Origin of the sequence: Pseudomonas sp. FIP_A4 (genome assembly GCF_036701605.1) — a bacterium.
Classification (GTDB): Bacteria; Pseudomonadota; Gammaproteobacteria; order Pseudomonadales; family Pseudomonadaceae; genus Stutzerimonas; species Stutzerimonas phenolilytica.
On record NZ_JAYDXP010000119.1, the window covers coordinates 115,344 to 171,282 of the forward strand.

Annotated in this window: 49 protein-coding genes and 1 pseudogene (2 of these 50 only partly in view); 24 read left to right on the forward strand and 26 right to left on the reverse strand. The window is 65.9% G+C overall.

All coding sequences use genetic code 11. The annotated features are described in order from the left end of the window. Both U8L64_RS05740 and U8L64_RS05745 read left to right on the forward strand, forming a co-directional pair. Positions 1-1,018 carry the 3' portion of an aminotransferase-like domain-containing protein gene (locus tag U8L64_RS05740; RefSeq protein WP_054094798.1) on the forward strand. It extends 149 nt beyond the left edge of the window, so only the last 1,018 of its 1,167 coding nucleotides appear in the window; the start codon falls outside the window, past its left edge; its stop codon occupies positions 1,016-1,018. Between the two features lie 33 nt (positions 1,019-1,051). Next, positions 1,052-1,654 carry a glutathione S-transferase family protein gene (locus U8L64_RS05745; RefSeq protein ID WP_043298538.1) on the forward strand — a complete coding sequence of 201 codons (603 nt, stop codon included), beginning with the start codon at positions 1,052-1,054 and terminating at the stop codon, positions 1,652-1,654. Positions 1,655-1,726: 72 nt separating this feature from the next. Here U8L64_RS05745 and folE read toward each other — a convergent pair whose 3' ends face one another. From folE to U8L64_RS05765, 4 genes are all read right to left on the reverse strand, one after another. Further along, positions 1,727-2,272 carry a GTP cyclohydrolase I FolE gene (gene folE / locus U8L64_RS05750; RefSeq protein ID WP_043298540.1) on the reverse strand — a complete coding sequence of 182 codons (546 nt, stop codon included), beginning with the start codon at positions 2,270-2,272 and terminating at the stop codon, positions 1,727-1,729. Positions 2,273-2,384: 112 nt separating this feature from the next. Then, positions 2,385-2,945, reverse strand: coding sequence for a Smr/MutS family protein (locus U8L64_RS05755; protein WP_333394757.1), 561 nt, complete (start codon positions 2,943-2,945; stop codon positions 2,385-2,387). 77 nt (positions 2,946-3,022) lie between these two features. Beyond that, positions 3,023-3,340 (reverse strand): hypothetical protein, encoded by a 318-nt coding sequence (locus U8L64_RS05760; protein ID WP_043298544.1) that lies wholly within the window; start codon positions 3,338-3,340, stop codon positions 3,023-3,025. 85 nt (positions 3,341-3,425) lie between these two features. Beyond that, the gene (locus tag U8L64_RS05765) at positions 3,426-4,022 is read right to left on the reverse strand and encodes a cysteine hydrolase family protein (protein WP_333394987.1); all 597 of its coding nucleotides are present in this window, start codon (positions 4,020-4,022) and stop codon (positions 3,426-3,428) included. A 285-nt stretch (positions 4,023-4,307) separates the two neighbouring features. Here U8L64_RS05765 and prmB point away from each other — a divergent pair, with 285 nt between their 5' ends. Continuing rightward, positions 4,308-5,231 carry a 50S ribosomal protein L3 N(5)-glutamine methyltransferase gene (prmB, locus tag U8L64_RS05770; RefSeq protein WP_054094795.1) on the forward strand — a complete coding sequence of 308 codons (924 nt, stop codon included), beginning with the start codon at positions 4,308-4,310 and terminating at the stop codon, positions 5,229-5,231. Here the strand turns inward: prmB and U8L64_RS05775 are convergent, their stop codons facing one another. Both U8L64_RS05775 and U8L64_RS05780 read right to left on the reverse strand, forming a co-directional pair. Continuing rightward, entirely contained in the window at positions 5,232-5,993 is a 762-nt protein-coding gene (locus U8L64_RS05775; RefSeq protein ID WP_054094794.1) for a hypothetical protein, read from the reverse strand. Positions 5,994-6,048: 55 nt separating this feature from the next. Then, on the reverse strand, positions 6,049-7,032 hold the full coding sequence (locus U8L64_RS05780) for an alpha/beta hydrolase (protein WP_138299865.1): 984 nt from the start codon (positions 7,030-7,032) through the stop codon (positions 6,049-6,051). Between the two features lie 158 nt (positions 7,033-7,190). Between U8L64_RS05780 and aroC the strand changes: the two genes are divergently transcribed. The 6 genes from aroC (at position 7,191) to U8L64_RS05810 (ending at position 11,108) form a co-directional block, all read left to right on the forward strand. Continuing rightward, positions 7,191-8,282, forward strand: coding sequence for a chorismate synthase (gene aroC / locus U8L64_RS05785; protein ID WP_054094793.1), 1,092 nt, complete (start codon positions 7,191-7,193; stop codon positions 8,280-8,282). 68 nt (positions 8,283-8,350) lie between these two features. Further along, positions 8,351-9,499 carry an MFS transporter gene (locus U8L64_RS05790; protein WP_333394762.1) on the forward strand — a complete coding sequence of 383 codons (1,149 nt, stop codon included), beginning with the start codon at positions 8,351-8,353 and terminating at the stop codon, positions 9,497-9,499. Between the two features lie 61 nt (positions 9,500-9,560). Further along, positions 9,561-10,106, forward strand: coding sequence for a 1,2-dihydroxy-3-keto-5-methylthiopentene dioxygenase (locus U8L64_RS05795; RefSeq protein ID WP_043298555.1), 546 nt, complete (start codon positions 9,561-9,563; stop codon positions 10,104-10,106). 161 nt (positions 10,107-10,267) lie between these two features. Further along, positions 10,268-10,576: a hexameric tyrosine-coordinated heme protein gene (locus U8L64_RS05800; protein ID WP_232249119.1), complete on the forward strand. Its 309-nt coding sequence runs from the start codon at positions 10,268-10,270 to the stop codon at positions 10,574-10,576. A gap of 129 nt (positions 10,577-10,705) precedes the next feature. Then, positions 10,706-10,909: a PLD nuclease N-terminal domain-containing protein gene (locus tag U8L64_RS05805; RefSeq protein ID WP_043298557.1), complete on the forward strand. Its 204-nt coding sequence runs from the start codon at positions 10,706-10,708 to the stop codon at positions 10,907-10,909. A gap of 7 nt (positions 10,910-10,916) precedes the next feature. Continuing rightward, entirely contained in the window at positions 10,917-11,108 is a 192-nt protein-coding gene (locus tag U8L64_RS05810) for a PLDc N-terminal domain-containing protein (protein WP_054094791.1), read from the forward strand. Here the strand turns inward: U8L64_RS05810 and U8L64_RS05815 are convergent. Continuing rightward, positions 11,105-12,010, reverse strand: a complete 906-nt coding sequence (locus U8L64_RS05815; protein ID WP_077683305.1) for a DNA-3-methyladenine glycosylase family protein — start codon at positions 12,008-12,010, stop codon at positions 11,105-11,107. The two genes, U8L64_RS05810 and U8L64_RS05815, sit on opposite strands and share 4 nt — an antisense overlap. A gap of 242 nt (positions 12,011-12,252) precedes the next feature. Between U8L64_RS05815 and speE the strand changes: the two genes are divergently transcribed. Together speE and U8L64_RS05825 are read left to right on the forward strand one after the other, a co-directional pair. Beyond that, on the forward strand, positions 12,253-13,101 hold the full coding sequence (gene speE / locus U8L64_RS05820; RefSeq protein ID WP_054094789.1) for a polyamine aminopropyltransferase: 849 nt from the start codon (positions 12,253-12,255) through the stop codon (positions 13,099-13,101). A gap of 164 nt (positions 13,102-13,265) precedes the next feature. Further along, entirely contained in the window at positions 13,266-13,607 is a 342-nt protein-coding gene (locus U8L64_RS05825) for a ribonuclease E inhibitor RraB (RefSeq protein WP_138299869.1), read from the forward strand. Positions 13,608-13,623: 16 nt separating this feature from the next. Here the strand turns inward: U8L64_RS05825 and U8L64_RS05830 are convergent, their stop codons facing one another. After that, a complete protein-coding gene (locus U8L64_RS05830) occupies positions 13,624-14,580 on the reverse strand; it encodes a LysR family transcriptional regulator (protein WP_333394770.1) in 957 nt (318 codons plus the stop codon). A 106-nt stretch (positions 14,581-14,686) separates the two neighbouring features. Between U8L64_RS05830 and U8L64_RS05835 the strand changes: the two genes are divergently transcribed. Together U8L64_RS05835 and zapE are read left to right on the forward strand one after the other, a co-directional pair. Continuing rightward, positions 14,687-15,442 (forward strand): sulfite exporter TauE/SafE family protein, encoded by a 756-nt coding sequence (locus tag U8L64_RS05835; RefSeq protein WP_043298570.1) that lies wholly within the window; start codon positions 14,687-14,689, stop codon positions 15,440-15,442. Positions 15,443-15,535: 93 nt separating this feature from the next. Continuing rightward, positions 15,536-16,633, forward strand: a complete 1,098-nt coding sequence (zapE, locus tag U8L64_RS05840; protein ID WP_043298571.1) for a cell division protein ZapE — start codon at positions 15,536-15,538, stop codon at positions 16,631-16,633. Position 16,634: 1 nt separating this feature from the next. On the opposite strand, the gene U8L64_RS05845 is transcribed toward zapE, so the two are convergent. Then, a complete protein-coding gene (locus U8L64_RS05845; protein ID WP_003289747.1) occupies positions 16,635-16,913 on the reverse strand; it encodes a peptidylprolyl isomerase in 279 nt (92 codons plus the stop codon). 151 nt (positions 16,914-17,064) lie between these two features. Here U8L64_RS05845 and U8L64_RS05850 point away from each other — a divergent pair. Then, positions 17,065-17,574, forward strand: a pseudogene (locus U8L64_RS05850) (gluconokinase); the annotation flags it as partial. 28 nt (positions 17,575-17,602) lie between these two features. On the opposite strand, the gene U8L64_RS05855 reads toward U8L64_RS05850, so the two are convergent. Further along, a complete protein-coding gene (locus U8L64_RS05855) occupies positions 17,603-18,520 on the reverse strand; it encodes a LysR family transcriptional regulator (protein ID WP_054094784.1) in 918 nt (305 codons plus the stop codon). 140 nt (positions 18,521-18,660) lie between these two features. Here U8L64_RS05855 and U8L64_RS05860 point away from each other — a divergent pair, with 140 nt between their 5' ends. Beyond that, a complete protein-coding gene (locus U8L64_RS05860; protein ID WP_043298576.1) occupies positions 18,661-19,887 on the forward strand; it encodes an acyl-CoA dehydrogenase in 1,227 nt (408 codons plus the stop codon). 55 nt (positions 19,888-19,942) lie between these two features. Here U8L64_RS05860 and U8L64_RS05865 read toward each other — a convergent pair whose 3' ends face one another. Then, positions 19,943-21,313, reverse strand: a complete 1,371-nt coding sequence (locus U8L64_RS05865) for a phosphate ABC transporter substrate-binding/OmpA family protein (RefSeq protein ID WP_333394777.1) — start codon at positions 21,311-21,313, stop codon at positions 19,943-19,945. Positions 21,314-21,458: 145 nt separating this feature from the next. Further along, entirely contained in the window at positions 21,459-22,271 is an 813-nt protein-coding gene (gene xthA / locus U8L64_RS05870) for an exodeoxyribonuclease III (RefSeq protein ID WP_008567148.1), read from the reverse strand. Between the two features lie 176 nt (positions 22,272-22,447). Here xthA and U8L64_RS05875 point away from each other — a divergent pair, with 176 nt between their 5' ends. From U8L64_RS05875 to U8L64_RS05900, 6 genes are all read left to right on the forward strand, one after another. Beyond that, complete coding sequence (locus U8L64_RS05875; RefSeq protein WP_054094780.1) at positions 22,448-23,095, forward strand: GNAT family N-acetyltransferase; 648 nt, start codon at positions 22,448-22,450, stop codon at positions 23,093-23,095. A 120-nt stretch (positions 23,096-23,215) separates the two neighbouring features. Continuing rightward, entirely contained in the window at positions 23,216-24,940 is a 1,725-nt protein-coding gene (locus U8L64_RS05880; protein WP_054094779.1) for an autotransporter assembly complex protein TamA, read from the forward strand. After that, the gene (locus U8L64_RS05885; RefSeq protein ID WP_333394780.1) at positions 24,937-28,605 is read left to right on the forward strand and encodes a translocation/assembly module TamB domain-containing protein; all 3,669 of its coding nucleotides are present in this window, start codon (positions 24,937-24,939) and stop codon (positions 28,603-28,605) included. The genes U8L64_RS05880 and U8L64_RS05885 overlap by 4 nt, the downstream gene beginning before the upstream one ends. Positions 28,606-28,868: 263 nt before the next feature. Beyond that, positions 28,869-30,212 carry an alanine/glycine:cation symporter family protein gene (locus U8L64_RS05890; protein ID WP_333394782.1) on the forward strand — a complete coding sequence of 448 codons (1,344 nt, stop codon included), beginning with the start codon at positions 28,869-28,871 and terminating at the stop codon, positions 30,210-30,212. An 88-nt stretch (positions 30,213-30,300) separates the two neighbouring features. Further along, positions 30,301-30,801, forward strand: coding sequence for a thiol peroxidase (gene tpx, locus U8L64_RS05895; RefSeq protein WP_043298591.1), 501 nt, complete (start codon positions 30,301-30,303; stop codon positions 30,799-30,801). 301 nt (positions 30,802-31,102) lie between these two features. After that, positions 31,103-32,278 (forward strand): NAD(P)-dependent oxidoreductase, encoded by a 1,176-nt coding sequence (locus tag U8L64_RS05900; RefSeq protein ID WP_333394989.1) that lies wholly within the window; start codon positions 31,103-31,105, stop codon positions 32,276-32,278. 84 nt (positions 32,279-32,362) lie between these two features. On the opposite strand, the gene U8L64_RS05905 is transcribed toward U8L64_RS05900, so the two are convergent. After that, positions 32,363-33,601: an ABC transporter substrate-binding protein gene (locus U8L64_RS05905; RefSeq protein ID WP_333394785.1), complete on the reverse strand. Its 1,239-nt coding sequence runs from the start codon at positions 33,599-33,601 to the stop codon at positions 32,363-32,365. A gap of 289 nt (positions 33,602-33,890) precedes the next feature. Here U8L64_RS05905 and U8L64_RS05910 point away from each other — a divergent pair, with 289 nt between their 5' ends. Further along, positions 33,891-35,663, forward strand: a complete 1,773-nt coding sequence (locus tag U8L64_RS05910; protein WP_054094775.1) for a PQQ-dependent methanol/ethanol family dehydrogenase — start codon at positions 33,891-33,893, stop codon at positions 35,661-35,663. 50 nt (positions 35,664-35,713) lie between these two features. On the opposite strand, the gene U8L64_RS05915 is transcribed toward U8L64_RS05910, so the two are convergent. The 6 genes from U8L64_RS05915 to U8L64_RS05940 form a co-directional block, all read right to left on the reverse strand. After that, positions 35,714-36,700 (reverse strand): lysylphosphatidylglycerol synthase domain-containing protein, encoded by a 987-nt coding sequence (locus U8L64_RS05915; RefSeq protein WP_333394787.1) that lies wholly within the window; start codon positions 36,698-36,700, stop codon positions 35,714-35,716. Next, the gene (gene clsB, locus U8L64_RS05920) at positions 36,697-37,962 is read right to left on the reverse strand and encodes a cardiolipin synthase ClsB (protein ID WP_301620535.1); all 1,266 of its coding nucleotides are present in this window, start codon (positions 37,960-37,962) and stop codon (positions 36,697-36,699) included. The genes U8L64_RS05915 and clsB overlap by 4 nt, the downstream gene beginning before the upstream one ends. Then, positions 37,959-38,711, reverse strand: a complete 753-nt coding sequence (locus U8L64_RS05925) for an endonuclease/exonuclease/phosphatase family protein (protein ID WP_207619048.1) — start codon at positions 38,709-38,711, stop codon at positions 37,959-37,961. Before U8L64_RS05925 ends, clsB begins: the two co-directional genes overlap by 4 nt. 50 nt (positions 38,712-38,761) lie before the next feature. After that, a complete protein-coding gene (locus tag U8L64_RS05930; protein ID WP_165594407.1) occupies positions 38,762-39,679 on the reverse strand; it encodes a DUF72 domain-containing protein in 918 nt (305 codons plus the stop codon). Between the two features lie 20 nt (positions 39,680-39,699). Continuing rightward, on the reverse strand, positions 39,700-40,977 hold the full coding sequence (locus tag U8L64_RS05935; protein WP_333394793.1) for a zinc-dependent alcohol dehydrogenase: 1,278 nt from the start codon (positions 40,975-40,977) through the stop codon (positions 39,700-39,702). 248 nt (positions 40,978-41,225) lie between these two features. After that, a complete protein-coding gene (locus tag U8L64_RS05940) occupies positions 41,226-42,146 on the reverse strand; it encodes a LysR family transcriptional regulator (RefSeq protein WP_165594405.1) in 921 nt (306 codons plus the stop codon). Positions 42,147-42,250: 104 nt separating this feature from the next. Here U8L64_RS05940 and U8L64_RS05945 point away from each other — a divergent pair, with 104 nt between their 5' ends. Beyond that, a complete protein-coding gene (locus U8L64_RS05945) occupies positions 42,251-43,087 on the forward strand; it encodes a DODA-type extradiol aromatic ring-opening family dioxygenase (RefSeq protein ID WP_333394796.1) in 837 nt (278 codons plus the stop codon). A 146-nt stretch (positions 43,088-43,233) separates the two neighbouring features. Then, a complete protein-coding gene (locus U8L64_RS05950; RefSeq protein WP_333394798.1) occupies positions 43,234-44,094 on the forward strand; it encodes a DUF2218 domain-containing protein in 861 nt (286 codons plus the stop codon). A 3-nt stretch (positions 44,095-44,097) separates the two neighbouring features. On the opposite strand, the gene U8L64_RS05955 is transcribed toward U8L64_RS05950, so the two are convergent. From U8L64_RS05955 to glgA, 7 genes are all read right to left on the reverse strand, one after another. Beyond that, the gene (locus U8L64_RS05955) at positions 44,098-44,967 is read right to left on the reverse strand and encodes a M23 family metallopeptidase (RefSeq protein WP_054094766.1); all 870 of its coding nucleotides are present in this window, start codon (positions 44,965-44,967) and stop codon (positions 44,098-44,100) included. A gap of 193 nt (positions 44,968-45,160) precedes the next feature. After that, on the reverse strand, positions 45,161-47,314 hold the full coding sequence (gene glgX, locus U8L64_RS05960; RefSeq protein WP_333394801.1) for a glycogen debranching protein GlgX: 2,154 nt from the start codon (positions 47,312-47,314) through the stop codon (positions 45,161-45,163). An 81-nt stretch (positions 47,315-47,395) separates the two neighbouring features. After that, a complete protein-coding gene (locus tag U8L64_RS05965) occupies positions 47,396-47,731 on the reverse strand; it encodes a DUF2934 domain-containing protein (protein WP_043298605.1) in 336 nt (111 codons plus the stop codon). Then, positions 47,728-50,538: a malto-oligosyltrehalose synthase gene (locus U8L64_RS05970; RefSeq protein WP_333394804.1), complete on the reverse strand. Its 2,811-nt coding sequence runs from the start codon at positions 50,536-50,538 to the stop codon at positions 47,728-47,730. Before U8L64_RS05970 ends, U8L64_RS05965 begins: the two co-directional genes overlap by 4 nt. Continuing rightward, positions 50,535-52,610 carry a 4-alpha-glucanotransferase gene (gene malQ / locus U8L64_RS05975; protein WP_333394806.1) on the reverse strand — a complete coding sequence of 692 codons (2,076 nt, stop codon included), beginning with the start codon at positions 52,608-52,610 and terminating at the stop codon, positions 50,535-50,537. Before malQ ends, U8L64_RS05970 begins: the two co-directional genes overlap by 4 nt. After that, a complete protein-coding gene (gene treZ / locus U8L64_RS05980) occupies positions 52,603-54,375 on the reverse strand; it encodes a malto-oligosyltrehalose trehalohydrolase (RefSeq protein ID WP_333394808.1) in 1,773 nt (590 codons plus the stop codon). The genes malQ and treZ overlap by 8 nt, the downstream gene beginning before the upstream one ends. Positions 54,376-54,398: 23 nt before the next feature. Next, positions 54,399-55,939, reverse strand: the 3' portion of a protein-coding gene (gene glgA / locus U8L64_RS05985) for a glycogen synthase GlgA (RefSeq protein WP_333394810.1). It continues 10 nt past the right edge of the window; only the last 1,541 of its 1,551 coding nucleotides appear in the window; its start codon lies off the right edge, out of view — the gene reads right to left on this strand; its stop codon occupies positions 54,399-54,401.

The following is a 55,939-nucleotide window of genomic DNA, read 5'->3' on the forward strand; positions in this document are numbered from 1 at the left end:
CAGCATGGGGCAATACGGCATGAGTGAAGGCGAGCCCATGCTACGTGAGCTGATCGCGGCACAGGCGCGTGAGCTGGGCATTCAATGCGAAGCGAGTCAGGTATTGATCGTCAGCGGTTCCCAGCAGACCCTGGACCTGGCATCGAAGCTGTTCATCGATCCTGGTACCGAGGTGCTGGTCGAAGCGCCGACCTATCTTGCCGCGCTGCAGGCCTTCCAGTTGTTCGGGGCTCACTGTCTGGAGGTGCCACAGGAGACCGATGGTCCTGAATTGGGCGCCTTGCGGCAGCGACTGGAGCAGCACAAGCCGGCGTTCGCCTACCTGATTCCGACCTTTCAGAACCCATCCGCGGTGCGTTATAGCGAGGCCAAGCGGGAGGCAGTGGCCGCGCTGCTCGACGAGTTCGGTGTGACGCTGATCGAGGATGAGCCGTATCGCGAGCTAGTGTTTGACCAGGGTAGCGCTACTCCGATCGTCAGCCGTTTGCGCAGTGCCAGCTGGATCTATACCGGTACGGTGTCGAAGACGCTTCTGCCAGGCTTGCGCGTTGGTTATCTGATTGCCAGTCAGGACCTGTTTCCCTATCTGTTGCGGTTGAAGCAGTCAGCGGACCTGCACACCAATCGTATCGGCCAGTGGCAGGCGTTACAGTGGCTGGGAAGCCAGCACTACAACGAGCATCTGGCCGAGCTCCGTAACTTCTACCGTCTGCGCCGAGATGCGATGCAGGCCGCGCTTGTCGAACACTTTTCTGACCTTGCGACTTGGGAAACGCCGCAGGGTGGCCTGTTCTTCTGGCTGGTTCTCAGGCGGCCACTGGATACCCGCACATTGCTGAAGCCTGCGCTGGAACAGGATGTGGTTTTCATGCCGGGCGAACCGTTTTTCAGTGAGCCGGACCGGCATCCGGGCTATCTGCGGCTGAATTTCAGCCATGTTGCGCCGGAGCGGCTCGGAGAAGGCCTGCGCCGCTTGGCCGGGGTGATACGCAATGCGTTGGCTGCCGAGGCGGCTTGAAAGAGCGCCGTGGTGACTTTAGGGGATGCGAGCATGTACAAGGTTTATGGCGATTATCGTTCGGGCAACTGTTACAAGATCAAGCTGATGCTGCATCTGCTCGATCAGCCGTACGAGTGGGTGCCGGTCAACATCCTGCGCGGGGAGACGCGCTCTGAAGAGTTTCTGAAGAAGAACCCGAACGGCAAGATCCCGGTGCTCGAACTGGAAGATGGCTCGTGCCTGTGGGAATCCAATGCGATCCTGAATTATCTGGCTGAAGGCAGTGAGTTTCTGCCCAGCGATCCGCGCCTGCGCACCCAGGTGTTGCAATGGCAGTTCTTCGAGCAATATAGCCATGAGCCCTTCCTCGCCGTGGCCCGCTACATCAAGGTGTATCTCGGCATGCCGGAGGAGCGCCGCGAAGAGTACGAGGCCAAGCAGTTGGACGGCTATCACGCGCTCAATGTGATGGAGCAGCAGTTGCTGCGCACCCCGTACCTGGTCGGCGATTGCTATTCGATTGCGGATGTCGCGCTCTATGCCTACACACACGTGGCGGAGGAGGGAGGCTTCGATCTTTCAGGCTATCCGGCGATTCGTGCCTGGCTGCAGCGCGTTGCCAGCCATCCCCGGCATGTAGGAATGTTCGACTGATCGATAGAGCCGGATCGGTGAGGCGGTGAGCAGGCAGCCCTGATCGGGCTGCCAATGCGCGGCTGAATAGAGCTACTTGACCAGGCCGAGGAATTCGGCGCGGGTTGCGGCGTTGTTGCGGAACTGCCCGAGCATCACCGAGGTGACCATCGACGAGTTCTGCTTCTCCACGCCGCGCATCATCATGCACATGTGCTGCGCCTCGATTACCACCGCTACGCCAGCGGCATTGGTGACCTGCTGCACAGCTTCGGCGATCTGACGGGTCAGGTTTTCCTGTATCTGCAGGCGGCGCGCATACATGTCGACGATCCGGGCTACCTTCGAAAGCCCCAGCACCTTGCCGTTAGGTAGGTAAGCGACATGAGCCTTGCCAATGAAGGGCAGCATGTGGTGCTCGCATAGCGAATACAGTTCGATGTTCTTCACCAGCACCATTTCACTGTTGTCGGAACTGAACAGCGCGTCGTTGGTGACTTCTTCGAGGGTTTGCTGGTAGCCCTTGCACAGATACTGCATGGCTTTGGCGGCACGCTTGGGTGTGTCGAGCAAGCCTTCGCGGGTAACGTCCTCGCCAAGTTTGGCGAGAATCTGGGTGTACTGTTGTTCCAGGGACATTGAACTACCTGTCAGCTGCATGGGGGCGCAAACGCGAAAGGGTAGGCGGCAGTCGTTCGGCTGGCAAGTGCCAAGCAGGTTACGAATCGGCCATTACCCTGTGGCAATGGCGCTATTCGTCCCGGCCTTCGAGCATTGTGCGCTTGAGCATGACGTAGACCGCACCGGCACCACCGTGGCGAGGTGTGCAGGAGGCGAAGCCCAGCACCTGGGGATGCTGGCGCAGCCAGGTATTGACGTGGCTCTTGATCAGAGGGCGTTTGCCGTCAAGACGCGCCGCTTTGCCGTGCGTGATGCGAACACAACGGATTTCGTACTTGCTGGCTTCGGCGATGAAATCCCAAAGCTGCTCGCGGGCGCGTTCGACCGAAAGACCGTGCAGGTCGAGGCTGCCCTCGAACTGAATCTGTCCCGCCTTCAGTTTGCGCATCTGCGCATCCTGCACACCCGGACGGGCCCAGTAGAGTTCGTCTTCGGCGCCTACGTCGATGACGAACTGATCGGATAGGCCGTCGATGCGCACTTGTTCGACGCTGATCTGTGCGTTGGCGCGGCGTTTGGCGATCTGCTCGCGATTGCCGCGTGGCTTGCCGGTTTCGGCGCGCACATGGGTGATCGGTTTGACGCCCTTCACGGCGGACTTGAACAGGGAAAAATCGTCGTCTTCTTGCATGGGACCTCCTGCAGCGCGCCAGTTTATCCCAGGTTGCGGGACAAGGGGCGCATGGCCTGGGACGGGCCGCATCAAGGTTAGTCGCGTCTTTTCATCAGGCCAGGGGAGAGACTCAGCTCGCTTGAGCGCCGGAGCCGGCGGCGGCACCAGCGCCAGAGAAACAGGGCAATCGCGATCAACGCCAGACCAAGCACCAGCGCCGTCAGCGCGGCATCTCTGGCTGCCAGAGCGCCGAGTGAGCTGCCGTAACCAGCCAGAGACGCCGTGCCGACGACCATCAGCAGTAAGCCGATAATGGCGAGCAGCGCAGCAATCGCAACGATGAGGCGTCTGCCCCAGCTCCCTCGTTCGGACGGGCGCAGGCGGCGAGCATCGAATCCATCGGAAAGCTTCATTGCGGTTACCTCTCGATGAACAGGCTATGACCGGCACGCGGCCGGTCAGGTTCATTCGCCAGGGCGGTACCGCCGGCCGCGGCGTTCAGCGGGCCAAGGCCGCGACGTTCGGCACGCAAACCGCGAAATTGTCGGCCAGGATGGTCATTTCCATCCGATGGACCTGATCGGCATCCACGCTGCCTTCACCCATCGGCAGATTGCGCGTTGCGCATGCGCTATCGACCAGCGTGCAGCGGTAGCCATAATCCTTGGCGGCCCGCACCGTGGTGCTGATGCTGGAATGGGTCATGAAGCCGCATACGATGAGGTCCAGACGGCCGTGCTTCTGCAGCAGGTCATGCAGGTCGGTGCCGGCGAACGCATTGGGCAGGCGCTTCGCAACTACTGCTTCGCCCGGCAGTGGTGCGGCTTCCGGCATGATCTGACCGCGAAAACCCTGCGGATCGAACAGGCCGCCAGTGATTCCCAGATGATGAACGTGTACCACCGGAGCACCGGCTTCGCGGGCGGCTGCCAGCAGGCGGGTAATTTCCGGCAGCGCGATGGGCAGCGCCGGCAAAGCCAGCACGCCAGTGCGATATTCTTCTTGAGCGTCGATGACCAGCAGAGTGGCGTTCGCCAATGTTGCGGGCGCGTAACTGCGGCCACTGAGTTGAAGCATGGTCTGTGGCGTGGTCATTATCGACTCCTTTTGAATGGGGGGCTGATTGTGGCGCCAGAATGCGGCGATGTGAACCATCTTGACCGCACACGGGTCAGGATGGGGCCGGCCAGCGCTGACCCGGCATGGCTTGCCGGAGGCGGGCAGGGTACTGCGCGGCGGCGCGATAGTGGTGCAATCAAAGTGCGTATTTACAAAGCGGCGCGCGCCGGTCGACCCTCTGCCGGCAGAGTAGCGAGCACGCGCTCGCAGCCGCTCGCGGGGCCCTGTTAAACTCCGCGCCCTTTTACCGGAGATGTCGTCATGAGCGCTTCGCCCTCACGTCTGCGCACCCTGCGCGACTATGTTCGCTGGGCCGTCAGCCAGTTTCACCGCGCGCAGCTGTTCTTCGGTCATGGCACCGACAACGCCTGGGACGAGGCACGCCAATTGGTGCTCGGCGCGCTGCATCTGCCGTGGGCCATGTCCGATGCCTATCTGGATTGTCGCCTGGAAGACGATGAATGCGCGCACCTGGAGGCGCTGCTGCGCAGGCGCATCGAGGAGCGCGTGCCGGCGGCGTATCTTCTCGGCGAGGCCTGGTTCTGCGGCTTGCCGTTCATCGTCGACGAGCGTGTGCTGATTCCGCGCTCGCCCATCGCCGAGCTGATCGAGCAGCGCTTCCGCCCCTGGCTCGCGCACGAACCCGCGCGGATTCTCGACCTGTGTACCGGCTCAGGCTGCATCGGCATCGCCTGTGCCTACGAGTTTCCTGACGCCGAGGTCGTGTTGGCGGACCTCTCTTTCGATGCGCTGGAAGTGGCCAACCAGAACATCGAACAGCACGAACTGGAAGAGCGGGTCTACACGGTGCAGAGCGACGGCTTCGATGGTCTACCGGGCCAGCGTTTCGATCTGATCGTGTCCAATCCGCCCTATGTCGATGCGGAGGACTTCGCCGACATGCCTGCCGAATATCATCACGAGCCCGCGCTGGGGCTGGCCTGCGGCGATGATGGCCTGAACCTGGTGCGTCGTATGCTGGCCGAGGCGGCCGATCACCTGAGCGAGCACGGCACGCTGATCGTGGAAGTGGGCAACAGTCAGGTGCATGTCGCCGAACTGTATCCGGAAGTGGACTTCACGTGGCTGGAGTTCGCCAAGGGCGGGCATGGCGTGTTCCTGCTGGCCGCCCGGCAATGCCGGGAGCATCAGGCGTTGTTCCGCGCACGCCTGACGCAGCGCTGATCAGCGCGTCGCCATCCAGATCAGCAGGCCGGCCTGGAACAGCGCGAAGACGATCAGACAGACAATGGTGAAGCGCAACGCGCCGTCTTCGCGACGCAAACGGCTCATGCGCTCCTGCATCTGGCGAATCTGCGAGTCCTGCTCCTGAAGATTGCGATCGGCCTGTTCGAGCATCGCGGCCGCATCGAGCAGCTCGATGATCTGCACCTTTTCGGCATTCCAGTCGCCACGCAATGCGCTCACGCGTGGTGCGCCATAGGTGGCTTTCGGCGATGTCTGCGGGTAGTCGACGTCGAAGCCCTGGGTACGCAGGCAGTGATCCCGACGCAGCCTCGCGTCCTCGCTGGCCGAGTCGTTCGCCAGCGAGCCACCTTCGACGAGGTAGTGCGACCAGCGCTTCTGCGCCCAGGCGATGCCCTGGGCGAGCAGGAAACGGCCCAACCCTCGATTGACGGGTTCGAGATTCAGTCCGCTGTCCGGGCCAAAGCGCAGCTCCTTGCTGCGATGGTCCGCCCAGACTTCCAGCACGTTGCGCTTTCGCGAGAGGACCTGCCCCGGCAGATTGATGTGCAGGCGTAGCAGGCTCTGGTCCGCGCTGTGCCGCTCCACGCGTGCCAGTTCCACGAAACGCAGCGGCCGTGGCCCGCCATCGCGTTCGGTCGGCAGCGGTGCGAGGCGTAGCAGGTGGAAGCGTTCGGGCACCAGATCGGCCCATGGATGCTGTGGCGGCGGCGGAGTGTCGGGGGCGTTGGTATCAGTCATCGGCGCGTTCCTTGGCTGCGCTGACTCGCAAGCGGTTTGCGGTTGAGTCGCCGGCTTATCGGCCGGAAGCTGAAGGACTGGATGCTGGCAGGATGCCATTTCGCTCAAGAAAACGCGCAATTCGCTGCAATAGCGCCTCGGCGATGGGCAGTTGCGGCGCATCGTAGGAGGCCAGTTGCTGGTGCCCGGTCGCCGGGACGATGCGCAGCACGTGGTTCATGCCCGCGATCAGCGCGAGTTCGGCATTCGGTTTGGCTTGCTTGAGCGCTTGCGCGTCGCGTGCGCCCACCTGGATGTCGTGTGTGCCCTGGACGATCAGCGTCGGTACCTCGACGGCGGCGATAGCGGCGGCCGGGTCCTGGGCGAACAGCGAAATCAGGTAGGGTTGCACGCTGGGCCGGAACAGCACCTGCAGCGGTTCCGGGATCTCGGCATGGCTGCGGCCGGCCTCTAGCTCATCGATGAGGAAATGACTGGTGGCCAGCAATGCTGGCGGCAAGCGGCCCTGCAGCTGTTCGCGCAGCACCTCGCCGATGGGGCGGCCACTGCCGGCGATGCTGATCAATGCCGCGGCGCCTGACTGCGGCGCCGCGAGGCTGGCGATCAGCGCGCCTTCACTGTGGCCGATGAGGATCAGCTGACCCAAACGCGGATCCTCGCGCAGGCGAGCGCTCCAGGCCTGCACGTCGCGGACGTAGGCATCCACGCTGAGGTCGCGTTCCTGCGGCGCTGCCGACAGGCTGGCGCCGACGCCGCGCTTGTCATAACGCAGGCTCGCCACGCCTTGTTTGGCCAGCCCTTGCGCCAGTCGCTTGAGGCTGTCGTTGCGGCCGGCGGGGTTGTTGCCGTCACGGTCGGTCGGCCCGGAGCCGGCGATCAGCAGCGCCACCGGCACCGGTTGCACGCTTTTCGGCAACACCAGACTGCCTTGCAGCACACCGTGGCCGGTATCCAATGTCAGCGTCTGGTTGAGCAGGGTGCGCGCCTGAACGAGCGGGGTGATCAGGGTCATCAGCAGTACGATCAGCAGGATGCGCATGGAAAGGGGCTTCGCCGGAAACGGAGGCGGTTCGATGCGGCCGCTGCCGCAAGGTTCACCGTTACGCCAGTATGCGCGCCCATCGGGGGCGGTGAAACCGCGCATGGCTCAGGTATACTCCGGCGCCTGTTTTCAAGGTCGATCGCGGAGCGTCCTGCATGTCCGGCAATACCTACGGCAAGCTGTTCACCGTCACCACCGCTGGCGAAAGCCACGGCCCTGCGCTGGTGGCCATCGTCGACGGCTGCCCGCCTGGGCTGGACCTGTCGCTGGAAGACTTGCAGCGCGATCTCGACCGCCGCAAGCCCGGCACCAGCCGGCACACCACCCAGCGCCAGGAAGCCGATGAAGTGGAAATTCTCTCCGGCGTATTCGAGGGTAAAACCACCGGTTGCCCGATCGGCCTGCTGATTCGCAACACCGACCAAAAGTCCAAGGACTACTCGGCGATCAAGGACCTGTTCCGCCCGGCCCATGCCGACTACAGCTACCACCACAAGTACGGCCTGCGCGACTACCGTGGCGGCGGCCGCAGCTCGGCGCGCGAGACAGCCATGCGCGTCGCCGCCGGCGCCATCGCCAAGAAGGTCCTGGCGGGCATGGGCATCAGCGTACGCGGCTACATGAGCCAGCTCGGGCCGATCGAGATTCCGTTCAAGACCTGGGATTCGGTGGAAGAGAATGCTTTCTTCAGTCCCGATCCGGACAAGGTGGCGGAGCTGGAGGCCTACATGGACCAGCTGCGTCGCGACCAGGATTCGGTCGGCGCGAAGATCACTGTGGTCGCCGAGGGCGTGCCGCCGGGGCTCGGTGAGCCGATCTTCGATCGCCTCGACGCCGAGCTGGCCCATGCGCTGATGAGCATCAACGCGGTGAAGGGCGTGGAGATCGGCGCCGGTTTCGCCTGCGTCGCTCAGCGCGGCACCGAGCACCGCGACGAACTGACCCCGCAAGGCTTCCTGTCCAACCATGCCGGCGGCATCCTCGGTGGTATCTCCAGCGGCCAGCCGATCGTCGCGCATCTGGCGCTCAAGCCGACATCCAGCATCACCACGCCCGGCCGTTCGATCGATATCGACGGCAACCCGGTCGAGGTGATCACCAAAGGTCGTCACGATCCGTGCGTGGGCATCCGCGCAACGCCGATTGCCGAGGCGATGATGGCCATCGTGCTGCTGGATCACCTGCTGCGTCATCGCGCGCAGAACGCTGACGTGCGGGTGACCACGCCAGTGCTGGGGCAGCTCTAAGCGCCAGGTTCCGAGCTGCGGCCGGAGGTCTGCAGCTCGACTCACCCGTCGCTTGAGGCTCGCGACTCATGGCTAGACTACCTTACTGGCGCCTCTCCGGTTTCTATCTGTTCTATTTCGCCCTGCTGGGCGCGACGGCGCCGTTTCTCGGTCTGTATTTCGAGCACCTGGGGTTTTCGCCGGCGCGCATCGGCGAGCTGGTGGCGATTCCCATGCTGATGCGCTGCATCGCGCCCAATCTGTGGGGGTGGCTGGGCGACGTCACCGGCCAACGCCTGCGCATCGTGCGCCTCGGTGCGCTGTGCACGCTGTTGTCGTTCGGGTTGATTCTGGTCGACAAGAGCTACGCCTGGCTGGCGTTGGTGATGGCCTTGCATGCGTTCTTCTGGCATGCGGTGCTGCCGCAGTTCGAGGTCATCACGCTGGCGCACTTGCACGGGCAGGCCGCGCGCTACAGCCAGATCCGCCTGTGGGGTAGCATCGGTTTCATCCTGGCGGTGGTCGGTCTGGGCCTGGCCTTCGAGCGGTTGGGGCTGGACGTCTATCCGGCGGTGGTGCTGCTGATCATGGCCGGCATCGTCACCAGCAGCCTCTGGGTGCCCAATGCCGAGCCCGCGCAGCAAGCGGAAGTGGCCGGGCAGGGCGGCTTCCTGCGCCAGCTGTGGCGTCCCGGCGTGCTGGCGTTCTACCTCTGCGTAGGGCTGATGCAGCTGTCGCACGGGCCGTACTACACCTTCCTCAGCATCCACCTGGAGGCGCTCGGTTACACGCGCACCACCATTGGCCTGCTCTGGGCGCTGGGTGTAGTAGCGGAAATCCTGCTGTTTCTGGTGATGGTGCGGCTGCTCGAGCGCTTCAGCCTGCGTCAGGTATTGGCGGCGAGCTTTCTGCTGGCGGCGTTGCGCTGGCTGCTGCTGGGCAACCTGGCCGATCATCTGCTGGTGTTGCTGGTCGCCCAAGTGATGCACGCCGCCACCTTCGGCAGCTTCCATGCCGCGGCGATCCATTTCGTCCAGCGCAGTTTCGGCCATCGCCAGCAGGGCCAGGGACAGGCGCTGTACGCCACTCTCGCCGGTGTTGGCGGCGCGCTTGGCGCGCTGTATTCCGGCTACGCCTGGAACAGCCTCGGTCCGGCGTGGACCTTCACCATCGCCAGCCTGGCGGCGCTGGCGGCAGCCGTTATCATTGCCGCACGCATGCGGGACCAGCCGACGTAAAAACCATGCCGTCAATGGCAGTCCCCCCGCATCCCCACACCTGCCTCCCGGAGAGTCGTACATGAGCGTCCTCAGCGTCTATCACCAGAATCGCCCCGAACAACCGCTCAAGGTGTTGACCCACCACGACGATATCGCCGCGACCCTGGCCGAGGCCGGAGTGCGCCTCGAGCGTCTGGATGCCCGCGCGGCGCTCGACGCGGATGCCGGCCCGGATGAGGTGCTGCTGGCCTACCGTCCGCAGATCGACCGCCTGCAGGCCGAGCGTGACTTCGCCAGCGCCGACGTGCTGCGCGTGACCGGCAATGATCGTCAGCAGAATGAGCTGCGTGCGCGCTTTCTCGAGGAGCACCGCCATGCCGAGGACGAGGTGCGCTTCATCGTCGCTGGCCGCGGCTTGTTCTCCTTGCGTTTCGGCGAGCTGGTTTACGCCGTGCTTTGCGAAAAGGGCGACCTGTTGACGGTGCCCGCCGGCATTCGTCATTGGCTCGATATGGGTGAACACCCGCATCTGGTCGCCATCCGCCTGTTCCGCAACAGTGAAGGCTGGAGCGCCGAGTTCACCGGTGACGACATCGCCAGCCGTTTTCCGCGGCTGGAAGACTGACCACCGCCGAAAAGCATAGAGCGGCAGGGTCTAAAGAGGTATTGAGCGCCTGATTGTTTCAGTCCACTAATGCCTGACTTCACTCCGTATTGGTGAAGCCAGCGAGGCGATGATGCCTTCGCACAGATCTGCCCCATGACAAAAAAATGGAGAGAAACGGTATGACAATAAAAACCAAGATTGCCGCTGGAATTGCCGTCCTGGCGCTGGGAATGCCACTTGCGCTCCACGCGCAGGACAAGGCGGCTGAGAGCTGGCTGCCGAGTCTGATCACCTCCACGCCCCAGGAGGGATTCGAGCTGGCCGTCAAGCTATCCAGGATGGGCGTCAAGAGCACTCAGCCAAACAAGGAGGTGCTGTTTCGCGAGCGCGGCAAGTACGCTGAGAGCGGCGAAGCACTGATCCAGGCCTCGCATGTAGTGGCCGTGCATTTCCAGACGATCGCCGCGGCGAACGACTACTGGAAATAATTCAATCCGCCGGGTGGATGTGGATCATCCACCCCTCCCGAATCACCACTGGCGATCCGTTCCGCACGCTGAACCCTCGAACCCTTCCGGCATCTCAAGTACATCGTCACCGTAATCAGGAGCCATCCCATGAGCGATGCTTTCGGCGGCCTATTCGGCCTGATCATCCTCGCGCTGGATATCTGGGCGATCGTCAGCGTGGTCCGTAGCGACGCCAGCAGCGGCAAGAAGGTGATGTGGGTGCTTCTGATCGTCATTCTGCCCGTGCTTGGCCTGGTCCTTTGGGGCCTGATGGGGCCGCGCGGCAACCGTCCGGACCAGCGCGCACTCTGAGGTCGCGATGGACAACTGGAATACGCTGCTGGCCGTTCTGCTCCTGCTGGTCGACCTGCTGGCCATCCTCCACGTCTGGCGCCAATCGATCGAAACCGGACGCAAGGTGGTCTGGAGCCTGGTCATTCTGCTGCTGCCGGTCGTCGGGCTGATCATGTGGGCGATAGCTGCGGCGCCCTTCGGTAAGGTTCGACTCTAGGGCGTGCCGCCCGGGGGCGCTTCAAAGGGACGCGGTGTCGCATAGTCCTGCCAGATGTGGACGGCAGCATAGGCGCGCCACGGCCGCCACGCCTCGGCGCGTGCGGCCAGGGCCTTGGCGCTGATGCCGGCGGCCCCCCATAGCGGCGCCTTGAGCAAGCCGAGATCGCCCGCGGGAAAGGCATCGACGGCCCCGAAACCACGCAACGCGATGTATTCGGCCGTCCATGGGCCGATGCCGGGCAGTTCGCACAAGCGTCGCACCAGCGCCTCGGCGCCATCCTCCACGTGTAGACCCAGAGCGCCTTCGGCTACCGCTGCCGCCAGGCGCCGCAACGCCTGCACGCGCTTGAGCGGCATGCCGATGCGCTCCAACGGGTCTTCGGCGATGGCCTGCGGGGTAGGAAATAGCACGAACAGCCCGGGCGGTCCGTCCGCCAGCGGTTCACCGAGGCGCTCCAGCAAGCGCCGGGTGATGGTCACCGCGGCCTTGACCGTGACCTGCTGGCCGACGATCGCCCGCACCGCCTGCTCGAACGGATCGAAGGCGGCCGGAAGGCGCAGTCCGGGATTGGCTGCCACCCGCGGCCCCAGCAGCGGATCGGCAGCGAAATGGTCAGCGATGGCGCGCGGATCGGCATCGAGGTCGAACATCTTGCGCACCTTTTCGACGAGCGGTCGCCGATATGGCTGCAGCCGCTCGCTGCAGGTCAGTTCCAGCGCTGGCTGGTCCGTCAGCGGGCGCACGCTGAACCAACCCTCAACGCCGTCCAGGCGCAGGCTGCGACTGTAGCGATCCGCCGCGAGGTGTTCGACGCCTGGCAACAGCCGCAGGGCGAAATGCTGCTGAAACTGCTGCCAGTCCCACGGCGCGAGATAGGGCAACAACAGCGGTGCGGACATGCGGATACTCCTTGCAATGGCGGTGCGTGCCTCGGCGGGACGGTCGCTCTGCCCACCCTAGCCGGCGGCGCGCGGCTTGTCGTTCCAAAGTGTGCTTTCGAACCCGATGGTTTCCGCTGCCACAAAGGCCAACGTAGAATTCCGGTCCTCTTCGTGGGTGGCGCTGCTGTGCCGCCCGTCACGCCAACCCGCCACGGACCGTCGATGCGCTGTACGCTCGACGACCAACCAAGGGGACTCCCATGAGCGAATTCCAGGAAACTCTCTACGAGGGATACGGCCAGCGGCTGCAGATGGATCGTCTGCTGCACGAAGTGCGCAGCGAGCAACAACATCTGGTCATCTTCGAGAATGCCCGCATGGGCCGTGTGATGGCGCTCGATGGTGTCATTCGCACCGCCGAGGCCGATGACTTCATCGGCCACGAAATGCTCGCGCATGTGCCAATTTTCGCCCACGGGTTGGCGCGCCGCGTGCTGATCGTCGGCGGTGACGACGGCGGCATCCTGCGCGAGGTCGCGCGCCATCGCGATATCGAAGGCATCACCCTGCTCGGGACCGACCCGGCCGTGGTGGCGCTGTGCCGGGAGTTTCTGCCGAATCATTCGGCCGGTGCCTTCGACGATCCACGGCTGCAGATATCGCACGAAGACGTCCTGCAGTTTCTCGCCACCACCGAACAGCGCTTCGACGTCATTCTCGGCGCATCCACGGTGGGCGAGGTGCTGTCGTCGGAGGAGTTCTACCAGGCCAGCCGGCGCTGCCTGAACGAAGACGGAATCCTGGTGGTGCGCACCGGCGTGCCGTTCATGCAGCTGGGCGAATTGCAGTCCGCCGCCAAGCGCATGCAGGGCCTGTTTGCAGACTGGCACTTCTACCAGGCTGCCGCACCGACCTGCATCGGCGGGGCGCTGGCGTTCGCCTGGGGTGCCTGCAGCGTGCAGAGCCGCAAGCTGCCGCTGGACACCCTGGTGCAGCGCTTTGCCGGTAGCGGCATTGTCACCCGTTACTACAATCCGCACGTGCACGCTGGCGCATTCGCGCTACCGCAGTACGTCCTGCAGGCGATTGGCAAGCCAAGCAACGACTAACCTCGCGCGCCTGCCGCCCGGCGGGCGCTGCGGTTCATGCCGGAAAAAAAGCCGATGGCATGAACACCCCCGGCATCCCATACTCAGATCAGGTGAGGGCGGTGAGCCCCACGTACTCACCTGCCGAAGCGTTTTCCGTCCATCGATCGAGAGGAGGTTGAATCATGAGTACCACCTTCCACGAGGATGTCAGCAGCAACGTTCTTCGCCAGATGAAAGAAGGCGGCTTCGATTTCGCCCGCGTTCATCCCATCGAGTTCTACGCAGTCTTCGAGGACCGCGATCGTGCCCACGCAGCCGCGCGCAACTTTCGCGGCGAATCCATCAATGCGCAGATCCTGCCCCGTGAGGATGGCACCTGGAATCTGCAGGTCAGCAAGGTGATGTACGCCACCTTCGACAGCATCGGCAACTTCGAGCAGGACCTGGAGGAGCTGGTCGAGCCGCTCGGGGGTGTGCTCGACGGCTGGGGCGTGACCCAGGAGCTCGGCGGCGGCGGCTTCTAGGCACGCTCGCCTGCGCTCAGCTTCGCAGCAATCCACTCTGCAGCGCCTGGTCCCATGGAGGGACCGGGCCGAAGCGTTCCTTGAGAAATTCCAGCAGCAGGCGCGTGCGCGAATCCGCTTCGCGGGTCAGGCGCAGCGCATAGATGCCACTGGCTTCCGGGCGCGGCAGGCCGTGCTCGCAGAACAGCGGCAACAACTCGCCACGCAGCAGGTACTCGCTGATCAGCCAAGTCGGCAAGTGGGCGATGCCCAGCCCGGCGAGCACCCCGGACAGCAGCGCCTCGGCGTTGTTGGCGACCATGCGCAGCCGGCGCGGGCGGAATAGCCTGGCTTCGCCATCCTGCTCGAAACGCCAGGCATGCGGTGGCGCCAGCGCATCCCAGTCGAGGCCATCGTGGCCGGGCAGCTCGTGCGGTTGTGTCGGGGTGCCGCGTCGCTGCAGGTATGCCGGGCTGGCACAGGCGATGCGCACCATCGGCGCCAGCGGCGTAGCCACCAGACGGGTGTCAGCGAGCGGGCCGATGCGCAACACCAGATCGACCTTGCCCAGATGCTCGCCATGCAGGTCGATGAAGCTGTCGATCAGGCGCAACTGCACATCCACGCCGGGATAGGCGCAGAGAAAGTCGGCGAGCGCCGGGGCCAGATGGCGCCGGCCGAACGGCGTTGGTGCGTCGATGCGGATCAGTCCTTCGGGCGTAGCGTCCAGTGCGCTGGCTTCCGCGCGGGCCAGTTGCAGCTCGTGGACGATGCGCCGGGCACGCTCGGCGAAGGTTTGGGCGGCGGGCGTGCTGCGGATGCCGTGGGTGCTGCGACTGAACAGCGTGCAGCCCAGCGAATGCTCCAGCGCATCGATGCGCCGCGCGACGGAGGAGGGCGTCAAGCCGTGCAGGCGAGCGGCGGCGGAGAAATTGCCAGCTTCCAGCACGTCGAGGAACAGACGCAATTGGTCGGCGAAGGCGTGTGGTTGCATGGATGGCTCTCGGTTTTTCGATTGGCGCAAAGCCATTGTGCGCGGCTGTGCGTATCGAGGACAGGGGTGTCACCTTACCATTGCGTTTTTTCGACGGAGCGACGCCGTGCCTGTATTCGATATCGGCTTGAACGTACTGCTAGGGCTGGCGCTCGGTGCGCTCGGTGGTTTGTTTGGCATCGGCGGCGGGCTGATCGCGATCCCGGTGCTTGGCGTGCTGTTCGGGCTGGATCAGCAGCTCGCGCAGGGCACGGCGTTGGTAATGGTCGTGCCGAACGTACTGCTGGCAATCTGGCGTTACCACCAGCGTAATCGCATCGATTTCCGCCACGCGGCGGCGCTGGCGCTGCCGAGCTTCTGCTTCGCCATCTTCGGGGCGGCGCTGGCCGTTTCGCTGGATGCCAGCCGCATGCGTCTGGCCTTCGTTGGCTTCCTCTTCGCACTGGCGGTCCACACGCTGCTGCGCGCGTTTCGCCCGACCGCGCCGGGTAACGGACAACTGCGCCATCCATGGCCGTGGCTCGGCGTGCTGGGCGCCGGAGCTGGCGCGCTGGGCGGTCTGTTCGGTGTCGGTGGTGCGGTGCTGGCGACGCCGGTGCTGACCAGCGTGTTCGGCACCAGTCAGGTTGTCGCCCAGGGGTTATCGCTGTCGCTGGCGGCGCCGAGTACGGGGGTCACGCTGGCAACCTACGCGCTGCACGGACAGGTCGACTGGATGCTCGGGCTGCCGCTGGCGGTCGGTGGCCTGCTCAGCATCAGCTTAGGCGTGCGGCTGGCGCACGCCTTGCCGGAGCGGCTGCTGCGCGTGCTGTTCAGCGGCTTTCTGGTGGTCAGCGGCGTGCTGCTGGCACTGGAAGCCTGAGGTGTCCGCAGGCCCGCATCTGGGTCTGCGCGGCTGCCGCCGATTGCAGGGCTGGGGTAACATCGCCGCCTTCTCAGGTTGCGGTCCGTCGTCATGGATCAGTCGTCGCCGCTTGCCCTGTATCGGCAAGCCATCGCCCGTGAGGGTTTCGTCAGTGATGCCGCCCAGTTGCGCGCCGTCGATCTGTTGCAGCACTGCCATGAGCAGGTGCACGCGGCCGGGGTGCCGGGCGGCGTCTACCTGTGGGGGCCGGTAGGGCGCGGCAAGACCTGGCTGATGGACATGTTCCATGCCAGCCTGCGCGTGCCGGCGCGGCGTCAGCATTTTCACCACTTCATGCGTTGGGTGCACATGCGCCTGTTCCAGCTCAACGGCACGGCCGATCCGCTGCGGGCGCTTGCCCGCGAGCTGGCCGGCGAGGTGCGGGTGCTGTGTTTCGACGAGCTGTTCGTCGGCGACATCGGCGATGCGATCATTCTCGGGCGATTGTTCCGGGTGATGTTCGAGGAAGGCGTGGTCATCGTCGCGACGTCCAATCAGCCGCCGGATCAGCTGTACGCCGATGGCTACAACCGCGAGCGCTTTCTGCCGGCGATCGAGGCCATCGAGCGCCACATGCACGTTGTCGATGTGGATGGCGGTGCGGACCATCGCCTGCGTCCCGGGGCGGGGTTGCAGCGTTACTGGGTCGCCGCGCCGGATGTGCTGCCGGAAGTGTTCGCTGAGCTTGCCGCGGGTGCCGGTGGCGCCGAGCCGCTGGAGCTCGGCCATCGTCTGTTGCAGGTGAAGCGTCGCAGCGACAGGGTGCTCTGGTGCCGTTTCGCCGAACTGTGCGAACAGCCGTTCTCCGCGCTGGATTTCATCGAGCTGTGCGATCGCCACGAGGCGATCCTGCTCGATGGCGTGCCACAACTGGGCGGCGTGCAGCGCGAGGGGCGCATCGCCCGCGGCACCGAGGATGCGGTCACGCAGGTCAAGGCCGGCGACCGCCAGCTACCGCGGCTGGCTGCGCATGACGATGCAGTGCGGCGCTTCATCGCGCTGGTGGACGAGTGCTACGACCGGCGCGTTCCGCTGTACATCGAGGCGCAGGTGGCACTGGAGGAGCTATACGTCGAGGGCTACCTGGCCTTCGCGTTCCGCCGCACCCTGAGCCGCTTGCGCGAGATGCAGCTGCAGCGCTTCGGGTGAATCAGTCGCGGTAGAACACCTGTACCAGGTGGTAGCCGAACTGGCTTTTCACCGGCCCGTGCACCTCGCGCAGCGGCTTCTTGAAGATCACCTGATCGATGCTGCGCACCATCTGTCCCGGGCGCACCTCGCCGAGGTCGCCGCCTTTCTTGCCGGACGGGCAGGTGGAGTACTTGCGCGCCAGCACGTCGAACGCCTCACCGTTGGCGATGCGCTTCTTCAGCTGCGCAGCTTCCGCTTCGGTCTTGACCAGAATGTGGCGCGCCATGGCTTTGGGCATTGCGAGGGTCCTCGGGTTGCGGGGCTGGCGATTGTAGTGTGCTGGTCGCAGATGTCGACCGGCGCATCGACCGCATGAACGATGGGCGGTAGTTTCGCCGGCACCGCGGATACCGCGACCATCACCCGACTTGCACATGACGGGTGGACAGATGACCGCGAGCATCGGCAAACCGACCTTGGTGGTGATAGGCGTCAGCGGCTGCGGCAAGACCCAGACCAGCCGGGCACTCGCCGCTGAGCTGGGCGTGCGCTACATCGAGGCGGACGACTTCCATCCGGCGGAGAACCTCGCGCAGATGCGCGTCGGTCTGCCGCTGACCGATGCCCAGCGCATCGGCTGGTTGCAGGCGCTGGGCGATGAAATGCGGCAGGCCGTCGACGATGGCTGCGGCTTCGTGCTGGCCTGCTCGGCGCTCAGGCGTCGCTATCGTCAGGTACTGCGCGCTGCGGTGCCGGGGTTGCGCTTCGTCCATCTGGTCGTCGACCCGGAAACGGCACGCCAGCGGGTTGGCGCAAGGGTCGGGCATTTCATGCCGGGCAGCCTGGTCGACAGCCAGTTCGCCACACTCGAATCGCCCGCCGGCGAACCCGGCGTGCTAAGCGTGGACACCCGCCAGCCGCGCGAAGTGGTACGCCGGCGGATCATCGACTGGCTGCGCATGAGCACCGAAGGCTCGATGCAGCCTGCTAGGCCGGCACGTCCTGACGGGCGCTGATCTGCTGGGCGATCTCGATCATCTGCTCGCGCATCCAGCGGTTGGCCGGGTCCTGGTCGGTGCTTTCGTGCCAGTAGATGTGGGTTTCCAGCGGCGCGATTTCCACCGGCAGCGCGGCCTGATGCAGGTTGTGGCGGCGGGCGAAACGTTCCGGCACGGTGACCACCATGTCGGTCTGTTCGATCACCTGGGTCGCCATCAGGTAGTGCTGCGAGCGCAGGGCGATCTTGCGCTGCAGGCCCATCTTGCCCAGTGCCAGGTCGACCAAGCCCAGGCCGCTGCGGCGACTGGAAATATGCACATGCGACAGCCCCAGGTATTGCTCCAGGCTCAGCTTGTCCTTGGCCAACGGATGACCGGGGCGCATGGCGCAGATGTAGCGGTCCTCCAGCAGGCGGACATGGCGTACCTGCGGGTCGGTGTTGAGCGGGGCGTCCATGGCGAAATCCAGGCGGCCGGCGGCCAGTTCCTTGGTCGTCTCACGGCGCTTGGCCAGCATGCTCTCGATCTTCACGTTCGGCGCCAGGCGGCGCAGACGCTGGAACAGCGGCGGCAACATCACGGCCTCGGTGAGGTCGGTCATGCTGACGCGAAACACCTTGTTCGCCTGCGCCGGATTGAAGGTGCGGCTTTCCTGTACCGACACACGCAACAACTGCAAGGCGTTGCGCACCGGGCCGATGATGTTCTGCGCCATCGGCGTCGGCACCATGCCCTGCGCGGTGCGCACGAACAGCGGATCGTTGAAGGTCTCGCGCAGGCGGGCGAGGGCGTTGGAAACGGCGGGCTGGGTGATGCCGACGATCTGCCCAGCGCGGGTCAGATTGGCCTCGGTGTAGATGGCATCGAAGACGATGAACAGATTCAGATCGACCTTGTTCAGGTTCATTGTTGTGCTCCGGCGGGGTAACGGATGCGGCGATCATATATCGGTGATGAATGTTTATACACGAGGAAAATAGCTTCGATAAATCCATAAGCGTCCTCTAGCATCGATTGCATATACCCACATCGCCAAAGGTTGCCGTCATGGATTTTGCGTATTCCCCCAAGGTTCAGGAACTCAGAGCGCGCGTGCAGGCGTTCATGGACGAGCACGTCTATCCGGCCGAGAAGGTCTTCTATCGGCAGGTCGCCGAGGGTGATCGCTGGCAGCCGACCGCCATCGTCGAGGAACTCAAGGCCAAGGCACGGGCGGAAGGCTTGTGGAACCTGTTCCTGCCGGATTCGGAGCTGGGCTTCGGGCTGACCAATCTGGAATACGCGCCGCTCGCCGAGATCATGGGCAGTTCGGGCCTCGGCCCGGAGGCGTTCAACTGCTCCGCGCCGGATACCGGCAACATGGAAGTGCTGGTGCGCTACGGCAGCGAGGCGCAGAAGCGCCAATGGCTGCAGCCGCTGCTCGCCGGCGAGATCCGCTCCTGCTTCGGCATGACCGAACCGGGCGTGGCCTCCTCGGACGCCACCAACATGCAGGCCCGCGCAGTGCGCGAGGGTGACGAGTGGGTGATCAACGGCCGCAAGTGGTGGACCTCAGGCGCCAACGACCCGCGCTGCAAGATCATGATCTTCATGGGCCTGACCAACCCGGAAGCCCCGCGCCACGCGCAGCATTCGATGATTCTGGTGCCGATGGACGCGCCGGGCGTCACCGTGCTGCGTCACCTGCCGGTGTTCGGCTACGACGACGCGCCGCATGGCCACGCCGAAGTGCTGCTGGAGAACGTGCGGGTGCCATATGAGAACGTGCTGCTCGGCGAGGGGCGCGGCTTCGAGATCGCCCAGGGCCGCCTCGGGCCGGGACGCATCCATCACTGCATGCGCTCGATCGGTGTCGCCGAACGTGCGTTGAAGCTGATGTGCGAGCGCTCGGTGGCGCGCACGGCGTTCGGCAAGCCGCTGGCGCGACTGGGCGGCAACCTCGATCACATCGCCGATTCGCGCATCGAGATCAACATGGCACGGCTGCTGACGCTCAACGCCGCGCACATGATGGACACGGTCGGCAACAAGGTCGCCGCGAGCGAAATCGCCCAGATCAAGGTGGTGGCGCCGAACGTGGCGCTTAAGGTGATCGACCGCGCCATCCAGATGCACGGCGGCGCCGGTGTCTCCGACGATTTCCCGCTGGCCTACTGGTATGCCGGACAGCGCACGCTGCGCCTGGCCGACGGCCCGGACGAGGTGCATCGGGCTTCCATCGGCAAGCATGAACTGGGCAAGTACGTGCCGCGGGAACTGCTGCGCGGCCATTGATCGAGTAAGCGACCTGTCGAGCGGGCCCTGCACCAGCGTGCCGGCCCGTTCGCGTTCAATAGACCCAGATTTCCACCCGGCGATTCTTCACCCGGCCGCTACCCTCGTTAGAAGCCACGGGAAGTTCGGCGCCCATCCCGTTGATATCTCTAAAGTAAACATCGAAGCGATTCAGTTCCCGACGCACCGTCATGGCGCGCAGTTTGGACAGCAGGGCGGCGCGCGCCGGATCGCTCTGTTCATCGCCGAAACCGACCAGCACCGCGCTGTGGGTGAGCTTGCCGTGGCTGCGCAGATAGTCGGCCACGCGTGCGAGATCGCGCTGCGCCTTGTTGTCCAGCTGCGCACTGCCTTCCTCGAAGCGGAAATTCACGGTCAGCCGGTGCGCCTCGTTGGCCAGCTGCTGGTAGAAGGCCGGCATGTCGGCCTGCGGCTCCTGCTTGACCGCCGCGACATGCTGCGCAACGTAGCCGGATTGTTCGACGATGCGCTGGCCGGCGATGCTGTGGATGTACTCGATGTAGGCCTGCGTCCAAGGCGTCTGGTCACTGGGGCGGGCATACAGGAACAAGCGGCGCGACAGTGGATAGTCCTCGGTCGCGACCAGCGCACTGTGCGGCAGCATCGGCTGCGACTGGCCGTCGGCAATCGCCAGCGCCTTGGCCTTGCCCAGCGAGGCGAGGCCGGTAAAGCCGATCGCGCCGGGGTTCATGCTCACGGCGCGGGCCAGATCGTCGTTGGATTCGTAGCGCCGGGCACGTTCGGCGAGGGTCATGCCCTGACGCGCCAGGACCAGCTCGTTGAAGGTGTCCCAGGTGCCGGAGCGGCTGTCGCGGGCATGCAGTTGCACGGTCAGATCCGGCCCGCCCAGCTCGCGCCAGTTGACGATCTTGCCGGCGAACAGGCCGGCCAGCTGTGCGGTGTTCAAGGACTGCACGGGGTTGTCCGGGTGCACCACGATGGCCAGGCCGTCGATGGCGATGACCTGTTCGGCCTGGGTGCTGCGCATGTCGCCGAGGGCGGCAAGCTCGTCGCGCTCGCTACTCTTGATCGGCCGCGAGGCTGCCGCCAGATCGCCGCTACCGTCTTTGAGGCCGGCAAAGCCGGTGCCTGTGCCGTGCGCCGCCACCGTCGCCTGCACGGGCTTGCCCGCCGGGGTGCTGGCCACGATGCGCTGTTCGTTCTCTACCCCGGTCGGCTCGATGCGCACCTCTTTCAGGCCCTGGGCCTCGAACAGGCCGGCGATCAGCATCGGCGCGAGCCTTGCGCCCACGGTGTTGGAGCCGTGAATCCGCAGCACCGGGCTGCCATCATCCGTCACCGGCAGTTCGCCGACGGCGTGCAACGAAACGCTGCAACCGAGGCCGAGCACAAGCAGTGACAAAGCCCGTCTGCACAACCCGCCCAGCGCCATGCGTGATGTCATCTCGCTACCTCCCCTGTGAAGGCCGCGAGATTAAGTCAGTCGAATGACTGAAATATGACAGCGTGCGCTCTACGACGCGGGCTGTGAGCCATGTTGCAGATGTGCGGGAAGAGGCTTGACGCCGCGTCGAAACGCGGCGGAGGCGTCAGGCGCAGTCGATCCACACCGGGCAATGGTCGGACGGCTTGTCCATCGCGCGGATATCGTAGTCGACGCCGCAATCGCGGACCCGCGCGTGCAGCGGCGCGGTGGTGAGGATGTAATCGATGCGCAGGCCACGTCGCGGATCGTCTTCGAAGCCGCGGCTGCGGTAGTCGAACCAGCTGAATCGGTCGGTGACGGCCGGGTTGAGCGTGCGGAAGCTGTCCTGCAAGCCCCAGGCCTTGAGGCGCCCGAGCCACTCGCGCTCTTCCGGCAGGAAGCTGCACTTGCCGGTACGCAGCCAGCGCTTGGCGTTCACCTCGCCAATGCCGATGTCGCAATCTTCCGGCGAGATATTGAAGTCGCCCATCAGGGCCAGCGCCTCGCCGGGCGTGAAGCGCTGTTCGAGCAACGCCAGCAGATCCGCGTAAAACTTGCTCTTGGCGGGAAATTTGACCGGATGCGCACGGCTTTCGCCCTGCGGGAAGTAGCCGTTCATGACCGTCACCGGCTGCCCGCTGGCGTCGGCGAAACGGCCCCAGATGAAGCGCTTCTGCGAGTCCTCACCGTCGTCGGGAAAGCCCTTGTGGATTTCCAGTGGCGCCTGGCGCGAGAGCAGGGCGACGCCGTAGTGTCCCTTCTGCCCATGAAAATGCACGTGGTAGCCGAGCGCCTCGATGTCTGCCTGAGGGAATTGCTCGTCGGCGACCTTGGTCTCCTGCAGGCCGATGACATCGGGCTGGTGGCGGTCGATCAGCGCCGCCAGCTGGTGCGGTCGCGCGCGAAGACCATTGATGTTGAACGAGACGATTTTCATGAGCAGAGCAGGTTCCGGCGAAAAAAACGCAGAGTTTAACAGGCGTTTTGAGCCTGTCAGGCCTCGCCGCGCTCGCCAGCGAGCGTGCGCCGGCCAATCGCAACCGACCGGAAAGCCTGCAATGGCCCGACGCCAGTGCTAACGTGCATTCCAACCGAACGACAAGAGAGCCGACCATGACGGATACGTTGGAAATCAGGACGCTGGACAGCGGCTACGCCCGCGAAGCCCGTTCCCTGCTGTACCACGCCTACCGCCACGACCCTACCTTCGCCTATCTGTTCGACGTCGATCGCCCCGGCTACGACCAGCGTGTGCGCGCCACCGTGCGCGAGCTGGTCAACCAGCACTTCCTGCAGGACCAACCCGCGCTGGGCCTGTTCCTTGAGGACCGGCTGATCGGCGTGGCGCTGATCGCGCCGCCGCAGCGCCGCCTGGATGTCACCGAAAGCTGGGTCTGGCGCCTGCGCATGCTGTTGACCGCTGGCCTGCGCTGCACCCGGCGCTATCTCGACTACCATGCCACGGTGCTGAGCTGCCTGCCGCCCGGCGCGTTCCATGTGCTACCGCTGCTGGGTGTGCATCCGCAGTTCCAGGGCCGACGCTACGGTGAGCGGCTGCTCGAAGCGCTGCACAACTGGTGCGCCGACGATCCGGCTTCCGAAGGGTTGGTCATCGACACCGGCAACGCGCGCTACCTCAATTTCTATGAGCGTCAGGGCTATGAGGAAATCGGCCAGGTCGCGATCGGCCCGGTGATCGAGCACGTGTTCTTCCATCCCGCACCGCAGCGCGTCACCGCGTCCGATCCCGTCGTCGAGTGAATTACCGTGCGGTTTCGCCGGTCTCATCCGGCGAATCTACACATAGGCCGTCCTTGTTCCGCCGTCCCGTCATCCGGCCATATGCCGCATGCGAGAGCGTGCGATGCTAGCATTCCTGCCATGCCGATCTCGATCAGACGCAGCATCGCCTGCGCCGTCCTTCTCTGTCTGACCTGCGCCAGCGCCTGGGCAGCGGAACTGGACGTGCGGCTGGAGCCGGACAACCGCGCGCTGCGCCAGAACGTCGAGAACTACATCGGTGCGCTGGGCGAGCGTGACGAGCGCGAACTGCTGCGCTACAGCCGCATCGCCCATCGCCAGGCGGAAAAGGCCTTGCAGGCGCTCGGCTATTACCAGGCGCAGATCGACAGCCAGGTACAGGGCGGCGAAACCCCACGGCTGATCCTGCGCATCCAGCCCGGCGAGCCGGTGCGCCTGCGCAATGTGCGTGTACAGGTCGAGGGCCCGGCGGCGCAGCAGGCGACGTTCCGTGTGCCGCAACGGCTGCACAGCGGCGAGGTGCTCGATCACGGGCATTATGAAGAGACCAAGCAGCAACTGCTGAACCAGGCCTCGCGCTACGGCTATTTCGACGCCCGCTTCACCCGGCAGCGCCTGGCTATCGACCCCCGGCAGGGTTATGCCGATATCGATCTGGTGTTCGACAGCGGCCCGCGCTATCGCCTCGGCGAGGTGGAGTTCACCGGTGATACGCCTTTCGACGAGGACCTGCTGGCGCGCATGGTGCCGTTCGCCGCGGACACCCCCTACGACTCCGACCTGATCGCCGAACTGAACCGCGCGCTGCAATCGAGCGGCTATTTCGAGGGTGTGCGGGTGGACGCCAACCCTGCCAGCGCGCAGGCGCAGCGAATTCCCGTCGCTGTCCAGCTGACCACGCGCAAGCCGCGCACGATGGGCATTGGCCTGGGCTTTTCGACCGACGTCGGACCGCGCGTGCGGTTGAACTGGACGCGCCACTGGGTCAACCCGCAGGGCCACAGCTACGGTGCGGAAACCGAGCTGTCGGCGCCGCGGCAGAACGTCGGCCTGTATTACGACGTGCCGCTGGACCCGCCGCTGACCGACAAACTGCGCTACGTCGCCGGTTACCAGTACGAAGAGCTGGCCGACACCGACAGCCTGAGCCGCCTGCTCAAGCTCGGGCCGGAGTGGCACAGCGAGCTGCCCAGCGGCTGGCAGCGGGTGCTCTCGCTGAAATGGCAGCATGAGGAGTACCGCCTCGGCGACGATTCTGGCTTGAGCACGCTGCTGATGCCTGGCGTGGCCTACAGCTACCTGCGTAGTGACAGCCGCATCGACCCCAGCGAAGGCTATCGCCTGCAGTTCGAGCTGGCGGCGGCCAAGGACGGCGTGCTGTCGGATGCCAATCTGGTGCACGCCAACGCCCAGCTGCGCGGCCTGACGACGCTCGGCAAGCGCCATCGTTTCCTCGGGCGCGTGCAGCTGGGCGGCAACTGGACCGACGAGTACGTCAACGTGCCGCCGTCGCTGCGCTATTTCGCCGGTGGCGACCAGAGCGTGCGCGGCTACGACTACCAGAGCCTGTCGCCGACCAACTCCGACGGCGACCGCATCGGCGGCCGCTACCAGTTCGCCGCGAGCGCCGAATACCAGTATTCGATTGCCGAACGCTGGCGTGTGGCGACCTTCGTCGACCAGGGCAACGCCTTCAACTCGCTGGATTTCCCGACGCTCAAGAGCAGTGTCGGCGTCGGGCTGCGCTGGGTGTCGCCGGTCGGACCGATCCGCATCGACCTGGCCCATCCGCTGGACGGCGATACCGGCGTGCGCCTGCACTTCTCGATGGGGCCGGAGCTGTGAAGCGCTTCGGCGGATCGCTGCTTGCGCTGCTGCTTGTGCTGGGCGTGACGCTTGGCGGGCTGTTCGGTACCACCGCCGGTAGCCGCTGGCTGCTCCAGCGCGTGCCGGGGATGCAGGTCGAGGGGTTTGCCGGCCATCTCGCCGGGCGCTGGCAGGCCGAGCGTTTGTCCTGGCAGCAGGGTGAGCAACGCGTCGAGCTGCTGGCGCCGCGCTTCGCCTGGTCGCCGGGCTGCCTGTTGCGGCTGACGCTGTGCATCGACGAATTGGTTGCCGAGGACGTGCAGCTGCATTTTCCGCCGGGTGTCGAAGACACCGATGGCGCGCCGTTCAGCCTGCCGGACATCCGCTTGCCGCTGGCGTTGCGCGTGGAGCGGATCGAACTCGGCCGTGTTCGGCTGAACGAGATCGAGCAGCTGAAGGGCCTGCAACTGCGTGCCGACTGGCGAGGCGAGGGGCTGGATATCCAGGCGCTGCATCTGCGCCGCGCCGATGGCGAGCTGCAACTCAGCGGGCGCCTGCAACCGAGCGGTGCCTGGCCGTTGACGCTGGTCGGCCAGGCGCAGCTCGGCCTAATTGAAGGGCAGCCGTGGACATTGGCGCTGCGCCTCGATGGCGAATTGCGTGACCGGCTGGCGCTCACCGTCGACAGCCGCGGCTATCTGGACGGCACGCTCAGCGGCTACCTGCAGCCGCTGGCCGAGCACCTCCCGGCGACCCTGCGCCTGCAGGCCGAGGGCTTTCGCGCCACGCCGGAACTGCCCGACAGCCTGCGCCTGGATGCGGTCGAGCTGACTGCCAGCGGCGACCTGCAGGAGGGCTATCGGCTGCTGGGCAACGCCGAATTGCCGGGCGACGGCGGGGTAGTGCGACTGGCGCTGGACGGTCTGCTCAAGGCCAGCGGCGCGATACTCGATGTGCTTGAACTGGATGCTGGCGACGGGCAGTACGTGCGCCTGCATGGCCAGCTCGACTGGCAGCAAGCGCTGGTGGGCGAGGCGAATCTGGCCTGGCGCAACTTTCCCTGGCAGCGACTCTACCCGCTGGCCGAGCCGCCGCCGGTCAGCCTGCGCGAGCTGAACGCCCAGCTGCAGTACGACGATGGCGCCTACCTCGGTCACTTCGAGTCGGCGCTAAGTGGTCCGGCCGGCGATTTCAGCCTGGACAGCCCGCTCAGCGGCAACCTGGAGGTGGTGCACCTGCCGCAGCTGCAGCTGCGCGCAGGCCAGGGCGCAGCCACTGGCAGCCTGAGCGTCGGCTTCACCGATGGCGTCGCCTGGAAGGCCAACCTGCAACTGAGCGAGCTGGACCCGTCGTACTGGCTGGCGCAGCTGCCCGGCCAGCTCGGCGGTACGCTCAAGAGCGCTGGCGCGCTGCGCGACGAAACGCTGCAGGCCGAGGCCGAGCTGGACCTCGCCGGCCAGCTGCGCGGCCAGTCGAGCCAGCTGCAACTCTCGGCGGCCGGGCAGGGCGCGAGCTGGGACGTCCCGCGCCTCGACCTGCGGGTCGGGGCCAATCGTATTCATGGCTCCGGGCGCTGGAGCGAGACGCTGGCCGGCGAACTGCGTGTGCAGATGCCGCGTCTGGCGCAGCTCTGGCCCGGGCTCGGTGGCCGGCTCGACGGCCTCGTGCAGCTGGCCGGTAGCGCGGCGGCGCCGCAGGGTTCGGCACGTCTGAACGGCCAGGCATTGGCCTACCAGGCTAACCAGGTGGAGCGCCTGCGCCTCGATGCGGCGCTCGGCGAAGGCGAACGCGCGACGCTGCAGCTGGTCGCCGATGCGCTGCAGCTGGGCGACAACGACATGGGCAACTTGCAGCTCGATGCCAGCGGCACGCGCGCGCGTCATCGGGCCGAGCTGCGGCTCGACGGGCCGACGCTGGATTTCTCCGCTGCGCTCGAGGGCAGTCTGCAGAATGCCGACTGGCAGGGCCGCCTGCTGCGCGCGGCGCTCCAGGCGCACGAACAGCGCTGGGCCTTGCAGAGCCCGGCGGCGATCAGTCGTCGCGCCGATGGCCGCGTGGAGCTGGGCGCGCACTGCTGGCTGGCCGCTCCCGCATCGCTCTGCGCCGAAAAGCAGCGACTGCTACCGGAGCCGCAACTGCGTTATCGACTGCGCGATTTCCCGCTGAACAGTCTCGCCGGCTTCTTCCCCGAGGATTTTGCCTGGCAGGGCGAACTGAACGCCGATCTTCGCCTGGAGCTGCCGGAGGCCGGGCCGAACGGCGAGTTGCGCATCGACGCCGGTGCTGGCGTGCTGCGCCTGCGCGAGGGTGAGGTCTGGCACGATTTTCCGTACCGCACGTTGACGCTCGACAGCCGACTGCGGCCGGAGCGCATCGACAGCCAGCTGCGCTTCGACGGCGGCGAGCTGGGCGAGGTGGAGGTCAGCACGCGCATCGATCCGCGCCGCGCGATCAAGCCGCTGGAGGGCGAGTTCCGCCTGCGTGGCCTCGATCTGGCGGTCGCGCGACCGTTCGCGCCGATGATCGAACGGCTGCAGGGCGAGCTGAATGGCAGCGGACGGCTGGCGGGCAGCCTGCAGGAACCCGAGCTGCGGGGAGAGTTGCGCCTGAGCGGCGGCGAGGTTGCCGGCAGCGAACTGCCGGTGACGCTGGAGCAGTTGCAGGTGCGCCTGCTGATCGATGGCCAGCGGCTGCGGGTCGATGGCGACTGGCGCAGCGGCGAGCAGGGGCACGGTGCCTTGAGCGGCACGCTGGACTGGCACGCCGCGCCAGACCTCGATCTGCGTCTGTCAGGCGAACGCCTGCCGGTGGTGGTGGAGCCCTATGCCGATCTGGACGTCGATCCTGCGCTGCGTATCAGTCTGGCGGGCGATCAGCTGGCGATTGCCGGTACGCTGCGTGTCCCGCGTGGCGCTATCACGGTGCGCGAGCTGCCGCCGGCTACGGTCAAGGTTTCCGAGGACGCACGCATCGTCGGTACCGAGCAGGCGCCGGCGCAGACGCCGCTGGCGGTGAAGATGGACATCGACGTGGAGGTCGGTCAGGAGCGCCTGCGCTTCGCAGGCTTCGGTCTCACCGCGGATCTTGCCGGCCGTCTGCACATTGGCGACAACCTCGACGCCCGCGGCGAGCTGAATCTGAATAACGGCCGCTATCGCGCCTACGGCCAGCGCCTGACCATCCGTCGCGCGCAGCTGCTGTTCACCGGCGTGCTCACCCAGCCGTATCTGGATATCGAGGCAATCCGCACCGTCCAGGCGCATGACGTGGTGGCCGGCCTGCGCATCACCGGCAGCGCCGAGCAGCCGCGAGTGGACGTCTTCTCCGAGCCGGCGATGAGTCAGGAGCAGGCGCTGTCCTATCTCGTGCTCGGCCGGCCGCTGGGTGCCGACAGCGGCGACAGCAACCTGCTGGCCCAGGCCGCGCTGGGGCTCGGGCTGGCCGGCAGCGCCTCGATCACCGGCGGACTGGCGCAGCGCCTGGGAATCGAGGAATTCCAGCTCGATACCGAAGGCAGTGGCGCCGCCACCAGCGTGGTTGCCAGTGGCCGGCTGTCCGAGCGCCTGACGCTGCGTTACGGGGTCGGGGTGTTCGAACCTTCCAATACCATCGCCCTGCGCTATCAGTTGACCCGGCGCCTGTTCCTCGAGGCGGCAAGCGGTCTGGCCAGTTCGCTCGATCTGTTCTATCGGCGCGATTTCTGAGCGCAGGCGTTGTCGTACTCAGTCCGGGGCGCCTGTTCGACGCCCGTCCGGATTGGTGCTCGTCAGTGATTACGATCCTGACCGTCCGGTCTGGATCGGACTGTCGAAAAATCGCCAAAGCAGCGTGATTCAAGACTCGCAGCGATATCGAGCGGTGCTAGCATTTGCGTCGTCTCGCAAGCCTTCGGAGGACCTCGCCGCGCGATGATTCGGCACGGTCGCGTAACCCAAGGCTCCCGCTCAAGAACAAAAAGGTGCATCAAATGGAATTTCTGCAAAACCTGGTCAATGACGTAAACGCTTTCATCTGGGGACCACCGATGCTGGTACTGATCCTCGGTACCGGCCTGATCCTGATGGTGATGCTCAAGCTCATGCCGCTGCTGCGTATCGGCACCGGCTTCGCCCTGCTGTGGCGCGGTCGCAGCCGGGGTGACGACGAAAGCGGTGAGATCACTCCGTTCCAGGCGCTGATGACCGCGCTGGCCGCGACGGTGGGCACCGGCAACATTGCCGGTGTGGCCACGGCGATCTTCCTCGGTGGTCCTGGTGCGTTGTTCTGGATGTGGTGCACGGCGCTGGTGGGCATGGCCACCAAGTACTGCGAAGTGGTGCTGGCGGTGCATTACCGTGAGAAGGACAGCCGCGGCGAACACGTCGGCGGGCCGATGTATGCGATCAAGAACGGCCTGGGCAAGAAGTGGGTCTGGCTCGGCACGGCCTTCGCCATCTTCGGTGGCCTCGCAGGCTTTGGCATCGGCAATATGGTGCAGGTCAACAGCATGGCGCACGCGCTGGAAACCACCTTCGCGGTGCCGCTGTGGCTTACCGGTGTGGCCACGATGGTGATCGTCGGTCTGGTGATCCTCGGTGGTATCCGTCGGATCGGCGTGGTTGCCGCTTCGCTGGTGCCATTCATGTGCGCGGCCTACATCATCGCCGCCATCGTGGTGCTGGTGGTCAACGCCGAGGCGCTGCCGGCGACGTTCGAGCTGATCTTCACCCATGCTTTCACGCCGATCGCCGCGACTGGCGGTTTTGCCGGCGCGGCGGTGATGGCAGCGATCCGCTTCGGCGTGGCGCGTGGCATCTTCTCCAACGAGGCCGGGCTGGGTACTGCCGGCATCGCCCAGGCGGCGGGCACCACCTCCAGCTCGGTGCGCTCGGGGCTGATCGGCATGCTCGGCACCTTCATCGACACCATCATCGTCTGCTCCATGACCGGCCTGGCGATCATCTGCACCGGCGTCTGGACCAGCAGCGAGAGCGGCTCGGCATTGTCGGCCGCGGCATTCGAGTCGGCCATGCCGGGGGTTGGTGGCATCATCCTGACGCTGTCGCTGGTGATCTTCGCCTTCACCACCATCCTGGGATGGAGCTACTTCGGCGAGAAGTGCTGGGAGTTCCTCGTCGGCACCAAGGCGATCCTGCCGTTCCGGGTAATCTGGGTAATTGCCGTGCCGTTCGGTGCCATCGCCCAGTTGGATTTCGCCTGGCTGCTCGCCGACACGCTGAACGGCTTGATGGCCATCCCCAACCTGATTTCACTGTTGCTGCTCAGCCCGGTTGTGCTCAAGCTGACCCGGGAATATTTCGCGCGCCGCTGAGGCCGCGTGTTTCGTTGTCTGTCCTGCCGCGCGGCATGCCCGCGCGGTGCCGTTTCATCCATGCGTGTCTATCAAAAAGGAACAATCCATGAGCGAAGTGACCCTGCACGGTACCCCCATCCAGGTGGTCGGCGACTTTCCGCAAACCGGCCAGCAGGCCAAGGCGTTCCGACTGGTCGGCAACGATCTGGCCGACGTCGAGCTGAGCAGCTTTTCCGGCAAGCGCAAGGTGTTGAACATCTTCCCCAGCATCGACACGCCGACCTGCGCGACCTCGGTGCGCACCTTCAATGCCAAGGCCAATGCCCTGCAGAACACCGTGGTGCTATGCATCTCGGCGGACCTGCCGTTCGCGCAGAAGCGTTTCTGCGGCGCCGAGGGGCTGGAGAACGTGGTGAACCTGTCCACCATGCGTGGCGCCGAGTTCCTCGTCGATTACGGCGTGGCTATTGCCAACGGCCCGCTGGCGGGTGTCGCGGCGCGCGCGGTGGTCGTGCTTGATGAGCAGGATCGCGTGCTGCATAGCGAACTGGTCCGTGAAATCGGCGACGAGCCGGACTACAACGCCGCGCTCGCGGTACTCGGCTGACAGCTGTACATGACGGATGCCGTGCAACGCGGCGTCCGTCCTCTTTCTGACGACATAAAACCAGCGACCATGTCTCCGCCGCCTGTCGCGCTCAATTGGTAGCTCGCTGCGCTAGGGTCTAGCGTTCCCCCGTTACCATCGATTCGATGGTGTCCAGGCCCGCGTAGTGGCAAAACACGATTAATCTGCCAGGCAGCAAAATCTTTTTGCCCCACAGCGGTCATAGAGCTGATTGCCAAAAGAATGGATTCACTTTATGCCCACCTCGCACGTAAAAAAGATTGGTGTCAGCGGTACCGGGATGATCGCCAGGGGTTTTATTCGGCTGATCAGACAGCACTATCAAGACATGGAAATCTCGCGTGTCCTCACGCGACGACCGCTCGCCACACTGACCGATTTTCCTCTTGCCGAGCGACTCACCAATTCGCTCGATGAACTCATCGACCATTGCGACCTGCTGGTCGAATGCAGCGGTGACGTGTTCCACGGCACCGAGGTGATCGAACGGGCATTCCAGGCCGGATTACCGGTGGTGACGGTGAACGCGGAACTGCAGGTCACCACGGGTTCCTACCTGGCCGGCAAGGGCTTTCTCACCGAGGCCGAAGGCGACCAGCCCGGCTCGCTTGCGGCGCTGCATGAAGATGCGCTGCAGATGGGCTTCCAGCCGCTGGTCTACGGCAACATGAAAGGCTATCTGAACCATGATCCCTCGCCCGAGGACATGGCTTACTGGGCCAATCGCCAGGGCATCAGCATCGATCAGACGACATCGTTCACCGACGGCACCAAAGTGCAGATCGAACAGGTGATTGTCGGCAACGGCCTGGGTGCCACCATCACCCGTCAGGGGCTGGAGGGGCTGGCCTCGACCAATCTGGACGACAGCGCCAGTCTGCTCGGCATGATGGCCGAGCGCCTCGGCCAGCCGATCGTCGATTACGTGGTGCCGTCCGGCTATGCCGCCGGTGGCGTGTTCCTGGTTTGCCGGCACGACGCCGAACAGGCGCCGGCGATCGAGTACTTCAAGCTCGGCCGCGGGCCGTATTACACGTTGGTGCGGCCATTCCACCTGTGTTCGCTGGAAGTCGGCAAGACGGTGCGGCGGGTACTCGCCGGTGGCGGGGTGCTGTTGAACAACTCGACCGCGCCGACGCTGGGCGTGGCGGCCATCGCCAAGCGTGCGATGAAGCCCGGCGAGCTGATCGAGCGCGGCATCGGTGGTTTCCAATTCCGCGGCGAGGCGATCAAGCTCGACCAGCATCCCGACCACGTACCCATCGGCCTGCTGCGCAAGACCGCGCTGCGTCGGGCGGTGGAGCCGGGACAGATCATCACCTTCGACGACATCGATATCCTGCCCAGCCGTGCGCTGGATATCGTCATGGAGCAGCGCCGCGCGCCGGCCGAGTCATCGCCGCAGTGGGATGCATCGCTCCTGCCACCGATGGGTATGGTCGCTATCGGCGGTTGAAACACCGCTGTCTGGAGGAGGCCGCCGCGAGCGGCCTTCTGCGTTTCTGCTGTTGGCGCGCCTGTTATCGGGCTTCATCGCGCTTCATTGCAGGGTCAGATCGTCGCCGCGCTCCTGTTGCCAGTCGTCCAGTCCGGGCGCGGCTTCCTCACCCGCCATGCGGTGGATGATGGTGAAGTAATCCTGCTTGAAGCGGTCCTGCATGATCTCGCTGCGATTCTTCACCCGCACGGCATAGATGCTCTGCACATTCTGATGATCGAAGTCGCGCCAGTACTGCTCGTCCTTGAGCAGGCGATAGCGATGATTTTCCAGCGCGGCGATCACCGCTTCGCTGTCGGCGCTGCCGGCGCGCTGCACGGCGGCGGCCCATTGACGCACGATGCCGTAGGCCGTGGCTGCGGTGCTGCCGGGGTAGGCCTGGTGTTGGCGGATGAACTCGTCGACGAAGGCTTGGCCCTCGACGCTCTTCTCCAGTTTGGGCACCTGCCAGTTCCAGGCCTCGGTGCCGATCACATGCTCCATCACCAGCGGTCCGGCCTGCTCGACGATGCTCTGGGTCAGGTTGGGCACGATGATCTGCATGCGCTTGCCCAGGCCCATGTCATTGGCCAGACGCATGGTTTGCACCAGGTCCTGGCCCAGCAGCACGATCACCAGCATGTCCGCATCGCTGGCGGCTGCCTTCTTCAAAGCCGTCAGATAGTCGCTGCGGCGCGCGCCGTGCGCGGCGATCTTCGAATAGCCGTGGCGGGCGCGGTCGCGGCTCTTGGTCGCTTCGCGCAGCGCCTGCTCCATGCTGGCGCCCCAGGCGTCGTCGAGGCTGATGTAGTGATAGCGGCGGTTGGGCATGTGCCAGCTCAGGTACTGGCCCAGCACCTTGGCGCTCATCCAGGCGCTGTTCGATTCGCGGAACAGATGGCGATGGCCGTCGTGGCCGGTGATCTCGTTGGCGTAGGCCAGCGTGGGGAAGTACAGCAGACCCAGCTCACGGGCGCGCTGGCCGGCGGCGAGGGCTTCTTCGCTGTTGGCGCCGCCGAAGATCATGTGCACGTTCTGTGCGGCGAAGCGCTCGACGTTAGCCGTGGCCTTTTCGGCGCGGGCGGCGGAGTTGAGGCTGATCAGCTGCAGTGGCCGGCCGAGCACGCCACCTTGGCTGTTGATCTGGTCGATGGCGAGCAGGGCGCCGCGGCGCAGCTCCAGTCCTTCGGACTTGTAGTTGCCGGTACTCGGGTAGTTCAAACCCAGCCGCAGCGGCTCGGCGGCCTGTAGCGGCGCGACGACACAGAACAGTAACAGGGCAACCAGGGCGTGACGGAACATGGCTCGTTTCCTTGTGAGCGGGGGACTGCACGTTGTAGGCGGCGCTGCGGTGCGTCGAAATAGTCTTTTCCGGCCAAACGCATGCGACTTCGGTGCCGAGCCGGTGCAGGCTCGGTGCCATCTCGCGCCGCCAGCCCAGATGTGGCGCGGCCTGCGGCGCGGTATTGCTACCAAGGGAGGAGAAAAATCGACACTGCGGGCAATTGTTGCTGGGGCGGGGCGAACCAAGAATCTGCAACAGACCGGGAAAATTTCCCGGCATAACAATGAACCCGCAGAGGTAGCCGCAATGAAGCACACCGGTCTTCGCAAGCCCTTCGCCCTGACGGCGCTATGCGCTGCAATGGCGATGTCCAGCCTGTCGGCCTGGGCCGTCACCGACCAGGAAATCCTCGACGACGCCAAAACCACCAACCAGATCGTCACCAATGGCATGGGGCTGCAGGGCCAGCGCTACAGCCCGCTGAGCACCCTCAACACCGAGAACGTCCAGCAGCTACGTCCGGTCTGGGCTTTTTCACTGGGCGGCGAGAAGCAGCGTGGCCAGGAAGCGCAGCCGCTGATCAAGGACGGCGTGATGTACATCACCGGCTCCTATTCGCGCGTCTATGCCGTCGATGCGCGCACCGGCAAGGAACTGTGGCAGTACGACGCGCGTCTGCCCGACGGCATCATGCCGTGCTGTGACGTGATCAACCGTGGTGTGGCTCTGTATGACGACCTGGTGATCTTCGGCACCCTCGATGCCAAGCTGGTCGCGCTGAACAAGGACACCGGCAAGGTGGTCTGGAAGAAGACCGTCGCTGACTACAAGGCCGGTTACTCGCTGACCGCAGCGCCGCTGATCGTCAAAGGCAAGCTGATTACCGGCGTATCCGGTGGTGAATTCGGCGTGGTGGGCAAGGTGGAAGCCTACAACCCGAAGAACGGCGAGCTGCTGTGGACCCGTCCGACCGTCGAAGGCCACATGGGCTACGTCTGGAAGGATGGCAAGAAGGTCGAGAGCGGCATTTCCGGCGGCGAAGCCGGCAAGACCTGGCCGGGCGACCTGTGGAAGACCGGCGGCGCGGCAACCTGGCTGGGCGGCTACTACGACCCGGACACCGACTCGCTGCTGTTCGGCACCGGCAACCCGTCGCCGTGGAACTCGCACCTGCGTCCGGGCGACAACCTGTATTCCTCCTCGCGTCTGGCCATCGACCCGGATGACGGCTCGATCAAGTGGCACTTCCAGTCCACCCCGCATGACGGCTGGGACTACGACGGCGTCAACGAGCTGATCTCCTTCGATTACCAGGAAGGCGGCAAGACCATCAAGGCAGCCGGTACCGCCGACCGCAACGGCTTCTTCTACGTACTGGACCGCACCAACGGCAAGTTCATCCGCGGCTTCCCCTTCGTCGACAAGATCACCTGGGCCAAGGGCCTGGACAAGAACGGTCGTCCGGTCTACGACGAAGCCAACCGTCCCGGCGCGCCGGGCGCCGAGAAGGGCAAGTCGGTATTCGTCGCACCGTCGTTCCTCGGCGGCAAGAACTGGATGCCGATGGCCTACAGCCAGGACACCGGGCTGTTCTACGTGCCGTCCAACGAGTGGGGCATGGACATCTGGAACGAGAACGTGGCCTACAAGAAGGGCGCGGCCTACCTGGGTGCTGGCTTCACCATCCATCCGCTGAACGAGGACTACATCGGCGTGCTGCGCGCCATCGATCCGAAGACCGGCAAAGAAGTCTGGCGCTACAAGAACTACGCACCGCTGTGGGGCGGCGTGCTGGCCACCAAGGGCAACCTGGTATTCACCGGCAACCCGGAAGGCTACCTGATGGCCTTCGACGCCAAGACCGGCAAGAAGGTGTACGAGTTCAACACCGGCTCCGGCGTGATCGGCTCCCCGGTTACCTGGGAAATGGACGGCGAGCAGTACGTCTCCGTGCTGTCCGGTTGGGGTGGTGCGGTGCCGCTGTGGGGCGGCGAAGTCGCCAAGCGCATCAAGGACTTCAACCAGGGCGGTACGCTGTGGACCTTCAAACTGCCGAAGGACATGGTCGCCAAGCGTTGATCGTGTAACCGCACGTGCGAAGGCCGGCTCCAGTAGCCGGCCTTTTCATTTCAGGCCGCCGGCGCGTCGGAGCGGTTGTTGCGCCGCAGCTTCTTCGCCCGCGCTTCGAGCAACACGTACACCAGTGTGGCGAACAACAACGGAATCAGGAAATACACCACCCGGTAGCCGATCAGGCCGCCGACGATCGCACCCCGGCTCATCTGGTCCGACAGCAGGGCAACGAATACCGCCTCGATCACCCCCAGCCCAGCCGGAATATGCGTCACCACGCCGGCGATGCTGCTGATCATCAGTACGCCGAGCACCTGCGGATAGGCGATCTTCTGCGACAACATGAAGTACACCACCAGCGCCATCAGCCCCCAGTTCAGTGCACCCAGCAGCAGCTGCACCAGCGCCAGGCGCAGCGAAGGCAGCTCGATTGTGTGTCGGCGGATGGTCCACGAGCGCCGTTTGGAAAATCCGCACAGCCCCAGGTAGACCAGGCACACGCCAATCAGCACCACGCCGAGCAGCCGCAGTGCGGTGGCACCGATTTCCCATTCGGGCGGCGGGGTGATCCAACCCATCGCGAAGATCAGGCCTGCCAGCCACATATAACCCAACCAGTTGGTCAGCAGGCTCAGGGTGAACACCCGGGTGATCTGCGCGGGACGCAAGCCCAGGCGCGAGTAGAGCCGGTAGCGCAGCGCGATGCCGCCGACCCAGGCGCTGAGGTTGAGGTTGAAGGCGTAGCAGACGAAGGTTACCGGCAGGATTTGCCGCACCGGCAGCGCGTGACGCACATAGCGTTTGCCCAGCACGTCGAAGAAGCAGTACACCACGTAGCTGCCGAGCATCGCCGCCCCGGCCATCCACAGTGTCTCGGCCTTGTAGTTGCGTAATGTGCGCAGGACCTCCTGCCAGTCCAGCGTGCGCGCCAGGCTGACCAGCAGTACGACCACCAGGACGAAGAACACGTAGGTGAGGATCTTCTTCAGCAGCGGCCAGCGCTTGCGCCAGCCACTGCGCTGCGCGGCATGGGAATGGCTCATTGATGCTCTCGCTGCAAGGGTTGGGCGGTTGGCACGGCAGAGGGGGGGGCCTCGACCGTCGCCGGGGCGATCACCTGATCGATCGGCTTGAGTTTCGGCTTGTGCGCCGGGAACAGCCCGACCAACTCGGGGAAGTGCCGCAGGAAATGGAAGATCAGGAATGCCAGTGGCGCGCGCCACCAGTAGCCGCGCACCATGCGCTCCAGCGGAATGCGCCGGCAGTGGTGCTGCATCAGCGTGTCCAGCTTCTCGTGCAGCTGACGGTTGAAGCTGTGGTCGCGGATGATCAGGTTGGCTTCCAGATTGAGCGACAGGCTCAGCGGATCGAGGTTGCTCGAGCCCACCGTCGACCACTCGTAGTCGGCCAGCGCGACCTTACCGTGCAGCGGGCGGCGGCAGTATTCGTGGATCTCCACGCCGTCGCGCATCAGGTAGTTGTAGAGCATGCGCGCACCGAACTTGGCGATCGGCATGTCCGGTTCGCCCTGGAGGATCAGCCGCACCCGCACACCGCGTCGCGCGGCGTTGCGGATCTCGCGCAGCACGCGATAGCCAGGGAAGAAATAAGCGTTGGCAATCAATAGCCTGGAGCGTGCATCTCGAATTGCTTGCAGGTATTGCTGCTCGATATCGTTGCGATGCTCGTCGTTATCGCGCGTCACCAGCAGCGCCCGCGCCTCGCCGCGGCTGGTGCCGGCATAGCCGCTGGCCTGGGTGTACGGCCGCCGCTGCCACCAGCGGCGCGGCGCCCGGACCGGCCCCAGCGCTGCGATGGCGAAGCGGTGGATGTCGTGCACCACCGGGCCTTCGACGCGCATGGCGTAGTCCTGCTTGGCGGCGGGGCCGAAGTCCTCCAGATGGTCGGCGGAGAAGTTGATGCCGCCGATGAAGGCGACCTCGCCATCGACCACCACGATCTTGCGATGCAGGCGGCGGAACACGTTCAGCCGCGTGCCGAGGAAGCGTTTGCCCGGATCGAACATGTGGATGCGGATGCCGACCTGGGTCATCGCCATGACGAACTCGCCGTGAAGATCGGCCGAGCCATAGCCGTCCACGGTGACGTCGACGCTGGCGCCGTTCTCGGCGGCGCGAATCAGCGCGCGCTGCAATTCGGCGCCGACCTTGTCCTCGAACAGGATGAAGGTCTCCAGCAGCACCTCTTTTTCCGCGCTGGCGATGGCCTCGAACACGGAGGGGAAGAACTCCTCGCCGTTCTCCAGCAACTGCAGTCGGTTTCCGTCTCGCCAATGGAAGTTCATAGCTGTATCTCCACCGCCAGGGGCAGATGATCCGACAAGTGCGTCCAGGGTTTGGTGCCCAGAATCTTGGCGCCGCGGGTGGCGGCATTGCGCACGTAGATGCGGTCCAGACGCAGCATCGGCCAGCGTGCCGGGAAGGTCTTGGCGACCTGGCCGTGGGCGACGGCAAAGGCTTCGTGCAGGCCGGCGCAGCGATCCAGCGTCCGCGTCGCGCGCAACCGCCAGTCGTTGAAGTCGCCGGCCACCACTACCGGCGCACCTTCGGGCAGGCTGTCGAGCAGATCGCACAGCAGCTCCAGCTGCTGCGCACGATGCGCTTCGCGCAGTCCGAGATGCACACAAATGGCGTGGAATTCGGCGTGTCCGGGCACCTGCAGAACGCTGTGCAGCAGGCCACGGCGCTCGGGACCGGCGATGGATACGTCGAGGTTTTCGTAACGCAGGATGGGGAATTTCGACAGCAGCGCATTGCCGTGGTCGCCGTCGGGGTACACCGCGTTACGACCGTAGGCGAAGTCGGTCCAGATGCTGTCGGCGAGAAACTCGTACTGCGGCGTCTGCGGCCAGTCGTGAAAGCGCAGCGCGTGCTTCTCATGGGTGCCGAGCACCTCCTGCAGAAACACGATGTCCGCCGACACCGCGCGCACGGCCTCGCGCAGCTCCGGCAGAATGAACCGCCGGTTGAGCGCGGTAAAACCCTTGTGGGTGTTCACCGTCAGCACGTGAATCGAGTGCACGGCGGTGGCCATGTGGGCGTCAAGATCGCTGGTATCGAGCAGGTGGTCTTTCTTTTCCAGGGTCACGGGAATGTTCCTTCGAGCTGGCCCGGGGTGGTCGACAGGGTTTGGTCCAGGCCCAGGCGCTGCAGCAGCTGGCGCGCGTCGTACGGCGCCCGGACCTTCACGTCGTTGTCGAAATAGCAGTACACCTCGCGCGGATGCCGCGTCGGTGCCTGATGCGGGTCGATGAGCTGTGCATCGTCCGGCTGCGTGCCTTCGTTCCAGCGGCGAATGCGCCGGCACCAGCGATCCAACGCCTCGTCGGTGTAGCCACTGGTGTAGAGCTTCTCGGCGCCGTGCAGGCGGATGTAGACGAAATCACCGGTCAGGTCCTCGCGGTAGGGCCATTTGCCGGCGGTGTCCGCCACCACCAGCGCCACCCGGTACTTGCGCAGCAGTGCGACGAAGGCCGGGTCGACGAAGCTCTCATGGCGGATTTCCACGGCGTGGCGCAGCGGACGCTTGCGGTCGATCTGCAGCAGGCTGCGTCCCTCCATGCGCGGTTCGCAGGTTTCGGCGATGGCCAGCGCGGCCTCGGTGTCATGCGGCAGTTGCGCCAGAAACGCCTCGAACAGCAGCGGATCGAAGCGGAACGACGGCGGAAACTGCCAGAGCAGCGGGCCGAGCTTCTCCTGCAGGGCGAACAGCCCCGAGGCGAAGAAGTTGGCGATGGGCTTCTCGACCTCGCGCAGGCGCTTGATGTGGGTGATGAAACGCGGCGCCTTGACGCTGAAAACGAAGCCCTCCGGCGTGTCGGCGTACCAGTCGGCGTAGCGCTCCGGCGTCTGCAGCGCATAGAACGAACCGTTGATCTCGATGCTGCCGACTGCCCGCGAGGCGAAGTGCAGCTCGTGCTTCTGCGCCAGCCCCTCGGGATAGAAGTCGCCGCGCCAGGGCGCGTAGCGCCAGCCAGAGATACCGATGTGGATGCCTGCCATCGTCGCCCTCGAATCGGCCGTTAACGCGGGTTCTGTGGCGCGGTCGGATCGCTGGCCGGGAAGGTCTGCTCGATGGCTTCGTCGAGCTTTTCCTCCCCCTGGCCTGAGCCTGCCGCCTCGTCCGGCGAACTGGCCTGCGGCTGCAGCTCGACCTTGATCCAGCCGTTCTCGCGGCGGTCGAACGCCTCGAACGCAGCGATCGCGTCGGTCATCGGCTTGACCTGCGTGAGCACCTTGGCCGGGTCGATGCGCCGCGCCTGGATCATCTCGATCAGCCGCGGGATGTACTTGCGGTGGTGGCAGTTGCCCATGTTGATGGTGAGGTTCTTGTTCATCGCCTGGCCGATGGGAAAACGCATCGCCTCCGGCGAATAGACACCGATGATCGACAGCGTGCCGGCTTTCGCCAGCGCCTGGACCGCCCATTCCAGCGCCTGGGACGGCGCGTCGCCCGGCTGCCACTGGGCGTTGTCGTTGGGCGCCGGTGCATGGCCGGTGGGCTGCTCGCCGCAGCAGCCGTGCTCGGCGTCAATGCCGACGGCATCGATGGCACGGTCCACGCCAATGCCGCCGGTCAGCCGCTGGAGCGTTGCGATCGGGTCTTCGCGGTTGAAATCGATGATCTCCGCGCCCTGACGCTGGGCGGCGCGCAAGCGGTCGGGGTACTGATCGATGGCGAACACGCGGCCGGCGCCGAGCAAGCGGGCACTGACGATGGCGAACAGGCCGACCGGGCCGCAGCCGAACACCGCAACCGTATCGCCGGGACGGATTTCGGCCATCTCGGCGCCGAAATAGCCGGTGGGGAAGATGTCCGAGAGCAGGATCGCCTGGTCGTCGCTGATATCCGAGGGCAGGCGTACCAGACCGATGTTGGCGAACGGCACGCGGGCCTTCTCCGCCTGCAGGCCGTGGAACGGTCCGGTACCGGCGGGGCCGCCGTAGAACGCCGTGCCGGCCTGTTTGCCGTTGGGGTTGGCGACGTCGCACTGGGCGAAGTAGCCGGCGCGGCAGTAGGCGCAGTTGCCGCAAGCGATGGTCGAGGGAATCACCACACGGTCGCCGACCTGCAGGTTGCGCACGTCCTCACCGAGTTCCTCAACGATGCCGACGCCCTCGTGGCCAAGGATGGTGCCCGGCTGCATGCCGCCGACGGTGCCGCGCACGAAGTGCAGGTCGGTGCCGCAAATCGCCGACGCGGTGAGGCGCACGATGGCGTCGGTGGGGGCTTGAATGCGTGGCTCGGGAACATCCTCCAGGCGAATGTCGCCGACCGCGTGATAGACAACAGCTTTCATAACCACTCCAGCTCGCCAGACGCGTGGTGTGCGCGGCGGCGAGTCGATGGGGCGGAGGGAAACGAGCAGTTCGCATGCTGCAGGATGAACGGCGCGATGCTCGATTCGCGGCTCCGCGGGATCGGAAGAATTCGAACGGACGTGGCGTCTTTGCCACCGCTCACATCTGTTCGGACTTTCTCCGATTGGGGCGGTTCATCTTTTTTTCCGTACGGCGTCGGCGCGCAACGCCGGCGCCGGGCGGCGGTTCAGGCGCGTGCCAGGCTCCACGGCGGCTCGCCGGCGAAGGCCTGGACCAGATAATCGATCATCGCGCGCACCTTGGCCGGTGGCCGACGGTCGGGCGGGTAGATCGCGTAGATGCCGCCCAGCGTGACGCACGGATGGTCCAGTTCCAGCGCGACCAGCGCGCCGCTGCGCAGCGCCTCGGCAACGATGAACTGCGGCTGGTAGATCACACCCTGACCGCCGATGGCGGCGGCCAGCAGCGCAGTACCGTTGTTGGCGACCAGATCGCCGCTGATCGCGACGCTGACATCGCCCTCGTCGCCGAACGTCCAGCGCTTGGCGCCGACCCGCGAGGACAGGCTGTAGCCCAGGCAGTTGTGCTGAGCCAGCTCGGCGACACGGCGGGGAATGCCGCGCGCGTCGAGGTAGCTCGGCGCGGCGCAGACCTGCAGCGGGCAGTCGGCCAGGCGCCGCGCCTGCAACGGGCTGTCTTCCAGCTTGCCGATGCGCACCGCCAGGTCCCAGCCGTCATCGAGCAGGTCGACATGGCTGTCGGTCAGGCCCAGCTCCACGCGCACCGCCGGATGGCGCTGGCTGAACTGCGGCATCAGCGGAGCGATGAAGCCTACGCCGAACGACAGCGGCACGTTCATGCGCAGCAGGCCGGTGGCCTCGATGCGCTGCGAGGCGACGCTGGCTTCGGCCTCGTCGATATCCGGCAGGATGCGCTGGCAGGCTTCCAGGTAGTCGCTGCCGGCTTCTGTGAGGCTCAGCCGGCGAGTGCTGCGGTGGAACAGTTTGACGCCCAGGCGCCGCTCCAGCGCGTCGACATGCTTGGTCGCCATCGCCGGCGACATATCCAGCTGGCGGGCGGCGCCGGACAGGCTGCCGACGCCGGCGGCGCGCACGAAAACCCGCATGCTGGTGATTCGATCGAGCATCTCAGTTCCTACTCTGGGTAATAAGTCTTCCCTTCGAGCGGCACATTCTCACACGCCTGACTGTAGTCCATGCTGGTGCGTACTTTCATTTGCGGAGTAGCACCATGACCGATGTCATCGTCTCACCCCCGGAACAGCGCATGCCGACGCTGTTCGTTCCGCACGGCGCCGGGCCCTGTTTCTTCATGGACTGGAATCCACCGACCGCATGGAACGCCATGGCCGATTTCCTCAAGGGCGTCGCTGCCACGCTGCCGGCTCGCCCGCGCGCGATCCTGATGGTGTCGGCGCACTGGCTGCAGCCGGCCTTCAGCGTCACCAGCGCGGCGCGGCCGGAACTGATCTACGACTACTCCGGCTTTCCCGCACACACCTACGAGCTGCGCTATCCGGCGCCGGGCGAGCCGCAACTGGCGGCTCGCGTGGCCACGCTGCTCGGGCAGGCGGCGCTGGCGAACGTCACAGACCCGCAGCGCGGCTTCGACCACGGCATGTTCATCCCGCTGAAGCTGATGTTCCCGGAGGCGGACATTCCGGTGGTGCAGCTGTCGCTGCGCAGCGATCTCGATCCGCAGGCGCACCTCGACGCCGGCCGCGCGCTGGAGCCGTTGCGCGACGAGGGTGTGCTGATCGTCGGCAGCGGCATGAGCTTTCACAATATGCGCGGCTACGGCGATGCGCGCTTCACGCCGATCTCCGCCGAGTTCGATCACTGGCTGAGCGCCGCGGTCGAAGCCGCACCGGCACAGCGCGACGTCGCGTTGCAGCATTGGGAGCAGGCGCCATCGGCGCGGCTCTGTCATCCGGCACGCGCCGAGGAACACCTGCTGCCGCTGCTGGTCGCCGCCGGAGCGGCGGGGCAGTCTCGCGGGCGCAAGCTGTTCGGCGACCGGGTCATGGAGACCGAGCTATCGGCATACGGTTTTGGTTACGACGACTGAGGAGCAGGCAATGCAATCGATCTATCGGGCAGGAAGGACATCGTCAGTGGCCTGGCCAGGGCGGGCGCCTGCGTGGCGCTGTTGGGCCGTGGCCAACGGCGCCAGCGCGAAGAGCAGGGCGGCACTCGGTGTCGAAGGAGGCATCGTTGAACGCATCGCCTGAGCTGCAATACCCGTGCAGCAGCGTCGCCACGGTGGCGACCGCCAATCCGTCGCGGCTGATCAACCGGCTGTGCAAGCACTGGGCGCACAAATTCCCGGTGCGCCACGACGAGCAGGGCGGCGAAATCACGCTCAGCATTGGCGAGTGTCGCTTGCGCGCCGCCAAGGCTGGCCTGGAGGTTCAACTGCACGCCGCCAACTCCGCACAGCTGCGACAACTGCAACAGGTGGTCGCCGACCATCTGCTGCGCATGGCATCTGGCGAGGCCCTGGAATTCGCCTGGCACGCCGGCGCCGGCGCGGCACCGGCCGAGGAGCGAAACAGGCTGCATGACACGCGCGAACGCTACGGCAGGGTCAGCCGTGGCTTCCATTGGCTGATGGCCGGACTGATCGTCTGGCAGTTCCTCAAGCTCGGCGACCGCATCGACGAAGGCGAGCACTGGATCGGCCAGACGCTGGTGCCCTGGCACATCTCCATCGGCGCCTTGCTGCTGGTGCTGGTGGTGCTGCGCGTGGTCTGGGCCTCGACCCAGCGCGGCAAACGTCCGCTGCCGGCTCCGGCCACGGCCGTGCTGGTCAAGGGCGGCCATCTGGCGCTGTACGCCTGCATGCTGTTGCTGCCGGTCAGCGGCATCCTGTTCATGCTCGGCAACGGCTACGGGCTGGAAGTGTTCGGCGTGCAGCTGGCGACGAAAGGGCCGGAAATCGCCTGGGCGGCGTCGCTGGGCAGCATCCATTCGCCGCTCGCCTGGCTGACCGTGCTGCTGGTGGTCGGTCACGCCGGCATCGCGCTGCTGCATCACCTCGTTCGGCGTGACGGTGTACTGCAACGCATGCTGTGAGCGTTACGGCTCGCTCATCGCGAAGTTCGGCAGCGAATCGACCGGCTTGGCGAAACGGAAGGGGATGGACGCGAGTTCGTCCCCGACTTTTTTCTGCACCACGAAATGCAGGTGCGGCCCGGTGCTGCGCCCAGTGTTGCCGGAGTCGCCCAGGTGAGTGCCGACCTTGACCTGCTGACCGGGGCGCACCTGCAATGAGCCGCGACGCAGGTGCAGGTAGGCACTGTGGGTGCCGTCGGCATGCTCGATGCGCACGTAGTTGCCGGCCGGATCGGGAAAGCGCCCGCGCTGGCCGTCGCGCACCTTCACCACCGTCCCCGCACGCGCCGCGACGATCGGCGTGCCCACCGGCATGGCGATATCCACCGCATAGCGGCCTTTGGTTGTGTTGTGGCTGTAGTCGCCGCCGGCGCCCTGGGAGATGCGGAACGGCCCGCCTTTCCAGGGCAGGGCATAGGCGTGCCCGCCGATGTGGCCGCCGGCCATGCGGCGCGCCGGATCGGGCGCATAGATCATTCCGTAGCTGAAACTGTGGCGGTACATCAGCGGGTAGCCGACCTGCCGCTTGACCAGCGTCGCCACGCGCAGCTGGCTGCGCGGCGGCACCGTCTTGCGGATCACGCCGTCGCGCAGCCCCGCCACGTTGACCAACCGGCTCAGACGCAGCGTGGCTTCGACCGGCACGTCCAGCTCGTTGCGCACATCCAGCACCTTGCCGGAGCGCGTCGGGTTGACCAGCAGGCGCACCGTGGCGGCGCGATGGCTCGGAACTTCGATGGGTTTCGCTGCGCTGCTGGCCGTGGCGGCGCTCGGTGCGAGCGTGGTGCCCAGCGAGAGCAGCAGCGCCAGGGCTAGGGGTGGGATTGCGTACATGGGCCTGTGATCCGTCACGAAATAAAGGACTGTTCGCCTGCGCCTGGCAGGTGAATCGGGTGGTCGCCACGGCGTTCGAGGGCGTGAGGCGGCCACAGGTTCACTGCCATACGTCGTGAAGCGGTTTCAGCCAGTGGCGCGCGGAACGTCGAGCGGGCTGACCGACCCGCTCATCCGCGCGTCCGGCGCCGGCTCATTCGTCCTCCTTGATCAGCTCCAGCAGCAGCAGCGAACGCCCGGTCACCGCGTACTCGTCGTTGAAGTCGAAACGCTCCGGGCGCACCAGCGGCTGGTTGGTATCGATCAGGCGATTCCAGAAGATGCCCTGCGGCACCTCCGGCAGGGTGAAGTTCACCAGGTCGTGGTGGGCGTTGACGATCAGCAGCAGCGTCACGTCCGAACCCGCGCGGCGAATGCCGGTGGGCTGCGCGCGGCCATCGAGCAGCATGCCCATGCAGCGGTTGTGGGCGTCCTGCCATTGCTCGATGCTCATCTCATCGCCGTTGGGCGCCAGCCAGGTCACGTCCTTGACGCCCAGTTCCTCGTTGTAGGCGCCGACCAGGAAGCGGGTGCGGCGCAGCATCGGGAAGCGCTGACGCAGGCGGATCAGCTTGCGCACGAAGGCCAGTAGCCCGTAGCTGTCCTCACTGATGTCCCAATTGACCCAGCCAATCTCGCTGTCCTGGCAGTAGGCATTGTTGTTGCCGTGCTGGGTGCGGGCGAACTCGTCACCGGCGACGATCATCGGCGTGCCCTGGGCGAACAGCAGCGTGGCGAAGAAGTTGCGCATCTGCCGGTAGCGCAGGGTGACGATTTCCGGATCATGCGAGGGACCTTCGACGCCGTGGTTCCACGACAGGTTGTTGTCGCTGCCGTCGCGGTTGCCCTCGTCGTTGTCCTCGTTGTGCTTGTGGTTGTAGGACACCAGGTCCTTCAAGGTGAAGCCATCGTGCGCGGTGACGAAGTTGACCGAGCTGAATGGCCGCCGTCCGCGCTGGTTGTACAGATCGCCGGAGCCGGTCAGCCGTGCGGCGAAGTCGGCGAGCTTGCCGTCGTCGCCTTTCCAGAACGCTCGGACGGTGTCACGGAATTGATCGTTCCACTCGGCCCAGCCGGGCGGAAAGCCGCCGACCTGATAGCCGCCGGGGCCGCAGTCCCAGGGTTCGGCGATCAGTTTGGTCTTGGCCAGTACCGGGTCCTGGCGGCAGGCGACGAGAAAGCTGTGGCGCTCGTCGAAGCCTGCGTGTTCGCGGCCGAGGATGGTTGCCAGGTCGAAGCGGAACCCGTCGACGTGCATCTCCGTGGCCCAGTAGCGCAGCGAGTCGGTGACCATCTGCAGGACGCACGGGTGGCTCATGTCCAGCGTGTTGCCGGTGCCCGAATCGTTGATGTAGTAGCGCTTGTCGTCCGGCATCAGGCGGTAGTAGGAGGCGTTGTCGATGCCGCGCATGGACAGCGTCGGGCCCAGCTCGTTGCCCTCGGCGGTGTGGTTGTAGACCACGTCGAGGATGACTTCGAGATCGGCGTTGTGCAGGTGCGCGACGGTTTCCTTGAACTCGCTGATCTTGCCGCTGGCCAGGTAGCGCGGGTGCGGCGCGAAGAAGGCGATGCTGTTGTAGCCCCAGTAGTTGGTCATGCCCTTTTCCAGCAGGTGCTGGTCCTGGACGAACGCATGAATCGGCAGGAACTCGATGGACGAGACGCCGAGCTTGCGGATGTAGTCGATCACCTCCGGCGTCTTGAACGCCGCGAAGGTGCCGCGCGCCTCGTCGGCGACCGCCGGGTGGCGCATGGTGTAACCGCGCACGTGGGTCTCGTAGATGATGGTCTTGTCCCACGGCACTTGCACCGGATGGTCGCGCCCCCAGGTGAAGGCCGGGTCGATCACCTTGCACTTGGGCACGAAGGGCGCGCTGTCGCGCTCATCGAAGCTCAGGTCGCCATCGGGGTGGCCGATGGTGTAGCCGAACAGCGCTTCCGACCAGCGCAGCTCGCCCACCAGCTGCTTGGCGTAGGGGTCGATCAGCAGCTTGTTGGGGTTGAAGCGATGCCCGGCTTCCGGCTCGTACGGGCCGTGCACGCGGTAGCCGTAGATCATTCCCGGATGCGCGTCGGGCAGGTAGCCGTGCCAGATTTCGTCGGTGTATTCCGGCAGCTCGATGCGCTCGATCTCGGTCTCGCCCTTGTCGTCGAACAGGCACAGTTCGACCTTGGTGGCGTGGGCCGAGAAGATCGCGAAGTTCACCCCCAGGCCATCCCAGGTCGCGCCCAGCGGAAACGGCAGGCCCTCTCGAACCCGCGAAGGCGTCACGACCGGGGAAGCAGGACTCTTTATCTGACGGCTCATGGAAACTCCGTGATTGGCGCATGAAATAACGGCCCGGCCGGACAGGCTGGCCGGGACACTGCAGCGGCTGCGGGACGCCTGTCAGGCGTCTTTCTTGGCCCGCGGGCTGCGCGGTTTCTTAGCTGATTGCGGCGTCGGTTGGGCCGCATCGGCGGCCGCCGGGCTGGCGGCTTTCTTCGTCGTCGCGCGTGCGGCGCGTGGCTTGCTGGCTGGCGCGCCGGCGCCGGCTGCCACCTCGGTGGGTTTGGTGGCCGGCTTGCGGGCACGGCTGGCCAGCTTGGCGCTGGGTGCGCTCTGCTGCGCCTCCACCAGCTTGCGTGCCATTTCCCAATGGCGCTCCTCCTGGCCGTGCGGACAGCCCTCGGATTGCCAGATCTGATAGGCGAATTCGCGGATGCGTTGTTCTTCTGGGTTCATTGTTCGGATTCTCCTGATGACCATCCGGTTGTGTGCAGGACCTCTACCGACAGCTCGTCGAGTACCTGCGCCACGCTCAAACCGGCTCGTTGGAATGTGACTGCGGTTGAAGAAAAAAGTCGCTGCAGCGGCCGACCGTCCAGCGCTTCGGGCAAAACCACGCGGGTATCGCCCCAGCGATCGGCGGCGATGCGCGGCAGCGGGCTGCCGTCCAGCAGGGCGCTACTCAGGCGCGGTACCAGCACCACCAGCCAGTCGCCATCCGCCTCGCGGGCGAAGGCGAGCATATGCTCGGCCTGCGCGCCCTCGACCGCCAGCGGCTGGTAGCGCCCGCCGGTGAACAGCTGCGGCCGGGCGAGGCGCAGGTTCAGCGTGCGCGCGATCAGCCATTGCTTGATGCGGCCGTCGTGCCAGGCGGCCAGCAGCTCGGCGGACGGGGCGTCAGGATCGAAGCTGGCGCGGCGGGCGGCGAAGTCCACCGGCCGGCGGTTGTCCGGGTCGACCAGACTGAAGTCCCAGTAATCGGCGCCCTGGTAGAGGTCCGGTACGCCGGGCGTGGTCATGCGCAGCAGCGTCTGGGCGAGGCTGTTGAGCGCGCCGGCGGGCGCCAGTTCGAGCGCCGCGGCGGCGATGGCCTGACGCAGGCGGGCGTCATTGCCCAGCAGCAGGCGTTCGACGTACTGCTGACAGGCGCCTTCATACGCCTCGTTGGGCGCGGCCCAGGTGCTGCGTAGCTTGGCTTCGCGCACGGCCTTGCGCTGCCATTGCAGGATGCGTTCGCAGTAGCCACTCAGGCCTTCGCGATCATCCGCGCGCAGCTCCAGCGGCCAGCTGCCGAGCAGGGTCTGGATCAGCAGCAGCTCGTCGGCAGGCGAGGGCGCCAGACCATCGTCCAGTGGCTGCAACAGGTCGGCGGCCAGCGCGCGCCATTCCTGCACCTTGCCAGCGAACCAGTGCGCGCGTTCGCTGAGTACGGCGATGCGCGCGCGGGTGTCTTCGCCGCGTTTGTGGTCGTGGGTGGCGGTGGTCAGCAGGTTGTGCGGCAGGTGCTCGGCGCGCTGCATGCATTCGGCGTGGAAGTCGGCCGGCGAGGCGCTGAAGCGTTGCGGATCGAAGCCGACGTCGTTGCGCGACAGCAGCACCGCGGAACGGTAGCAGGCGGTGTCTTCCACCGCCTTGGCTGCCGCGGGTGAGGTGAGCTGCTGGAAGCGTGCGCAGACGTAGCGGCGCAGCTTGCGCTGTGGCCCCGGCGGCAGATCGCGCAGGCTTTCACCGCCCAGCCAGCGCTGCAGGTGCTCGAGCAGAGGCCAGTCGCTTTCGCCCAGCGTGGTGCGCGCGCCTTCCAGCGCCTGCTGGAAGAACGGCTCGTCGGCCGCGCGCCGGCCCGGCGCGGCGATGTAGGTGCGGTAGACCGGGAAGTGCACGATCAGCTCCAGCAACGCGCGGCGAATCTGCCCGAGGGTGATGTCGCGGGTCATCACGTCGCCGCGCGCCACCTGCAGCAGCGCCTGCGCCACGGCCTCGAAATCGCCGGCCAGCGGCCCGGTGAGCACCAGCTGACGTGCCTGCCGGGCTTCTTCGAGAAAGTCCGCCGGGCGTCCGCTGGTGTCGCTCCAGAGCGCGCAAAGCGGCGCCTGCCCGGCCGGGTCGTGCTGGAGCAGCGACACCTGGTTCATGAATTCATAGCCGGTGGTGCCGTCCACGCCCCAGTCGTCGTGCAGATGCTCGCCGGCGGCGAGGATCTTCTCCACATAGATCGGCACGTGATCCTGCGCTGCCTCGGGCGGGCGCGCGGCGTTCAGCCGGTCGACCCGACGGCGCAGGCGCCGGCAGTAGCCGCGCGGGTCGGCGAGGCCATCGATGTGATCGATGCGCAGGCCGTCCACCAGACCGTCGGCCAGCAGCTGGAAGACCTTCGCATGGGTCTGCTCGAACACCACCGGGCGCTCGACGCGCAGGCCGCCCAGCTCGTTGATGTCGAAGAAGCGCCGCCAGTTGATGTCGTCGGCGGCAGTGCGCCAGCTCGCCAGCCGGTAATGCTGGCGTTCGAGCAGCGCGTGCAGGCGCTGGAAGCCCTCGGCGTTAGTCGCGTCGTAGCGGGACAGAGCCTGCTCCAGCTGCTGGCGGGTATCGGCGTCCTCGAGCTGCTGGGCGAGGTCCGCGCGCAGCCTTTGCGCGGCAAGGTAGGGCGCCGGCTCGGTCTTCAGTGCATCGAAATGCTGGGCCAGCGCGCGCAGCTGCGGGTGTTCGGTCTGGCGCAGCACTTCGCCGTAACTCGGTGGTGTCAGCGGGAAACGGTGTTCGTAGTGCTCGGCGTAGAGCGCGCCGTTCTCCACGTCCAGACGCAGCACGACGTTGCCTTGCTGCAGCGCTTCGCCGTAGTCGCTGCCGAGAAAGGGCACCAGCAGCTGCCCTTCGAGCAGCGGGTCGGGCGAATTCCATTCGATGTCGTAGAACTGTGCATAGGGGCTGCGCTTGCCCCATTCGAGCACGTCCAGCCACCAGGGGTTGCCGGCGCCGCCGACCGCCATGTGGTTGGAAACGATGTCGAGGATCAGCCCCATGCCGCGTGCCCGCAGTGCCTCGACCAAGCGACGCAGCGCCGCCTCGCCGCCCAGCTCGGGATTGATGCGGGTCGGGTCGATCACGTCGTAGCCGTGCATCGAGCCGGGGCGGGCGGTCAGCAACGGCGAGGCGTACAGATGGCTTATGCCGAGTGCGGCGAAGTAGTCGACCAGCGCGGTGGCGTCGTCGAGGGTGAAGTCGCGGTGGAACTGCAGGCGCAGCGTGGCAGTGAGCGGCTTCATCGACGGCTTCCTTCGCGGTGATCGTGGCGGGCCTTGTTCAGGCAATGCAGGCGGCGGCTGCAGACGGGCTGGTCGAGCAGGGTGGCGCTGTCGTACGGGTAGCGCCGTCGCCAGTTCGGATGGATTTCGACGATGCCGGGCATATTGGTCTGCTCGCTGAGGCCGAGCGCATCCTCCACCGGCAGCAATGCCAGCGGCGCGGGGGTATGGCCGAGGAAACAGGCGGCGGCATCGACTGCCTGTTCGACCTCCAGCAGCTGCCCGGGATCGCGCCCGCCGTCTTCGCAGAGCACGCGATTCAGCCCGGCGCGCTCGTGCTCGCGTGCGCGCCACTGAGACTCGCGATCCGCTTCGCTCAGCTGGCCGATCCTGATCCGCCAGTCGATGTCATGCCCGCTCCACCACCCGGCGAGCGGCGGAATATCGTGGGTGGTGCTGGTCGCCAGCGCCTGATCGGAGTACTGACCGGCGCGCTGGAAATGGCCGTCGTGCTGCTCGAACAGCAGCACGCGCATGCCGAGTATGCCGCGCGCGGCGAGCACCTCGCGCAGGCCTTCGGGGATGGTGCCGAGGTCTTCGCCGAGGATCACCGCGCGGTGCCGCCAGGCCTCCAGGCAGAGCAGGCGCAGCATGTCGTCGAAGGGGTAGTTGAGGTACACGCCGCGCTTCGGATCGGCGCCGGCCGGCATCACCCACAGGCGCTTGAGGCCCAGCACGTGGTCGATGCGCATGCCGCCAGCGTGCGCAAGGTTGGCGCGCAGCATCTCGATGTAGGCGCGAAAGCCGTGGCGCTGCAGGCCCCAGGGTGAGAACGCGGAAATGCCCCAGTTCTGCCCGGCGCGATTCATCACGTCCGGTGGCGCGCCGACGCTGAGCGCAGCCAGGAGTTCGGCTTGCCGGCTCCAGGCCTGACTGCCGCCGCCATCGGCGCCGACGGCCAGATCCGAGATCAGGCCGATGCGCATGCCGGCGCTACGCGCGGCGACATGGGCGCGTTGCAGGCCGCGCGCCATCAGCCATTGGCCGAAGGCGTGGTAGCTGACCGCATCGGCGTGTTCGCGGGCAAACGCGGCCACCGCCGGGCTGGCCGGATCGCGGTATTCGGCCGGCCAGGCATTCCAGTGCTGCGGGTTGCCCTCGGCATCGCGCAGGTGGTCGTGCAGCGCCTCGAACCGGCAGTGGTTTTCCAGCGCTTCGCCCCCGCTGGCGCGGAAGCTGTCGAAATCGACCTGCTGCGCATTGCCGCCGCGATTGAAATCCTCGAACAGCTGACGCAGCAGGCGCTGACGGCTGAGCGCCACGGCCGGCCAGTCGATCAGCTCCAGCTGCTCCAGACGCTCCCGCTCGCGGCCCAGATCGCAGGTTTGGATGCCTAGCTGCACCGGGCGCTCGCCGAGGATTGCGCCGGGCGCGGCGTGCAGCACATTGAGGAAAAGCCGGCTGGATGGCGAGTAGGGGCTGTACTGATGGGGATAGGCGCCGAACATGGCGTGCACCGGGCTGATGCCCAGCGCGTCGGCACCATGGGCGGCGGCACTGCGGGCCAGGGTTTCCAGCGCCTGGGTATCGCCCAGGCCGCCGTCGCCTGGCCGGCGCAGGGCATACAGCTGCACGGTGAGGCCCCAGGCGTCGGGACCGGCGATGTCCGCCACAGTCGGGCAGGCATGCGGCGCCACCGCCACGGTCAGCTGGTGCTCGGCGATGCTCAGCTGGTAGTAGCCGGGAGTGCCGATCGCCGGCAGCCGCGCCTGCTCGTCGAGCTGGCCGTCACGGGCTTCGCCGTCCTCGGACGTCAGCTGGTAGTGGCTCGCCGGCGCGAAATAGCTGCCCAGTTCCAGCGCGGCGTGCTGGTCGCAGGTCAACAGCGGCGGCACGCCGCCGTGGTTGTACTGTTGCGCGAGCAGATCGAGGCTGGCCTGAATGTCGGCGTCGTTGTGCGCGGCCAGCCCGAGGCAGCCCAGCACCTCGCGAAGCACCTGCGGCTCGACGCGTTGCGGGCAGTTGTCGGCATCCGTCCAGTCGACGGACAGCCCCGCGGCAGTAGCCAGGCGGATCAGCGATTCGTCACTCATGGTCTTTCTCCAGATACAGCCTGGCCAGACGCGGCGCCAACGCATCGCGTGCATCGACCGCTTCGCGGCTGGCGAACAGCAGTTGGGCACCCGGCGGGGCCTCCGACAGCGGCGCGGCCTGCTCGCCGAGATTCAGCTCCAGGCGCAATCGGCAGCCGCCGCCGAGGCGCCAGTGCACCAGCACCGCTGCATCGCCCAGCACACAGGCATCGAGAAAACGCGCACCCGGCAGGCGCGGCACGATCTCGCGCCGACGAATGTCCAGCAGCTGGCGATACAGTGCCTGCCATTCGGCATGCCCCGGCTCCTGGCGCGCGCCGAAATCCGGGCACGAGGCGTCGAAAGTGGCGATGGCGTTGGGGTCCGGGATGCGCTCGCGGGTGTTCTCGTCGGCGAACTCGGCAAACTCGGCGAACTCGTTGCGGCGGCCTTCGCGCACGGCGTCCGCCAGTTCGCCGTGGTGGCTGGTAAAGAACAGGAACGGCTGGCGCGCGCCCCATTCTTCGCCCATGAATAGCAGCGGAATCATCGGCGAGAGCAACAGCACGGCCGTCGCGGCACGCAGCGATTGCGGGTCGGCGAGGCTGATCAGGCGCTCGCCGAAGGCGCGGTTGCCGATCTGGTCGTGGTTCTGCAGGAACAGCACGAAAGCGGTCGGGGACAGGTGGCCGCTGGGTTCACCGCGCGTCTCGCCACGGCGGTTGGCCTCGCCCTGGTAGATGAAACCCTCGCCGAGAAAGCGCGCCAGCTTGGCCGTGGCGTCGCCGTGGTAGTCGGCGTAGTAGCCCTGGCGCTCGCCGGTGAGCAGACAGTGCAGGACATTGTGGCCGTCGTCGTTCCACTGCGCGGTGAAGCCCTGGGCCAGCAGGCTGGCGCGGTTGTCCTCGTTCTCCAGCACCAGGTGGACGTGCCGGCCGGGTTCGGTTGCCTCGCGCACCCGGGCCGCCAGTTCGGTGAGGAAGCTGCGTTCCGGGATGGCGTGCACGGCGTCCAGGCGCAGGCCGTCGAAGCGGTATTCCTGCAGCCACATCAACGCGTTGTCGATGAAGAAATCGCGCACCTCGCGGCGGCGGAAGTCGATGGCATCGCCCCACGGCGTCTGCTGGTCATGGCGGAAGAAGTGCTTGGCGTAACGGCCGAGGTAGTTGCCGTCCGGGCCGAAGTGGTTGTAGACCACATCGAGGAAGACCATCAGGCCGTGGCCGTGGGCGCTGTCGATCAGCTGCTTGAGTTCGGCCGGCGAGCCGTAGGCCGCCTCCGGGGCGTAGGGCAGTACGCCGTCGTAGCCCCAGTTGCGCTCGCCGGGAAATTCCGCCAGCGGCATCAGCTCGATGGCCGTGACGCCCAGCGCGGCGAGGTTCGCCAGGCGCCGCTCGACCCCGGCAAAGCCACCGAGCAGGCCGACATGCAATTCGTAGAGCACCGTTTCGTGCCACGGGCGGCCCTGCCAGTCGGCGTGACGCCACAGGTAGTCGTTGGGGTCGACCACCACACTGGGGTCGTGCACATCGCCGGCCTGCGCGCGTGACGCCGGGTCGGGCACCTGCAGTTCGCCGTCGATGAGAAAGCGATACAGCGTACCCGCGCCATACGGAGCATCCACGCCGTACCAGCCATCCGCCTCGGGCTGCATCGGCAGCGTTTCGCCGCCAACGATAACCAGCGCCACGCTTGCGGCATCCGGCGCCCAGAGCCTGAAGCGGGTGGTGTTGCAGTCCAGCAGTTGTGGGCCGTGTCGTCCGATGGGGGCACGCATGGATGGCATTGACTGTCCTCGGGTTGGCGCACTCAGGAAATGGCGTGGGCGGCCTCGCGGTGGACGCCCAGCAGTTGCTGGTACAGGTGGTCGTACGGGGCGATGGCGTGGCGCCAGAAGAATCCGGTGGCCATCGCCCGGCAGCGCATGGCGCACAGCAGGTCCGGCCGCTGGTGAATCTCCAGGGCGCGCAGCACCGCATGGCGATAGCTGTCGACGCTGGGCTGGTCGAACAAGAAGCCGGTCAGCCCGTCCTCGATGGAGTCGGCCAGGCCGCCGGTGCGGCGGGCGATCGGCAGCGAGGCGTAGCGCTGGGCATACATCTGGCTGAGGCCGCACGGCTCGTAGCGCGAGGGCATCAGCAGGAAATCGCTGCCGGCGAACAACCGCCGCGCATCGTGTTCGTTGAAGCCGACGTGCGCGGCGACACGGCCCGGATAGCGACGGGCGAGTTCGCGCACCTCTTCTTCGATATGCGGCTCGCCCTGGCCGAGGATGGCCAGCTGGCCGCCGTTGGCGACGATGGTTTCGGCTACGCCGAGGGTCAGGTCGATGCCTTTCTGCTGCACCAGGCGCGACACCACGGCAAACAGCGGACTGGCGTCCGCCTCGAGGCCGAACGCCTGGCGCACATAGGCGGCGTTGGCAGCCTTTCCCTGCCAGTCGCACGCGCTGAAGCCGCGTACCAGGTGAGGATCGCTCTGCGGTTCCCAGCTTTCGTCGATGCCGTTGAGCAGGCCACTGAGCAGGCCCTGGCGCGCCTTCATGCGCAGAAAACCTTCCATGCCGCAGCCGAATTCTTCGGTGGTGATTTCCTGCGCATAGGTCGCGCTGACGGTGGTGACATGGCTGGCGTAGGCGATGCCGGCCTTGAGCAGCGAGAGCTTGCCGTAGAATTCCATGCGCTCCACGCCGCAGGCTTCATGCGGCAGCGCCAGTGCGCGGCGCAGGCTCATGTCGATGTTGCCTTGGTAGGCCAGGTTGTGAATGGTGAATACGCTCGGTGTACGCAGCCCGCGCCAGTGCATGTAGGCGGGCGTGAGTCCGGTGGGCCAGTCGTGCGCGTGCACCAGTTCCGGCGTCCAGCGGATGCAGGCGGTGCCGGCGGCGATCTCCGCGGCGGCCAGGCATAGACGGGCAAAGCGCACCGGGTTATCCGGCCAGTCATTGCCGTGGCCGTCGCCGTATGGGTTGCCGTCGCGCTCGTAGAGCTCCGGGCAGATCAGCACGTAGATGATCAGGCCGTCGGGCATGTCCATTCGGCCGATGCGGCAGGCCGGGATCTCCGCCTGGGCGCCGAGGCTACCGACCACGCGGATCGCATGACCGCTGCGCAGCACCTGCGTGTAGCCGGGAATCAGCACGCGCACGTCGTGCAGCGCACCGAGCGCGCGGGGCAGGGCGGCGGACACGTCGGCCAGCCCGCCGGTCTTGATCAGATCGGTCAGCTCCGAGGTGACGAAGAGGATTTTCTTTTTCTCGCTGTGACTGCTGCGAACCTGCAGCACCGGGCGCGGCGCTAGCCGAATGGCGGGCTGGGTCTTGTTCAGGCGAATGGAACCGGCGTTCACCG

Excerpts from the sequence above, each read along its gene's own strand:
- U8L64_RS05745 (WP_043298538.1), top strand. The coding sequence starts at position 1,052 with ATGTACAAGGTTTATGGCGATTATCGTTCGGGCAACTGTTACAAGATC.
- folE (WP_043298540.1), bottom strand. The coding sequence starts at position 2,272 with ATGTCCCTGGAACAACAGTACACCCAGATTCTCGCCAAACTTGGCGAG.
- U8L64_RS05755 (WP_333394757.1), bottom strand. The coding sequence starts at position 2,945 with ATGCAAGAAGACGACGATTTTTCCCTGTTCAAGTCCGCCGTGAAGGGC.
- U8L64_RS05760 (WP_043298544.1), bottom strand. The coding sequence starts at position 3,340 with ATGAAGCTTTCCGATGGATTCGATGCTCGCCGCCTGCGCCCGTCCGAA.
- U8L64_RS05765 (WP_333394987.1), bottom strand. The coding sequence starts at position 4,022 with ATGACCACGCCACAGACCATGCTTCAACTCAGTGGCCGCAGTTACGCG.
- prmB (WP_054094795.1), top strand. The coding sequence starts at position 4,308 with ATGAGCGCTTCGCCCTCACGTCTGCGCACCCTGCGCGACTATGTTCGC.
- U8L64_RS05775 (WP_054094794.1), bottom strand. The coding sequence starts at position 5,993 with ATGACTGATACCAACGCCCCCGACACTCCGCCGCCGCCACAGCATCCA.
- U8L64_RS05780 (WP_138299865.1), bottom strand. The coding sequence starts at position 7,032 with ATGCGCATCCTGCTGATCGTACTGCTGATGACCCTGATCACCCCGCTC.
- aroC (WP_054094793.1), top strand. The coding sequence starts at position 7,191 with ATGTCCGGCAATACCTACGGCAAGCTGTTCACCGTCACCACCGCTGGC.
- U8L64_RS05790 (WP_333394762.1), top strand. The coding sequence starts at position 8,351 with ATGGCTAGACTACCTTACTGGCGCCTCTCCGGTTTCTATCTGTTCTAT.
- U8L64_RS05795 (WP_043298555.1), top strand. The coding sequence starts at position 9,561 with ATGAGCGTCCTCAGCGTCTATCACCAGAATCGCCCCGAACAACCGCTC.
- U8L64_RS05800 (WP_232249119.1), top strand. The coding sequence starts at position 10,268 with ATGACAATAAAAACCAAGATTGCCGCTGGAATTGCCGTCCTGGCGCTG.
- U8L64_RS05805 (WP_043298557.1), top strand. The coding sequence starts at position 10,706 with ATGAGCGATGCTTTCGGCGGCCTATTCGGCCTGATCATCCTCGCGCTG.
- U8L64_RS05810 (WP_054094791.1), top strand. The coding sequence starts at position 10,917 with ATGGACAACTGGAATACGCTGCTGGCCGTTCTGCTCCTGCTGGTCGAC.
- U8L64_RS05815 (WP_077683305.1), bottom strand. The coding sequence starts at position 12,010 with ATGTCCGCACCGCTGTTGTTGCCCTATCTCGCGCCGTGGGACTGGCAG.
- speE (WP_054094789.1), top strand. The coding sequence starts at position 12,253 with ATGAGCGAATTCCAGGAAACTCTCTACGAGGGATACGGCCAGCGGCTG.
- U8L64_RS05825 (WP_138299869.1), top strand. The coding sequence starts at position 13,266 with ATGAGTACCACCTTCCACGAGGATGTCAGCAGCAACGTTCTTCGCCAG.
- U8L64_RS05830 (WP_333394770.1), bottom strand. The coding sequence starts at position 14,580 with ATGCAACCACACGCCTTCGCCGACCAATTGCGTCTGTTCCTCGACGTG.
- zapE (WP_043298571.1), top strand. The coding sequence starts at position 15,536 with ATGGATCAGTCGTCGCCGCTTGCCCTGTATCGGCAAGCCATCGCCCGT.
- U8L64_RS05845 (WP_003289747.1), bottom strand. The coding sequence starts at position 16,913 with ATGCCCAAAGCCATGGCGCGCCACATTCTGGTCAAGACCGAAGCGGAA.
- U8L64_RS05855 (WP_054094784.1), bottom strand. The coding sequence starts at position 18,520 with ATGAACCTGAACAAGGTCGATCTGAATCTGTTCATCGTCTTCGATGCC.
- U8L64_RS05860 (WP_043298576.1), top strand. The coding sequence starts at position 18,661 with ATGGATTTTGCGTATTCCCCCAAGGTTCAGGAACTCAGAGCGCGCGTG.
- U8L64_RS05865 (WP_333394777.1), bottom strand. The coding sequence starts at position 21,313 with ATGACATCACGCATGGCGCTGGGCGGGTTGTGCAGACGGGCTTTGTCA.
- xthA (WP_008567148.1), bottom strand. The coding sequence starts at position 22,271 with ATGAAAATCGTCTCGTTCAACATCAATGGTCTTCGCGCGCGACCGCAC.
- U8L64_RS05875 (WP_054094780.1), top strand. The coding sequence starts at position 22,448 with ATGACGGATACGTTGGAAATCAGGACGCTGGACAGCGGCTACGCCCGC.
- U8L64_RS05880 (WP_054094779.1), top strand. The coding sequence starts at position 23,216 with ATGCCGATCTCGATCAGACGCAGCATCGCCTGCGCCGTCCTTCTCTGT.
- U8L64_RS05890 (WP_333394782.1), top strand. The coding sequence starts at position 28,869 with ATGGAATTTCTGCAAAACCTGGTCAATGACGTAAACGCTTTCATCTGG.
- tpx (WP_043298591.1), top strand. The coding sequence starts at position 30,301 with ATGAGCGAAGTGACCCTGCACGGTACCCCCATCCAGGTGGTCGGCGAC.
- U8L64_RS05900 (WP_333394989.1), top strand. The coding sequence starts at position 31,103 with ATGATCGCCAGGGGTTTTATTCGGCTGATCAGACAGCACTATCAAGAC.
- U8L64_RS05905 (WP_333394785.1), bottom strand. The coding sequence starts at position 33,601 with ATGTTCCGTCACGCCCTGGTTGCCCTGTTACTGTTCTGTGTCGTCGCG.
- U8L64_RS05910 (WP_054094775.1), top strand. The coding sequence starts at position 33,891 with ATGAAGCACACCGGTCTTCGCAAGCCCTTCGCCCTGACGGCGCTATGC.
- U8L64_RS05915 (WP_333394787.1), bottom strand. The coding sequence starts at position 36,700 with ATGAGCCATTCCCATGCCGCGCAGCGCAGTGGCTGGCGCAAGCGCTGG.
- clsB (WP_301620535.1), bottom strand. The coding sequence starts at position 37,962 with ATGAACTTCCATTGGCGAGACGGAAACCGACTGCAGTTGCTGGAGAAC.
- U8L64_RS05925 (WP_207619048.1), bottom strand. The coding sequence starts at position 38,711 with ATGGCCACCGCCGTGCACTCGATTCACGTGCTGACGGTGAACACCCAC.
- U8L64_RS05930 (WP_165594407.1), bottom strand. The coding sequence starts at position 39,679 with ATGGCAGGCATCCACATCGGTATCTCTGGCTGGCGCTACGCGCCCTGG.
- U8L64_RS05935 (WP_333394793.1), bottom strand. The coding sequence starts at position 40,977 with ATGAAAGCTGTTGTCTATCACGCGGTCGGCGACATTCGCCTGGAGGAT.
- U8L64_RS05940 (WP_165594405.1), bottom strand. The coding sequence starts at position 42,146 with ATGCTCGATCGAATCACCAGCATGCGGGTTTTCGTGCGCGCCGCCGGC.
- U8L64_RS05945 (WP_333394796.1), top strand. The coding sequence starts at position 42,251 with ATGACCGATGTCATCGTCTCACCCCCGGAACAGCGCATGCCGACGCTG.
- U8L64_RS05955 (WP_054094766.1), bottom strand. The coding sequence starts at position 44,967 with ATGTACGCAATCCCACCCCTAGCCCTGGCGCTGCTGCTCTCGCTGGGC.
- glgX (WP_333394801.1), bottom strand. The coding sequence starts at position 47,314 with ATGAGCCGTCAGATAAAGAGTCCTGCTTCCCCGGTCGTGACGCCTTCG.
- U8L64_RS05965 (WP_043298605.1), bottom strand. The coding sequence starts at position 47,731 with ATGAACCCAGAAGAACAACGCATCCGCGAATTCGCCTATCAGATCTGG.
- U8L64_RS05970 (WP_333394804.1), bottom strand. The coding sequence starts at position 50,538 with ATGAAGCCGCTCACTGCCACGCTGCGCCTGCAGTTCCACCGCGACTTC.
- malQ (WP_333394806.1), bottom strand. The coding sequence starts at position 52,610 with ATGAGTGACGAATCGCTGATCCGCCTGGCTACTGCCGCGGGGCTGTCC.
- treZ (WP_333394808.1), bottom strand. The coding sequence starts at position 54,375 with ATGCCATCCATGCGTGCCCCCATCGGACGACACGGCCCACAACTGCTG.